Raw genomic sequence first — 56,201 nt, 5'->3', positions numbered from 1 at the left:
TGAAGCTCGCCGAGGCCCGGCATCTCACCGTCAAGGGCGGCTTCGCCGCGCTCGCGGCCGCCGGCCACCGCGCCCTGCCCGACGATCTGGCCATTCGCCTCGCCGACCGCTTCACCACCTATCGCGAGGAGGAGATGTTCGTCTTCCCCGGCGCGCATGACGCCATCGACAGGCTCAAGGCGCTCGGCGTCAAGCTCGCGCTGGTGACCAACGGCGCCGCCGACACCCAGCGCGCCAAGGTCGAGCGCTTCGAGCTGGCGCACCGCTTTCACCACATCCAGATCGAGGGCGAGCACGGCTTCGGCAAGCCTGAGGAGCGCGCCTATCTGCACGCGATGGAGGCGCTCGGCGTCACCGCGAAAGACACCTGGATGATCGGCGACAATCTGGAATGGGAGGTCGTGACGCCGCAGCGCCTCGGCATCTATGCGATCTGGATCGACGTGCATGACGATGGCCTGCCCGAAGGCTCGACCGTGAAGCCCGACCGCATCATCCGCTCGCTGAGCGAACTGGTGCCGGGCTGACTGCAATCAGGGTGCGTAAACAAAAACATCGAAAACAACCCCATGCACAGTAGACGGCCGCAGCAAAATCAAGGACTTGCGGCAAACGCAAACTGCGGATCTGACGAAATCATTTGCTCCGTCGGGCAAAACAGGCGCATGGTGTCATCGTCGCAGCGCATGGGACGGAAAGCCCTTGCGCCATCCATCGAACAGGCGCCATTGCCTCTCGTCATGGGACCGCTCCGGCTTAAAGCTCCCTGATCGGCGTTTCAGCAGTCCGGCCAGCGGATGCGCACTACCGCAACATATCCACCAGTCCCACAGCCCGTGATCGGCGTGTCATGCCGGTTTGCTAGCTTCTCCCGTCAATCAACCCAAGAGGACCATCCATGGAACTAAAAGCCGGCGATATCGTCATGCTGAAATCCGGCGGACAGCCGCTCACCGTCGCGGACGTGAAGGGCGACGACGTGACCTGTCTCTGGATGGGCGCGGAAGGCGATCTGTTTCGCGAGACGCTGCCGCTCGCGGTGCTCGAGCACCTGGAAGAGCTCGACGACGAAGACGAGGATGAAGACGACGAAGACGAGGAGTAAGCGCGGCTAAGGCCGCGTCCTGGTTGGATTGGAGCACTCGGCTCCGCCCAACCCGATGTCCGCTTCTCTGCCAATCTTGGCACGAGAGCGGACATCGCTGAATGCTTCGAACGTCAATCCAACGGGACGTTCAAACTGGTACCTTTGGTAATAATGCCGCCGCGGTTGCCAATCTCAATCGAGCCATAGCGCTGTTTGAAACAATCGGGCAGCGGCCGGTCGCCTTCCATGCTGAGCCAAAGGCGCAACAAATGACGCTTTTGGCCTGCATCGGGCCAATCGCGGAATCCGGTCCGGTCATGCAACAGTGCATGATTATAAACGAACTGCATGTCACCCGGTTGAAGCCGCATGCCCAAATGCAGCGTGGGATCATTTGCGAGCGCGTCAAAGAGATCGAGCGCCTCGAGGTGAGCCGGCGTCAGTCTCGGCGCATCGGGAAAGCGCTGCGCGCTATCGATATACTGGCGCTGATAGAACCCGGTCAGGAACCCCGCATGCCAATTCAGCACCGGGATTTCAAGATATGGCTTTTCGTTCTCCGGCACCTCGCCGCGCCGGTCCGTCGCGATCGGATCAAACAAGAGAGCGGCAAGGTCGGGACGCCTGTCAAACATCTCGTTGTAGATTGTCGTCGTACTGACAAGGAGAGAATCCCCTCCCTCCATCGCCTCGCGAATGCATAACAATCCAACCACGTCGGACGAATCCGTGTGAAATGTTTGCCGCTCCGAAGTTTGATAAATTCGGGTGTTCGGATCTTTCGCATCGGCCCGTGTGTCACGGACGTGACCGAGAATGTGGCCCGCCGCATTCTGAGACCGCGCCGATCCAAGATGCGCGCCCACTCCGCAAAATATCGTAGCGGCAAACTCCTGACTATATTTTGCCACCAGGAGGCCGCGTATGACTTCGAAGCCCAAGCCGACCAGGAGCTCCTTCTTGAGTTCTTCCAGGTGCGCGCCGAGATGAGGAAGCGGAAAGCTTTCCTTTGTGATCTCGGCGATTCCAATGCCTCTGCCAAGATACGTTTCAGCCGCGCCTTCAAGCTCGGCGATCTCGCCGGCGGCAAGGGATATCAACCATCGATCAGGATTGGTTTTCATCTCAGCACCCTGCCAGGCAGACGGGATATCGACCTTCCCGGGAGGGCGATTGATCCCGCCGGGCACTGAGACCATATTCATCGTGCTGGCTCCCGAGAGGATTGGACGTCAGAAATGGAAGTTGCCGCAGAGAAAAACCGCCCTAGGCCGGCTAGTCTCGCTCTCTGCTTAAAGGAACTTCGAAGCAATCAAACCAGCCGCGGGTGACCATGCGAACGTCACGCAACGCGCCAATTTCCCTTGTGAATATCGAACTTCACGGCGCCGTCGTCGCGCATCTTCAGCAGGAGCGATTGGCAATCGTCCTGATTCTTTATGTTCACGCGCTTCATGATTTCGAAAGTCTTCAGAGGCTTTTCGCGAAGGGCAATTAGAATCTTTTCTCGATCAGTCATTGGGGTTCCTTATCGGCATCGGCGACGGTACTCGTTGTACAGATCGTCTGCAACGACTGCGTTCGCTCGACGAGGTCCGTTCCGGTTCAAAACCTGAGAACTCAGCTTGCGCACATTTAGTCTGCTCCGCCCCATCAAGCGGCCCTCAATGGAACGCGTCGCCACTTCGCCGACGGGCCAACAGCGGTCGTATGTCGTTCGCGCCGGATACGCGCGCGAAGGTCGCTGATCATGATCTCGATTAGCGCTTTCCCGCACAATCGCGAGCTTGCCTGGACCGGCCGATCAGTTGCCACTCTCGATCCAGCAGCGGGAAAGTGTTCAAGTCTGTTCTCGCGGCAAATCGTTCGGGCGCACGCTTTGCTTGCTTGCATACAAGGCGGTATCGAAGATACATTGGGGCGCGTTGTCGCAGAATATGGAATTGAGTGCCCGCACGGGCAGCTCGACGCACCGACTTTTTTATCGTGCTTGCCGTTGCGACTGAATTGATCACTGTTCAATGCGCTGCGCTCTTGCGTGCCGGCGATGCAGGTTGCCGATACCGCTTCTCGACGAGCGGACGGCATTTTTTTGGCCCGAAACGCGCCATGTGGGCACACAGCTCATGAGAGGTGTCTGCCATGACACAAGCGTCCATCAAAGTCGGCATGATCGCGGAAGAGACGGGAGCACTTTCGTTCATGGGCCGCGCCAACGCCAACGTGGCAAGGATGGTGGTTGACGAGATCAACGCCAATGGCGGCCTGCTGGGACGGAAGATCGAGCTTTATCTCGAGGACGGCGCAACGACCGACGCGGTCGCGCAGGCCAAGGCGGCCAAGCTTGTTTCGCAGGACAAGGTGGATGTGATCTTCGGCGGCATCTACAGCTCCACTCGGCAAGCCATCAAGGGCCCCGCCGTCGTAAAGGGCAGGACGCTCTACATCTACCCCGAACAATACGAAGGGCAGGAATGCGACCCGCTGATCTTCTGCACCGGCCCGGTGCCGGCGCAGCAGCTCGATCCGCTCATTCCCTGGCTGATGCGCAAGACCGGTGCCAAAACATTCTACCTGCCGTCCGCAGACTATATCTGGCCGCGCGTGATGAACGAAAGGGTCCGCCAGCTCGTCACCGCCAATGGCGGCAGCATCGTCGGCGAGGAATACTATCCCCTCGATCACATGGAGTACGACGCGACAGTTGGGAGGATCATGTCCAGCGGCGCGGAAGTGGTGTTCAATACCATCGTTCCTCCTGGGGTAGTGCCCTTCTTCGCGCAACTCCATAACGCCGGTTTTCAGAGCCGCGGCGGGCAGCTGATCTGCACCTATTTCGACGAGAACCTGCTCGGCCTGCTGCTCGCGCCGCATGTGGAAGGCCTCTACGGCTGCCTCGACTTCTACCAGAACGTCAGCGATCCCTTCAGCAAGACGCTGCTCGGCGCGTACGATAAGCGCTATCCCGGCAGAGAGCAGTTTACGGGCGGCAGCGCCTGCTCCGGTCTCTATCGTGGGATGATGCTCTGGGCGGCGGCAGTGAACGAGGCCGGCTCGCTGCGCCAGGAGGACGTCATCGCGGCGCTCGATCACGCAAGGATCGCCGAGGGGCCGGGCGGTCCGGCGGAAATGGTTCCCGGCCAGCACCACGTCCGCATGAACATGTACATCGCCCAGGCGAAGAACGGCTGTTTCGAGATCGTCGAGAACCTAGGGGCCATCGGCCCGGACGAGGCGACGGTGCCGTCCGCCCGGAACTCGGCCGGGGACCGATAGCGTAGTCAGCCCGTCAACTAGGAGGCATGAGATGAATGTCCCGTCTGCGGTCAACGAGAGTCTCCTGAGCCAGCGACTCGGGGCGCTCGGGTCGGTAAGAAGCTGGGCACCGAATGTCCTCCCGAAGCTTGAACGCTTCATCCGTACCGCCGACGACTATGATCTCTTTCGCATCAACCCTATCCAATACAGCGGCCTCGGAGACCTATCCGAGGCGGACGCGATAGAGCTGTTCGTGCACGCCGCCAAGGTAGGCCTGTTCGAGATGGACTGGCTGCTCATGTGCGCCTATTGCCCCCAGATCGCCGGCAGTTTTCGCGAGCTCGACCAGGTCCATCCACGCTTTCAGTGCGCGTTCTGCAACGCGACCAACGATGTGGCGCTGGACGACTACATCCAGGTCACCTTTACGGTCTCGAGCGGCGTGCGCGACATCATATTCCGCCATCCCGAAATGCTGTCTGTCGAGGATTTTTACCTACGCTACAATTTTTCGAAGGGCTTCATCGCTCCGCACGGGATGACGCACCAGCAGCTCGTTGCCGCGCTCTCACGGGGCTTCGCCGATATCGAGGGCCATGAGCACCGCAGCTTCGACTTCGAGGTCACGGCTGGCCGTTTCGAGGTGCTGGATTTGAGCCACAAACTCCTTCTGGTCTTCTTCGTGAACGGCGAGCCGGCAGAACCGCAAGGGACGCTGGTCCAGCTCGAGTCCGGCCGTTTTCTGCTGCCGGATCGCCCCACGGCCCCGAGAGAGATGGTCCTCGGCGACGGACGTTTTTCGTTCCGGCAGACGGCCGATCTCAGCCCAGGCAAGCACACCATCGGGATCGAGAACCGCACCGGCGATCGCGGTCGCTTCTGGTTCGTCCAGTATCCCTTCGGTTTCGCGCCCCATCTGGTCGAATATAAACCGTTTCTTTCCGGTAAGCGGTTGCTGCTCACCCCGAGCTTCCGCGAACTCTACAAGGCGCAGCTGGTGGATGAGGGCGAGAGCATCAAGGTCTCGGACATGACTTTCCTGTTCACCGACCTGAAGCAGTCGACTCCGCTGTACGAAAGCGTTGGAGACGTGAACGCGTATTTTTTGGTTCGACAACACTTCGAGATATTGAACAGGATCATTGGGGAGAGATCCGGCACCATTATTAAGACGATTGGCGACGCGGTCATGGCCGGGTTCGAACGTCCCCAGGACGCCGTTTGCGCCTCCATCGAGATGATCGAGGAGCTGTCGCGGTTCAACCGGACCGCTTCGCGGCCGCTAGGCCTCAAGGTCGGTGTTCATAAAGGTCGGGCGATTGCGGTGACGCTCAATGACCGGATCGACTATTTCGGACAGGACGTGAATATCGCCGCACGCGTGCAAGGTCTCGCCGATGTCAACGAAGTTTGCATCAGTGCAACGGTGATCGAGGCGCCGGGCGTCGGCGACATCGTCAATTCACGCTCGGTGTCGCGCAAATACGAGAACCTGAAGGGCATCGGTCAAAAGGTGGAAGTCCATCGCATAGCAATCACGCCGACGCAGACATAAACGACCGCGGTACTGCCGCAAGGCGAAGACCGGCGGTTCCTCCACGACAGCCGAAATCGGCCGCTCTGGGTCGCACCGCTGTCAGCCACAGTCGGCAATCAGGTCCGCCGCCCATCGGGCAGCCGACGTTGATCACGCCCTACTCGCGCGAGCCATGACGCGCGTACCCCCTCGGGACGGCTCCCTTATCCGCGGATCGCGGCATTGGCCTTTTCAGCCGCGGCGATCATTGCATCCTTTGCCGATCTGACTCCGGACACGACTTCATTAACGCCAATCATGAAGACATCCTGGATGGGTCTCGATTGCGGGTGGAAAAGGATTGCCTTGGCGCGATCGACATCGGCCTTTTGCAAGTTGCTCAGTGCTGCCTCGGCGGCTTGCCGGCCGAACGCGTTATTGAAAGCCTCGCTCGACCAGGCCGACAGCCGGGTGGTTGCCAGTCCCGCAGCTGCGGTCCGCAACGAGGTCGGCTTGCTCGTTGCCCATAGCAGGAATAGGAAAGCGGCCTGCTTGTTCTTTGATTTGGAATTGATGCACGCCTGCCAGTGCGACATGAAGGGGACGGGTTCGCGGCCGGGGAGATGCGGAAAGGCTGCAAACCCCGCCTGCTTGGAGACATGGCTCTTCGCTGGATTGGAGATGTCGGTCGCAAAGTTGCTGCTGTCGATCGCCATTGCTGTCCTGCCCTGCAGGAAATCGTCCAGCACCTGGTACCATTCATAGCTGCCGACCCCGATAGGCCCGGCCTCGCGGAGCAGCCGTCCGTACATGTCGACGGCCGCAATCGCCTCAGGGCTCGCGAAAGCGGCCCTATTGTCCTTGATCATGGCGCCACCGTAAGAGAACACGAAAGCCATGGCCGCTGGGGTGGAATTGCCGCCCGCCTGAGCTCGCATCGCGATTCCCGATATCGCATCGGTCTTGACTGCCCTGGCGGTCGCGAGCAGTTCGTCGAAAGTCTGGGGAGCCGGCAAGTCCTTGGCTGTCAACATTTCGCTGTTGAGGAACAGGGTCATCGCCTCGGACGTGATCGTAAAGCCGTACCTCTCGCCATCCGGCCACAGCGAGAAAGTCCGGGCGGTCTTGAGAAGATCGCGCTCGTCATACCAAGGAAGATCGGTCAGCGACTTCTTGGAATAATAAGCGTTCAGCGGCTCGAGCCATCCTCCGGAGATGCCCTGGCCGTACGTGGCGAACATGCAAACGTCAGGTGTACTGCTGCCGCGTGCGAGCCTGATCGGTATCGCGCTCAGGTATGTGGTTTCCGGTGCAAAGTCGGTCACGACGTTGATGCCGGTGAGCTTGGTGAAATCCGGCAACAGCGGCGTGATCGCATTGGACCAGGGATGGATCGCACCTGCGAGCGTGATCGTCTGCCCCGCAAACTGCTTCCAGTCGATTGCGGCGCTGGCATAGGCCTGGTCATCCACGGCCAAGCTCGTGCGCGGTAACATGGTGAAGGCCGGCAAGACTGCTCCCGCAGCGCCCAATCCCTTGACGAAGCTGCGCCGACTGACGGGCGCGCGACCGCTTGATGAGCTTCCATCCATGATGGTGCTCCCGTAGCTATGGCATTCACAGGATGCGAAGCTGAGCCATATCCGTCAGTTCGCGCCATTGCGAAGCCGGGATGCGCGGCCGGGAATGTTGGGTTCCCGCTCCCGCGCCAACGCGCATGTGCTATCGTTGCGCATGCGCTGCCCGCTATTCTATCACGCGACCGCCGGGCGGTCACCGAAGACACGAAGCCGATGCCAGCTTTTGCTCGGAGCCACTTTTCGCGATGGTTTGCGCGACCGCTGATCCCTGTGATTGCAGCGCTTCTGACGTTGTCCGCGGTGACCGGATTTCTCGGTCTCCAAAGCTGGCGTGACGGCGAGGCGATCAATCTCTCGCTCGAGCACAGCGGCCAGGTCATTGACACCCTTGATCGGCTTCGGACGATCATCGTCGACCTGGAGACTGAAAGGCGCGGGTATCTGCTCACCCTCGACCCGGCTTATCTCAAGGCTTACGGCGTCTCGGACGAAAGCGTACGACGGGAGACCGAGGCGCTCCAGACTCTGGTCGCAAACGATCCGTTACAGAGTTTTCGCGCCGGACATCTAGCTCTGATCATTTCAGAAAAGCTGCGTGAGATCGACGACCTCGTCAAAACGGCGGCCCGCGTATCCGGGCAGGCGGCCCAGGCAATGATCCGCGGCATGGACGATATCCGATTGCAAATCGACCTGTTGCAGGACGTTGAGCGTTTTCAGCTCGTGGGTTGGGAGAAGCGCGCCGGGGAACTCGAACGACGCAGGACGCGGCTTACCCTCGCAGCCGGCGTCATCGGCACCGTCCTGGTGGGGACCGCGATGGCGCTCGCGCGGATCGAGGCGAAGCGGCGGCGAAAGGCGACCGAGGAGAATGTGCAGCTCCACAGCGATCTCCTGGAGCGCGACAGGATGATTCGACGCCTCGTCGACTCCAACATCATAGGGGTCATGATCTGGAACCTCGAAGGTTGCATACTTGAGGCCAATGACGCGTTTCTGCGTATCGTGGGTTACGACCGCGAGGATCTCGCCGCGAGACGCCTGCACCGTACGATGCTGACGCCGCCGGAATGGCGCGACCTCGACGCACGTAACATTGCGGAGCTGGAGCTGATCGGGACCCTCGCGCCGTTCGAGAAGGAGTATTTGCGTAAAGACGGAAGCCGCGTGTCCGTGCTAATCGGCGGGGCGATGTTCGAAGAGGGTTCAAATCAAGGCGTTGGCTTCATCCTTGATTTGACCGAGCGCAAGCGGGCGGAAGAGGCGTTGCGCCAGAGTGAGGAGCGCTTTCGCACCCTCGTGCAATTCTCCTTCGACGTGTACTGGGAGACCGACGCGCAGCATCGCTTTACCCGCCAGGAATTCGCGGAGAGCCTTGTCGACGCGCCGGCGGCGGACTCGGAGATCGGTAAGACGCGCTGGGAAGTGCCTTACCTGGAGCCTGACGCAGAGACCTGGCGCAAGCACCGGGAAACGCTCGATGCCCATTCGTCGTTCCGTGATTTTGAGCTCGCTAGACCGGCCCGCGACGGCAGCAAGCGCTATGTGTCCGTCTCGGGGCTGCCGGTGTTCGATAAGACCGGGTGCTTCGTCGGTTACCGCGGCGTCGGGCGGCACATCACCGAACGCAAGCGAGCCGAAGAGGCCTTGCGCTCTGCGCAGGCGGAGCTCGCGCACGCCAATCGCGTCACCATGATGGGGCAGCTCGCGGCCTCGATCGCCCATGAAGTCAGCCAGCCGATCACCGCGATGGTCACCAACGCCGAGGCCGGATTGTCCTGGCTGGCTGCCCAGCCGCCGAATCTGGAGCAGGTCCGGCAGATGTTCGATTGTATCGTCAGCGACGGTCTGCGAGCCGGCGATGTAATCGGGCGGATCCGGGCCCTGGTGAAGAAGGCGCCTCAACAGAGGGTAGCGTTGGAGATCAACGCGGTGGTACTTGAGGTCATCGCCCTGACCCGTCTCGAAGCGGCCAAGAATGGCGTCCTGGTGCGGACGCAACTTGCGGAGGGCTTTCCACCGATTCAAGCGGATCGGGTCCAGGTTCAACAGGTGATCCTCAACCTGATCATCAATGCAGTCGAGGCGATGGGCGGAATGGGCGATGGGGTGCGGGAGCTGCTGATCAGCACCGGCAGAAATGCCTCGAACGGCGTATTCGTCAGCGTGCGGGATTCTGGTCCGGGACTAGACCCGAAGACGATGGACCGCCTCTTCGACCCCTTCTTCACCACAAAATCCAAGGGCATGGGCATGGGTCTGGCCATCTGCCATTCGATCATCGAGGCGCACGGCGGACGGATGTGGGCTGGCGCAAATGAACCTAGGGGCGCCATCTTTCAGTTCACGCTGCCTGTAGAACCAGACGAAACTGTTCCCTCCGGACACGTCGCCCCCATGTCGGCGGTATAAGACTGCAGGACCGCGGAGCGAACGACTGTTCTCGGCGGCAGAAGCCCGGCTGTGATCGCCAGCGGCTCAGAACGTCGGCTAAGGGTCAATCGCGCTGCGTTGGATACGTCTCGATGATGTCCGGTCTTGCTCCAACCGCCGCGGAGCCGCGCGAGCACGTCATCTTTCTTCGGGCCATTAGCCGAACTTGCCTACCGCCCGTTTAGCTAGCGTTAGCGCTTGATGTTGCAGAACTGGCACGTGTCGACCGCCCGGGAGCGCTATGAACCGTACAAAACAGACGTTGGCTTTAGTTGGCTCGGCGCTGTCGATGACCGCCATTGCGGGCGCAACTTACTTTCTGTTTTGGCATAAGAGCCTGACGGCAACTCTTGCCTTTGTGGCTATCGTCCCGGTCTTTCTCATTATCGCGCTCGGCCTACTGAAGTTGGCTCGCCGTAGGTGAGCACTTGCCCCATGTCGCTTCAGGGTCATAAGCCGCCGATGATGGCCAAGCCGGGCGACTTCCGGGTTTGGGTATGGCAGCCGACGTCTACAAGAACACGCCTTAGGAGGTTCGGTCCGCGGTCCACGCGCGAGTGCCAATTGGGCCAGTGGCATCTACGCGATGAGTTGCCTCGCCGCAGCCGAGATCATCACGAGGCCGCCGGTGATGACCGCGACGTCGAGGATCACGGTGTGGATGTGCACCGGCATCCGCTCGACAAAGGCTTTGGCGAGGAACGCGCCGGGGATGGCGATCCCCCCGATCAACAGCGCAAAGGCGAGCACCTGCGCAGTGACCGCGCCGGCGAGGCCGAACACCGAGATCTTGATGAGGCCGGTGCCGAGCGAGATCATTGCGTCGGTCGCGATCACGGCGGCGCCCTCGAGCCCCGCGGCCATCAGCAGCGACAGCAGGATCACGCCGGAGCCCGAAGTGCCCCCGACCAGCACGCCATAGCCGACCGAGCCGGCCGCGAGACCGGTGTCGCCGATCCTGACCTGGCGGCGGCGGAGCACGCGGCGCAGCGGCACGCTCAGGATCAGCATGGAGCCGATCACCAGCGCCGCGCCGGCATTGGTCAATCGCGTATAGCCGTAGGCGCCGAGCGCCGTCGTCAGCGCGGCGCAGGCGAGCACGATCAGCGCGCGGCGGCGGTCGGCATAACGCAGATAGGCGATCGCGCGGCTCGAATTGGTGAAGATCGCTGAGATCGCGATGATCGGCACCACAGGCTCGGCGCCGACCAGCGGCACCAGCACCAGCGGCATCAGGGCGCCGGTGCCGTAGCCGGCGAGACCACCGATGATCGAAGCAAACAACGCCATCAACGCGACCAGCAGGAGCTGAAAGATCGAGATGTCGGCAAAGCCTGAGACGATGGTCACGTTCTCTCATCGCGGCTGACGCGTGCCGCTGCTTGATCGGCGATGGAAGCGAGTGCGGCTTCCTCTAGGGGAAAATCCGCCGCAAGCCAAGCGTCCTCGGCGAGCGTCAACACACGCCCGAGCGCGGGCCCTTCCGCCATGCCGCGCGCGATGAAATCGGCGGCGCGAAGCGGAAATTTCGGCGCAGTCCAGCGCTGCGGCAGCTCGGCGAGCGCACGCCATCGCGACGAGCCGACGTCACCGCCGGCTCTCGCCCAGCCCAGCAACACGCGATCGTGATAGCGCTCCGCACCGAGCCGGTAGAGCAGCCGCCGCGCATCGGCTTCGTCCTTGGTGGCCAAGCGCCACCAGCGGTGCCCCATCGAATCCAGCGCCTTGGTCTCCGCATTGGAGAGCCTCAAGCGCGTGGCGACGCGCTTGGCGTCTTCGGTCACCGCGACCGTCAGCGCGGCGAGCCGCCGCGTGCTGCTCGCGGTGAGGCCGAGCTCGCGCTCGATCGCGATCATCGCCGAGAGCGGCCCGGTATAGGCGACGCCGCCGGTCAGCGCTTGCAGCAATCCGCCATCCGCCATGGCGAGCGCGGCGGCAGACGCGCCGCCCGCCACCAGCAGCTTCAGCATCTCCATGCGCAGCCGCTCGGCCGACAGGCCCGCGAGACCGGCGCGGCCGCGGATGCAGGCGAGATAGCCGTCGCGGTCGGGATCGCCGGCGCCAAAGGCGGCGTGGATGCGGAAGAAGCGCAGGATGCGCAGGAAATCCTCGGCGATGCGCTGGTCGGGATCGCCGATGAAGCGCACGCGCCGCGCGGCCGCATCCGCGATGCCTCCGACGTAATCGTGGACGACACCGTCAGCATCGACCGAGAGCCCGTTCATCGTGAAGTCGCGGCGCTCGGCGTCCTTGACCCAGTCGCGGCCGAACGCGACCTTGGCCTTGCGGCCGAAGGTCTCGGTATCCTCGCGCAGCGTCGTGACTTCGTAAGGTTGCCCGTCGATGACGAGCGTGACGGTGCCGTGGTCGATGCCGGTCGGGACGCCCTTGATGCCGGCGCTCTTGGCGCGCCGCATCACCTCGTGCGGGAGCGCCGTGGTCGCGATGTCGATGTCACCGGGCACGAGGCCGAGCAGTGCGTTGCGCACGGCGCCGCCGACAACCCGCGCCTCCTCACCATCCGCGTTGAGCAATTGAAGGACGCGCGCGGTCCCGCCCGAGGTCAGCCAGGGCGCATCGGCAAGCATGGGCTCCGCGCTCATCGGCCAGCCCTATCTTTCCACGCCCGGCACGAGCTTGCCGTTCTCGATATGGGCGGGGACATAGGTCGAATCCGGCGCGGCACCGGAGAAATGCGCAAACCCGATCAGCCCTGCGATCACCAGCACGAGCGCCGCCAGGGCAAGGCGCGCCACGACAATGACCGGCCATGATGATTGCACGAACAGGCCGGAACGGCTGGCGGCCAGGAACAACGCATAGACGGCAAAGGGAACGAGGAAAATTCCGATCTCGGTCAGGACCGGGCGGATCATGATGAATAGATCCGCTCATAGAGCACACGCAGCATGCCGGCCGTCGCGCCCCAGATGTAGCGTTCAGCAAACGGCATCGCGTAGTAGGACCGCTCCATGCCGCGGAATTCCTTGCTGTGCACCTGGTGGTTGGCCGGGTTCATCAGGAACGATAGCGGCACTTCGAACGCATCATCAACCTCGGAATGGTTGATCGTCAGCTCGAAACCCGGCCGCACCCTGGCAACCGTCGGCAGGATGCGAAAGCCGAAGGCGGTGCCGTAGAGATCGAGATAGCCGATCGGCTCGACGAAGTCGCGCGACAGCCCGACCTCCTCCTCGGCCTCGCGCAGCGCCGCATCGAGCGGCGAGGAGTCGGTCGCGTCGATCTTGCCGCCGGGAAAGGCGATCTGGCCGGCATGGTCGTTCAGATGCGCCGACCGCTGCGTCAGGAGGATGGTCGGCTCGGGATGATCGACCACCGCGATCAAAACCGCCGCCGGCCGCACCGGCTGCTCGCGCGCGATGATCTCGAGCATCTTGTCGGTGCCGGGATCGCCGGAGGCCGGAATGATGTTGGGATCGTAGAGGCCGGGCGGAACGTCGAAGCCGAGCCGAGCCGTGGAGCGGGCGAAGAAATCGGCCGCTCCGATCACGGCGGGATCGTTCCTCGGGATAGGCTTGTTCAAAGCGCGGCCCTCACCTGCTCCGCATCGGCCATGGCGAAGAATTCGCCGGCCGATTCGACACCGAACATCGGCTGGCCATCGACCATCCGCTCCTCACCCATGTCAACCAGATCGTAATAGAGCGCACGGGTGACCTTGGCCCAGAGCTCGGCGCGGACATGCAGATAGGGCGTCAGCCCGCCGTCCCTGGCCTGCTCGAAGCGCAGCCGGTGCGCGCCATCGCAGGTGACCCAGTCGTCGACATTGGTGCGGAAGCGGAGCACGCGATGGTTGTCCTCACCGTCCTTCTGCATCTCGACCGCCATGAACGGCGCGTCGTCGACGCGAATGCCGACCTTCTCCACCGGCGTGACGAGGAAATGCTTGTCGCCTTCACGCTTGAGGATGGTCGAGAACAGGCGAACCAAGGCATGACGGCCGATTGGCGTCCCCAAATAGAACCAAGTACCATCGGAAGCGATTCGAATGTCGAGATCGCCGCAAAACGGCGGATTCCACAAATGCACCGGAGGCAGGCCCTTTTTGGCGCCTTCGGTATCGGCAGCAGTTTTGGCGGCGGCAGTCAGCCCCTCAAGACCGCGATCGGCGCTCTGCCCTTGGTTCGCCATGGTTTGCCCTGACTCTGTCATTTGGCACGTTTGGTGCAAGCCTGAATTGTAAGTCTACGCTGTATGCCGGTGCACGGTTCCACCCCGGATTAGTCCGGTGTGGAGGTCGCCACTTCGTGATGCCCTACATACCCTTAAGCCGATAAGGTGGGGATAGGTTAATTCAACGAATACATGGCCTTCCTGCAAGTCTAGCATAGGGCCCAAGCATCGACCCAAGCATTGACTTGACGACGTGATGACATGACGACGCAAGCGAGCCGCATGGCAGGCTGAAGGAGCTAACGGATGGCGGAGAGTGTCGAGAAGCTCGAAGACGGAATCGTCCGTTCGGCCGAGCAGGTGTCGAGCCAGATTCGCGCGGCAAAAGACGCGATCGCGTCCGTCATCTTCGGCCAGGACCGCGTGATCGAGAACACGCTGGTCACCATCCTCTCCGGCGGCCATGCGCTCTTGATCGGCGTCCCCGGTCTCGCCAAGACCAAGCTGGTCGAAACGCTCGGCATCACGCTCGGCCTCGATGCCAAGCGCATCCAGTTCACGCCCGACCTGATGCCGTCCGATATTCTCGGCGCCGAAGTGCTCGACGAGAGCACTAGCGGCAAGCGTGCCTTCCGCTTCATCTCGGGCCCCGTGTTCGCGCAACTGCTGATGGCCGACGAGATCAACCGCGCCAGCCCGCGCACGCAATCGGCGCTGCTCCAGGCGATGCAGGAGCAGCACATCACCGTTGCCGGCGCGCGTCACGATCTGCCGAAGCCGTTCCACGTGCTCGCCACGCAAAACCCGCTGGAGCAGGAAGGCACCTATCCGCTGCCTGAAGCCCAGCTCGACCGTTTCCTGATGGAGATCGACGTCGACTATCCCGATCGCGACGCCGAGCGCCGCATCCTGTTCGAGACCACCGGCGCCGACGAGACGCTGGCGAAGGGCTCGATGACACCTGACGCACTCATCACCGCGCAGCGGCTGATCCGGCGCCTGCCGGTCGGCGATTCCGTGGTCGAGGCGATCCTGTCGCTGGTGCGCTCGGCCCGTCCGGGTCCGGACAGCGGCGAGACCGGCAAGTTCATCGCCTGGGGACCGGGGCCGCGCGCCAGCCAATCGCTGATGCTCGCGGTGCGCGCACGCGCGCTGATCGACGGACGCCTCGCGCCCTCGATCGACGACGTGCTCGACCTCGCCGAGCCCGTGCTGAAGCACCGCATGGCGCTGACGTTCCAGGCGCGCGCCGAAGGCCGCACGATTCCGGACGTGATCCGGCAATTGAAGACACGGATCGGTTGATGGCCGCAGAGAACGGGCACGCAGCGAAGGAGATCATCGCGATCCGACGTGCCGATGGCGAAAGCCGCACGCTCGCCGCTTCGCTGCCGCGCCTGGTGCTCGAAGCCCGCCGTATCGCCGCCAACGTCATCCACGGCCTGCACGGCCGCCGCCGCGCCGGCTCCGGCGAAAATTTCTGGCAATACCGCCGCTTCGTCTCCGGCGAGCCGTCGCAGAACGTCGACTGGCGGCGCTCGGCGCGCGACGACCATCTCTATGTCCGCGAGCTCGAATGGGAGGCCTCGCACACGGTCTGGATCTGGCCCGACCGCTCGCCCTCGATGGCCTTCGCTTCAAAGCTGGCGCGCGAATCCAAGCTCGAGCGGACGCTGATCGTCGCCTTCGCGCTGGCCGAGCTGCTCGTCTCCGGCGGCGAGCGCGTCGGCATTCCAGGACTGATGGCACCGACCGCGAGCCGCAGCGTCATCGACAAGATGGCGCAGGCGATGCTGCATGACGATGCCGACCGGCCGAGCCTGCCGCCGTCCTTCGTGCCCGCGGCGCTGGCCGAGACAATCGTGCTGTCGGACTTCTGGTCGCCAATCTCCGAGATCAGGACCACGCTCGCCGGCCTGTCCGGCTCCGGTGCGCATGGCACGCTGGTGCAGGTCGTCGATCCCGCCGAAGAGTCTTTCCCGTATTCCGGCCGCGTCGAGTTCGTCGAGCCCGAAGGGTTCGGCGTGATCACCGCCGGCCGCGCCGAGAGCTGGGCGCAGGATTACACCGCGCGGCTCGCGCTGCACCGTGACCAGATCCGCGCCGAGACCAACAGGCTCGACTGGCTGTTCACGACGCACGCCACCGATCGCTCGGCGGCCGAATTGCTGCTGTTCCTGCATGCCGGCATGCAGGTGAGCAAGTCGGGCGCCCGCACCACCACGATCAAGGCGGGGCCGGCCGCATGATGGGACTGCCGCTCGCCTTCACCGAACCGCTGCTCCTGATCGGCCTCGTCAGCCTGCCGGTGCTGTGGTGGCTGTTGCGCGTGATGCCGCCGCGGCCGCGCCGCATCGAGTTTCCGCCGACGCGCCTGCTGTTCGATATCGCACCGCGCGAAGAGACGCCGTCGCGGACGCCGTGGTGGCTGACCGCATTGCGGCTCCTGGCTGCGGCGCTTGTCATTTTCGCCGCCGCCGGCCCGATCTGGAATCCGCAAACAGGCGCGGCCTCCAGCAAGGCGCCGCTGATGATCATGTTCGACGACGGCTGGAGCGCGGCATCGAACTGGGACGTCAGGATCAGGGCCGCCGACGAGTTGATCGCCAATGCCGAGAACGACCGCCGTGCGATCGCGCTGGTGCCGCTGTCCGAGCCGAACCGCGATATCACCCTGATGCCGGCGGGCGCCGCGCGCGTCGCGCTGCGGCAGCTCACGCCAAAGCCGTATTCGATCGACCGCGTCGAGACCCTGACCGCAATCGATCGCTTCCTGAAAGCCACCGGCGACTGCGAGATCGCCTGGCTCTCCGACAGCGTCGACACCGGTCGCGGCGAGGAATTCGTGGCTGGCCTCGGCAAGACCGTCGGCGATCGCAGCCTGACCGTGTTCGAAGGCGGCACCTCCTCAGCCCTGGCCCTGGTCGCGGCCGAGAACGCCGCAGCGAAGATGACGGTGAAGGTGCTGCGCACCGACAGCGGCATCGCCATCGGCACCGTGCGCGCGCTGGACCAGAAGGCATCGCCGATCGGCGAAGCGCGTTATTCGTTCGGCCCGCAGGACAAGGAAACCGAAGCTTCGTTCGATCTGCCGGTCGAGCTGCGCAACGACATCACGCGGCTCGAAATTGCCGGCGAGCGCTCCGCAGGCGCAGTGCAGCTGCTCGACAAGCGCTGGCGCCGCCGCGCCATCGGCATCGTCTCGGGCGCGACCAGCGAGACCGCGCAGCCGCTGCTGGCGCCGACCTTCTATCTCACCCGCGCCCTGGCGCCGTTCGCCGACGTGCGGCTCGCCGACAAGGGCTCGCCGCAGCAGGGCATCACGCAGTTCCTCGACCAGAAGCTGCCGATGATCATCCTTGCCGATGTCGGCACCATCGCCCCTGAAATCCGCGAGCGCCTCAATGCCTGGATCGACCAGGGCGGCGTGCTGGTGCGGTTCGCAGGGCCCCGGCTGGCGCAGGCCGAGGACGATCTCGTGCCGGTCAAGCTGCGCAAGGGCGGCCGGACGCTCGGCGGCAGCCTGACCTGGGAAAAGCCGCAACATCTGGCCTCCTTTGCCGCCGACGGTCCGTTTGCCGGCGTCGTGGTCCCCAAGGACGTCACCATCAGCCGCCAGGTGCTGGCCGAGCCCGACGCCGTGCTCGCCACCAAGAGCTGGGCGTCGCTGGAAGACGGCACGCCGCTGGTGACCGGCGAGCATCGCGGCAAGGGCGTCGTCAGCCTGTTCCACGTCAGCGCCGACATGCGCTGGTCGGATCTGCCCATGTCGGGCACCTTCGTCGAAATCCTGCGGCGCGTCGTCGACATGTCCGGCTATACCGCCAAGCCGGGCGCCGGGGTTGCCGGCGACGCGACCGCCGAGACGGTGGCGCCGCTGCATATCCTCGACGGCTTCGGCGCCTTCGGCCCGCCGCCGGCCGCCGCAAAGCCGCTGCCCGCGGATTATCGCGACCGCGCCACCCCCGATCATCCGCCGGGCTTTTATGGTCCGGCAGAAGGACCGCTCGCCGTGAACACGCTTGCCAGCGCCGACCGTATCGCAGCCCTGAACACCGCGAGCCTGCGCGCCCGGCACGCCACCTACACCAATGCCGAGCCGCAGGACTTGCGCGGCTGGCTGCTGTCGACGGCGCTCGCGCTGTTCCTGATCGACGCCATCATCGTCGCGGTGCTCGGCGGCGGCCTTGCCGCGCTGCTGCGCCGCCGCGCCGCGCCCGCGATGATCGTCTTCGGGCTGGTTCTCGCAGGCCTCGCCTCGCTCGTGCCGACGCCGTCGCACGCGGACAGCGCGTCCGACGAGTTCGCAATGAAGGCGGTGTCGCAGACCCGCCTCGCCTATGTCGTGACCGGAAATGCCGACGTCGATTCCATCGTCAAGGCAGGCCTGTCCGGACTGACGCTGTTCCTGGCGCAGCGCACCGCGCTCGAGGCCGGCGATCCCGTCGGCATCGATCCGGCGCGCGACGAGCTCGCCTTCTTCCCGCTGATCTACTGGCCGATCGTGCCGGGCGCGCCCAAGCCGCCGCGGGACGCCATCAACAAGATCGACGCCTACATGAAGCAGGGCGGCACCGTGCTGTTCGACACCCGCGACGCGGTCGAAGCACCGCCCGGCGCGAACGGCGCCGCGCAGACCCCCGCCATGCAGACGCTGCGCGAAATCCTGTCCTCGCTCGACGTGCCCGAGCTGGAGCCGGTGCCGCGCGAGCACGTGCTGACCAAGACCTTCTATCTCCTGCGCGACTTCCCCGGCCGCTTCAACACCGGCCAGACCTGGGTCGAGACCTTGCCGCGCGAAGACGACGACGACAGCGCGCAGCGGCCGGCACGCGGCGGCGACGGCGTCTCGCCGATCATCATCACCTCGAACGACCTTGCCGGCGCCTGGGCCGTGCGGCCCGACGGCCAGGCCATGCTGCCGGTGACCGGGGGCGACCCCCGCCAGCGCGAATTCGCCTACCGCGCCGGCGCCAACATCGTGATGTACACGCTGACCGGCAACTACAAGGCCGACCAGGTGCACGCGCCGGCCCTGATCGAACGGCTGGGGCAATAGAGATGCGCGTGACGAGCTTGAGCCACACGCCCCGTCATTCCGGGATGGTCCGAAGGACCAGACCGCAGGTGCGCATTGCGCACCGGGGAATCTCGAGATTCCGGGTTCGATGCTACGCATCGCCCCGGAATGACGTTGATAGGTCTGTCCGATGAATTACGGCATCGCGTTCACGCCGCTTGTTCCCGCGATCGTCCTGTGGCTCGCGCTGGCCGCGATCGTCATCATCGCGCTCGTGCTGCTGCTTGCGCGTGCGCGCGGCGCTGCCGTGCGCGTGGCCGCGCTGGTGCTGTTCCTGCTGGCGCTCGCCAATCCCTCCTTCACCCGCGAGGACCGCGATCCTCTCACCTCGGTCGCCGCAATCGTCGTCGACAAGAGCCCGAGCCAGAATTTCGGCAATCGCAATCGCGAGGCAGCAACGGCGCAGGAAGCGCTGGTCGACAGCCTGAAGAAGATCAAGGGGCTCGAGGTCCGCGTCGTCGATGCCGGACAGGCCGACGGCGAGACCGACGGCACAAAGCTGTTCGGGGCGCTGGCCTCGGCATTGTCCGACGTGCCGGTCGACCGCGTCGCCGGTGCGTTCCTGATCACCGACGGCCGCGTCCACGACATTCCGGCCAACGCCGCCGGGCTCGGCTTCCAGGCGCCGGTGCACGCGCTGATCACCGGGCAGAAGGACGAGCGCGACCGCCGCATCGCGATCATCGCAGCGCCGCGCTTCGGCATCGTCGGGCAGCCGCAGACCATCACCTACCGCCTCGACGACCAGGGCGTCAGCGGCGAGCGCGCCAAGGTCACGGTCCGCAGAGACGGCGAGGTCATCAACGAGCGCACGCTGGGAAGCGGCCAGGCCGCAAGCGTGGACGTCGACATCAAGCATTCCGGGCCGAACATCGTCGAGATCGAGGCCTCGCCGCTCGAGCGGGAATTGACGCCGGTGAACAACCGCGCCGTCGTCGCCATCGACGGTGTGCGCGACAAGCTGCGCGTGCTGCTGGTCTCGGGCGAGCCGCATTCCGGCGAGCGCACCTGGCGCAATCTGCTCAAGTCCGATGCCAGCGTCGATCTCGTCCACTTCACCATTCTGCGGCCGCCGGAGAAGCAGGACGGCACGCCGATCAACGAATTGTCGCTGATCGCGTTTCCGACCCGCGAGCTGTTCCAGCAGAAGATCAACGAATTCCAGCTGATCATCTTCGACCGCTATGCTCGCCAGGGCGTGCTGCCGATCGCTTATTTCGACAACATCGCACGCTATGTGCGTTCCGGCGGCGCGGTGCTGGTCTCGGCCGGCCCGGACTACGCCTCCAACACCAGCATCTGGCGCACGCCGCTGGACTCGGTGCTGCCGGCCGAACCGGTCGGGGTGACGGAAAAGCCGTTCTACGCGCATCTGTCCGACGTCGGCAAACGCCATCCCGTCACGCGTGGCCTCGAGGGCTCGGCCTCCGAGCCGCCGCACTGGAGCAGGTTCTTCCGCACCGTCGATACCCGCAATGCGGTCAACCCGCCCGTCATGACGGGCGTCGACGGCAAGCCGCTGCTGTTCCTGTCGCGTTTCGGCGAGGGCCGCGTCGCGCTCCTGCTCTCCGACCACATCTGGCTGTGGGCGCGCGGCTATGAAGGCGGCGGCCCGCATCTCGATCTGTTGCGGCGGATGTCGCACTGGCTGATGAAGCAGCCTGATCTCGACGAGGAAGCACTGCGCCTGCAGGTGCAGGGCAAGAATCTCGTGGTGGTGCGCCAGACCATGGCGGACAGCGTTCAGCCGGTGAGCGTGACCTCGCCGTCGGGCGTGTCGCGCGACCTGACGCTAGCGGCCGGCGACCCCGGCGAATGGCGCGCCAGCCTGCCGGCGAGCGAGCTCGGCCTGTGGCAGGCCACCGACGGCACGCTGAAGGCGCTGATCAATGTCGGCCCGACCAATCCGAAGGAGTTTTCGGAAGTCACCTCCACCGTCGATACCTTGAAGCCGCTGACACAGGCGACCGGCGGCAACGCCGTGCGCGTGGTCGACGGCGCCAGCGTCGAGCTGCCGCGCATCCTGCCGGTCCGTTCGGCGAGCGTCTTCCATGGTGACGGCTGGATGGGCGTGCGGATGCGCGACGCCAGCGTCGTCAAGGGCGTCGGCGTGCTGCCGATCTTCGCCGGCCTGATCGGCCTTCTGCTGCTGCTCGGCGCCTTCGCCGCAACCTGGGTCCGCGAAGGGCGCTAGGCGGCTTACGCGCCAGCATGACCGAGCTTACGCGCCTTCCTTCGCTTCCGTTAGCCGGATAAATCCCATCGTCACTTCTTCGCCGGAAGCTCCATAGCGCCTTCGCCCCGAACTCGGTCGAATGTGGCGCGTTGGGAATCTGGAGGCGGTTCTTTCTCGGCCGCTGGCAGGGGTGCCCTGTCCAGGCATCGCACCCCGCGGACAAGAGCAGTTCTGGACGCAGCCTTCGCAGCACCCAAACAGCGCGAGCGCTCAGTGAGCGCATCACGTTCAAGAACCAGCGATTCAAGCGGAGTTACTCGACCATGACAGACCCACTTCAACCGATCGGTTCTGGAGCCGAACTAACGCTCGACCAGCGCACGTTCAGCTCGCCTCGTCAGACAACGCGCTACATCGAGTGCGGGCCGGCCGACGGACCGTTAATGATCTTCGTCCATGGCTGGCCGAGCATCAGTTTGATGTGGCGCGCGCAGATGGACGCGTTTACCGCCGACGGTTGGCACTGCATCGCTCCCGATCTGCGCGGCTATGGCGGCTCTTCCACGCCTGCAGCCAACGACGCCTATGCCATCGAGGAAATCGTGAGAGACATGGCCGAACTCCATGATCACCTTGGCGGCCAGCCTGCGATCTGGGTTGGCCACGACTGGGGCTGTGTTGTGGTCGGTGAGTTGGTCGCGCATCAGCCAAAGCGCAGCCGCGGAGTCGTACTGACCTCGCTGGCGTATCAACCCGACGGGCACGCCCTGCGCACAGTCGTCCCACTGGTCGACCGAACGATCTATCCGGCTGATCAATATCCGGATGGCCAATGGGATTACTACCGTTACTACACCACGCACTTCGAGGCGGCAGTCGCCGACCTCGATGCAGACCTGGCAGCATCGCTGGCGTCGATCTTTCGGCCAGGCAACCCCGCCGGCATCGACAAGGTTTCGCCGAATGCGACGGTCACGCGCAATGGAGGGCGCTTTGGCGCCGCGCACCGCGCCCCGCCGACTGAGCCTGATCCGGCCCTCTGGCCGCCGGCGGACTTCGACGTGCTGGTGCAGACGTTCAGGGCTCACGGCTTCCGCCCATCCTGCGCATGGTATCTGAACGACGACGCCAACATCGCCTATGCGCGCAAGGCACCCAGTGGTGGCCGCCTGTCGCAGCCGGTGCTCTTTATTAACGGCGACTTTGATCAGATCTGCACCATCACCGGAAATCGCCAAGGTGATCCGATGCGCGCGGCCTGCCCGGACCTGACCGTGACGAGCATGCCCGCCGGCCATTGGCTGCCGCTGGAGCGCAAGGCAGAACACATCGAGGCCATCCGCACCTGGCTCCAGAGCAAAAAGCTCTGATGGCGCCTCCTCGCGCTGGCACTGAGTCAATCAATCGCCATCCCCCGTAAGCCATTTAATCGGTCCTCAGCCGAGATCTTTCAGTTGCCCGAACGACACATCGAGGAGCCGGCCCGCTCGGATCGGCGCGCCTGCGGTTGACATCCGCTGACCGATCGGGCGATGTTACATTATAACGTCGCGGGATCAGGGGATGATGCCTCGCGATGTGGGGTGGCGTTTCCAGATGAAGTGGTTCCGGTCGAATATCAGGCACGGCGCCCGGCTCGCGATGTTCGCGATGCTGGTGCAGTTCGCGCTGACGTTCGGCCACAGCCACTGGTTCGCCCAGGCCGCTCCCCTCGCCCAGGCCTCGCTTCAGCAGAACGACAGCAGCAACGGCGTTGCGTCAATCGACCGCGTTGCGGTCCAGAAGCAATCGCCTGCAAGCCCCGACCGGGAGCAGCCGGGCGATGACAATTGTGCGATCTGCGCATTGGTCGCGATGGCGGGCACCGTCATGTTCGCGGCGCCGCCTGTGTTGCTGCTGCCGCAGGCGATCGACCTGCTCTACCGCACCACCGATGCCGAATTCGTCCATCTGAAATCGGCCGGCACGGCATTCCAGCCCCGCGCCCCTCCCGCGTCCTGACTCTCAACATCACTTGATCACGCCTGGGCTCGCCGCACGCCGGAGCATGCCCGGGAGAAGTTGAAGTCGAATTCCGTCGCGCAGCGACGGCAGGCCGCCTCCGATCAGCAGACAATCATGCGGACGGCGCCTGACTGGAATCAGGATCATGTCATTTGAATTGCGACGCGCGCAGCGCCTTGGCGGAGCAAGCCTGCTCCTGCTCGGCGCCGCCGCCAGCCCGGCGTTGGCTCAGGACAAGCCGGCGTCCACCGAGATCCCCGCCGTCACCGTGACGGCTCCGAGCCCCATCGTACGCAGGGCGGTGGTGCCGACCCGCAACCCGGCACGCGCCACGCGAACCGCGCGGGCACGCAGCCACGAACGCACGGCGGACGCCACGCCGGCAGCCTCTGCGCCCGCCGCACCTCAGCAGGGCGTGCTGCCGATCGTGACTAACCAGTTCGCCACCGTCACGGTGGTGCCGAACGAGGAGATCCGCCGCGAGGGCGGCGGTCAGCTCGGCGATCTCCTGTTCTCCAAGCCCGGCATCACGGGCTCAAGCTTCGCGCCCGGCGCCTCCAGCCGGCCGATCATCCGGGGTCTCGACGTCAATCGCGTCGGCATCGTCGAGAACGGCACCAATTCCGGCGGCGCCTCCGACCTCGGCGAGGATCACTTCGTCCCGATCGATCCGCTGGCGACCAACCAAGTTGAAGTGGTGCGCGGCCCGGCTGCGCTGCGCTACGGCTCGACCTCGATCGGCGGCGTCGTCAGCGCCACCAACAATCGGATTCCGGATGCGCTGCCGAACTGCGGTGCCCAGCCGTTCCAGAGTTTCGGCTTGCCGGTCAAGGCGCCGCTCGCGACAACCGCGACGTCGCCCTGCGTCACGGCCGAGACACGCAGCGCGTTCAGCTCGGTCGACCGCGGCGTCGAGAGCGGCGTGCTGCTCGACACCGGCGGCGGCAACTTTGCCTTCCATGCCGACGTCTATGGGCGCAGCACCACCGACTACAGCATCCCGAGCTACCCGTATCTCGCCGACCAGACGCGGTCCGTCGCCAACGGACGCCAGCCCAACTCGGCGACGCGCTCGGACGGCGCCTCGATCGGCGGCTCCTACTTCTTCCAGGGCGGCTATATCGGCGCGGCGATCACGCAGAACGACGCGCTCTACCACATCCCCGGCATCGACGGCGCCGACCACAACACGCGGATCGACGGCCACCAGACCAAGATCAACGTCAAGGGCGAGTACCACCCCGACGCTGCGGCGATCGACGTCGTTCGCTTCTGGGCCGGCGCGACCGACTACCGGCACAACGAGATCGGGCTTGCCGATCCCGCCGATCCCAACACCGACGGCGTGCGGCAGACTTTTACCAACAAGGAGCAGGAAATCCGCACCGAGGTGCAGTTGATGCCGTTCAACGCCCGCTTCGCCGAGGTGACGACGGCGCTGGGCTTCCAGGTCGGCCATCAGGAATTGAGCGCGCCGAGCCCGGACAATCCGGGCACGCTGTTCAACGGCCTGTGGGACCCGAACAACAGCACGCGCGTTGCTGCTTACGCCTTCAACGAGTTCAAGTTCACGGACGCGACGCGGGCGCAGATCGCCGGTCGCATCGAGCATGTCGAGCTGCACGGCACGACGCCGGATTTTCCCGCGGACTTCCTGCCCGACGGCACACCGCAGGCGGCGATCTCGCGCAATCCGTCCTTCACGCCGAAGAGCGGCAGCATCGGCCTGTTGCAGGACCTGCCGGGCGGCATGGTCGGCAGCATCACCGCGCAATATGTCGAGCGCGCGCCGAAGGCGGCGGAACTGTTCTCGCGCGGCGCGCATGATGCGACCGCGACCTTCGACATCGGCAACCCCAACCTCACCATCGAGACCGCGAAGTCCGTCGAAGTCGGCTTGCGCAAGGCGACGGGGCCGTTCCGGTTCGAGGCGACCGTCTACTACACGCACTTCAACAACTTCATCTATCGCCGTCTCACCGGCGTGATGTGCGACGACGACTTTGCCTCGTGCGGCACACCCGGCGCGGAGGTGAACCAGGCGGTCTATTCGCAGCGGGACGCGAACTTCCGCGGCGGCGAATTCCAGTCGCAGCTCGACGTCGGCGCGTTCCAGGGCGGCATCTGGGGCATCGAGAACCAGTTCGACGTGGTCCGCGCCACCTTCACCGACGGCACCAACGTGCCGCGCATTCCGCCGGTGAGACTGGGCGGCGGCGTGTTCTGGCGCGACGACAACTGGCTGATGCGGGTCAATTTGTTGCACGCCTTCGCGCAGAACAACATCGCTGTGATCGCGGAGACGGCAACGCCCGGCTACAATTTGTTGAAGGCCGAGGTGAGCTACAAGACCAAGCTCGATCGGAACTGGTTCGGTGCGCGCGAGGTGACGACCGGCCTCGTCGGCAACAACCTCCTCAACGAAAACATCCGCAACTCGGTGTCCTACACCAAGGACGAAGTCTTGATGCCCGGCATCGGCGTGCGGGCGTTTGCGAACTTCAAGTTCTGAAAGGCCGCCTCCTCACCGTCGTTGCGAGGAGCCCTTGCGACGAAGCAAACCAGACTGCCGGCGCGGTAAGATTCTGGATTGCTTCGCACCGCTCGCAATGACGGAGTAGCCGCGGCACTTTAACGACGCCGTAGCCCGGATGGAGCGAAAGCGAAATCCGGGACAATGCATCTGCGACGCCGAAGGCGCGATAGCTAGCCTGAATTCATCGCGCTTTGGCGAAAGCGACCGCTTCAGGGGCATCCTCTGCCGCCTCCTGAAACAGGACGGCAAACAGCAGGCTCCACAGTGTCAGGAGGGAAATGGGGATCGTGTAGTATGGCGTCGCGATCGGATAGGTGAAGAAGAAGGCGAGGTTGAGCGCCAGATTGGCCAGCGTGAGCTGCGCGACACGGCGAGCGCCATTGGCCTGCCGCAACAGCCAGATCGAGCCCGCAATACCGATGACGATCAGCAAGGTCTGGAGCGGGTCGGCGAGATAGTCCCGGACCACTGCGAACGAAAAATCCAGCGGCCTGACATCGGGGTTGTTGCCGTAGGTCGACGCGAACGGACTGCCGGCGTTGACGGCGTAAGAGACGATGGTCGGTATCACGCCGGCCAGCAACGCGACGCCGAACACGGCCCCCTGCAAGAACCGGGACAACGTCCGTTCCGCAAGGAATGCGACGAGGAGAAACATGCCATAGCCGGACGCCAGGAAGAGGTTGGCCAACCGAAAATCGACGGTCAATCCGAGCAGGAAGCCGATTGGCGCCAGCAGCCAGATCCTCGGTTGAGATCGCGGGCTCGCCAGCCATCGCGCCGTGAGACATCCCGCCAGCGCGCACACGACGACCGTCGGGGCCATCGAATAGCTCGCCTTGACCGGATTGACCATCAGGTAGATCGCAAGACAGCCGAACGTCCCCGCCATCAGGACCGACCTCATGCTGCGGGCGAGAGAAAGGGCAAACAGCGCAAAGCCGAGGACGACAAGGGTCGCCAGCATGTACATGGGCACCACCTGGTGACCTGGCGGAAACAACGCCAACACGAGGCCGACACCCGGCGGGTATTGAATGACGACCTTCCCTGTTGCCGGCATCAGATTGTGGCAGGGCGCAGCGGTCGTGTCGTCCCAGTCCGGGTAGCCGATCTCCTTCAGCTTTGCTTTCTGATAGCCATCGTCGTCGCGGGTGAGGCTGGTGTCGAAGCCCTCCACCAGACCGAACCTCTGGAACAGATGCGCCTGCCGCAGGTAGCAGATGTCGTCATAGACGCCGCGAGCCTCATTCCATCGCATCATGGTCAAGAAATGGCCGACCAGCACCGCGAGAAACAACACGGCGAAGACGGCTTTGCTCGTAGGGATCTTCTTCATCGGGATCATGATGCGACGGGAGGCAGCGCTGCTTTAGCGGAATGCAAGATAGAGATTGGACGATAGCGGGCCGAGCGACAAACCGGTGTAGCCCACGGCCGCGGACTTAGGGATGGCGGACTTGGTACTCGCAGACGTGGCACTCGCAGACTTGGCGGTCGCGGACTTGGCGACCAGCGCGGCGATCTCCAGCAGCCGTTTTCGCGTCATCAGGATCAGGTTCTGCTCGTCGGTCCATTCCGACTTGCCGGCGATCATGCAGGCGATCCTGAAGGTGCCGTCCAGATAGTGCGCCAGCGGGATCGCCGTGTGGTGCTCGACCGGAAAGAACCTGTTGGGCACCGTGATGAACACCCGCCTCGCAACGCGGCAAAGCTCCTTGACCAGGAGCACCTGATTTGGATGGCTTCCGGCATGCTCGAGCACGGCATTGGACGTCGCGACATCGAACGCATTGTCGTCAAACGGCAGCCGCGTATTCGGTTCGATCTGCACGTAACGGCAAAGCGGAAAAGCCGCCTTGAACCCTATTCCTTCCCCGAGCCCGCAGGCCGTGATCTTGTGCTGATGCGGGTAGCTTCGTTCCAGCACGTTGGCGCCGTCGTTGATCACGTCGGACACGCCGACATCCAGGATCTCGTCCGACGCGGACGGCTGCATCTGGGCGAGGAAATCCCGGAATATGCGGTCGCGCGCCGCGATCAGCAGCTTTTCCGCCGTGCTCCCGGACGCCACTTCCCGGTAATATTGCTGATCGACCGGCACTGCCCTACCTTCATGTGAGCTACGAAGCGATGGCGCGTCAGGTTCGCGTCTTGCTCCAGTCGGGACCGACCGGCCCCGATACGCCTTCGAACGCGCCCTCGACGAGTTCGATGACGAGGAGCCGGCTGTAATCGACCGGGCCCGGCATCGTGACGCGTCCCTTCGGCACCGGCTTGAAGCCGACGCGGCTGTAATAGGGCTCGTCGCCGACCAGCAGCACCAGGCGATGGCCCTGCGCCTTCGCGTCCTTCAGCGCTCGCTCGAGCAGCAGCCGACCGACGCCGCGGCCGCGGAACGGGGGCTCGACCGTCAGGGGCCCGAGCAGCAGTGCCGGCGTGTCGCCGACGCAAATCGGCAATTGCCGTACGGATCCGACCAGCAACGTACCGACGCGGGCGGTGAACGATAGCTCGAGCAAATGATCCACATGCTCGCGGATGCGGTACGCGCTGAGCACAAAGCGGCCGGGTCCGAAGGTGCGTTCGTGCAGCCGCTCGATCGCGTGAGCATCGCCGGCGGATTCCGACAGGATGGTGAGTGAGAGATCGTTCATCGCGTCACGGCATCTTCAGGCGGGAGTCATCGGTTCGCGTCGGAAAACGCGTCGGGCGGCGTCGGCGGGATATCACCTTGGAGGGCAACGGTCCATGGGATTGCGCCCGGCCCCGGAGGCAATTTCAGTTCCTCCCGAGCGGCGGTTGCGAGAGGTAGGCGAGCATCTTCATTTCCCGCCGGCCGCGCGTCACGGTGTCGAGCACGAGCCCCGACGAGGCCGAAAGCAGCGCCATGATCATCAGGCCCATGGAGAGCACGGCGGTCGGCAGGCGCGGTACGAGGCCGGTTTCGAGGAAGGTGATCACGACGGGCAGCCCGAAAGCGAACGACAGCAGCGCGAGGACGATGCCGATCGCCGAAAAGAAGCGCAGCGGCCGCTCCGACCGGTTGAGCTTCAGCATCGTGTTGAAGATGCGCAACCCATCCTGCCAGGTATTGAGCTTGGAGAAGGAGCCTTCCGGGCGCGCGTAATAGGGCGTCTCGACCTCGGCGACCGGCAGCGACAATTCCAGCGCATAGACCGCAAACTCGGTCTCGATCTCGAAACCGCCGGACAGGACCGGGAAGGATTTGACGAAGCGGCGCGAGAACACGCGGTAACCGGACAGGATGTCCTTGAAGGCGTGGCCGAAGGTCGATGCCAGGAAACCGGTGAAGAGCCGGTTGCCGATGCGATGACCACGCCGGTAGGCCGCTTGCGATTGATCGACACGCAGACCCACAACCATATCCAGATGCTCATCGAGGAGCTGGTCGATCATGCGCGACGCGCTCGGCGCGTCGTAGGTCGCATCGCCATCGACGAGCACGTAGATGTCGGCCTCGATGTCCGCGAACATGCGGCGCACGACGTGGCCTTTGCCCTGGCGCCGTTCGCTGCGCACGATCGCTCCGGCCTCGCGCGCGATCGCCGCGGTCCGGTCGGTCGAGTTGTTGTCGTACACGTAGACCTCGGCCGCGGGCAGTGCCTTGCGGAAATCGGCAACGACCGTCGCGACGGCGGCTTCCTCGTTGTAGCAGGGAACCAGCACGGCGATCCGAAATGGCCATGACCTCGTCGATTCAGACAATCTTCATCCCTCGTCCATGCGCCGCCCCCGCAGACGCGGCGATTTACTAGCACAGGCAGCCATCATCGCCACGTCGCAATCTGCGGCCTGTCGTGAAGGACTTCCGCGATCCGCAGCCGCGTGCCCGGCGTGGTCCCCTCGGGCAGCGCGGTGACCGCGAAGAACCCGCATTCGACGATCTCGTGGTTGGGCGCGGGCAGGCGATCCTGCTTGAACTGCCTGACGACGTAGACCGCGACATGGTCGCGGCGGGAGACGTGGCTGTTGAGGAAGATGCCGTGCAGCACGGCATCGCCGGTGAGATCGATATCCCCCTCCTCCTTGAGCTCGCGGCGCATCGCCTGCTCCATGGTCTCGCCGAGATCGACGCCGCCGCCGGGCAGATACCAGCCGGTGATGTAGCTGTGCCTGACCAGGAACACCCTGGTGTCGGCATCCAGCACCACGGCGCGGACGCCGAGCGTCATGCCGCGGACGAGCAGGAAATAGGCGTGGAAGATTCGCCGCAGCAGCGGCTCGAATGTCCGTCGGACGCTATTCAGACGACCCCCCATCAGGCTCCCTTGACGGCCCGCTTGCACGTAGCCTGCGACCTTGCCATTACAGCGGACGAATAGCGAGGCAATCGCACCCCATGGCCCCCTACACGCTCGCCCATCTGTCCGACCCGCATCTGCCGCCGCTGCCGAAGCCGCGGTTGATCGAGCTCGCCGGCAAGCGCGCGCTCGGCTATGTCAACTGGACGCGCAACCGTCACAAGTACCAGCGCCGCGAGGTGCTCGACGCACTCGTCGCCGACGTGAAGGCGCACGGTCCCGACCACATCGCGGTCACGGGCGATCTCGTCAATCTGGCGCTGGAGGCGGAGTTCGCGCCGGCACGCGCCTGGCTCGACGGCGTCGGTCCGCCCGACCGCGTCACCACGATTCCCGGCAATCACGACGCTTATGTCCGCGCCACCTCTCATCGCTTCGGCGAAACCTTCGCGCCCTATCTTGCGGGCGACGACGGCCGTATCGGCTTTCCTTCCGTGCGCCGGCGCGGGCCACTCGTGCTGATCAGCCTGTCCACGGCGGTGCCGACCTTGCCGTTGATGGCGACAGGCACGCTCGGAGCCGATCAGCTCGCGTCTCTCGAAGAGGTGCTCGGGCGGCTCGCAGCCGAGGATGTCTTTCGCGTGCTGCTGGTGCATCATCCGCTGAAGTCCGGCGCGCGCCACAAGCGGATGACGGACTCCGCCGAGCTGCTGACGCTTTTGAAACGCCACGGCGTCGAGCTGATCCTTCACGGGCACGACCACATTCATTCGACGATGTGGTTCGAAGGCCCCAACGGCAACATTCCCGCAATCGGCGTGCCATCTGCCTCCGCGCGCGCACACGGGCACTACCCGGCCGCGGCCTACAATCTGTTCACGATCGAGAAGGACAACACCGGCTGGCGTTGCGAGCAGACGGTGCGGAGCCTCGGGGCTGGATTTCAGATTGGGCAGATCAAGCATGTCAGATTGTTTTGAGGCCGCCCGTCATTGCTCGCAATGACGACGGCGAACCTCTCACCAGCTCCGCAGGGCCGCGAGCACGGCAACCCCGAACAGCGCGGCGGCACCGAGCACAAACCCGAACACGAACGGCCAGATGCGCGTGCGGCGCCGCGGCTGCGCGATCTCGGACTTCGGCTCGGGCGGGACCACCATCGCATGCTCGCGCTCGATCATGCGGCGAGCGACATAGTCCGTGACGGCATCGACGATGACGGCGGTGTCGTGCGATTCGGCGAGCACGATGCGGCCGAAGCGGGTGTCCTGCACGAAGCGGTACAGCCGCTTGTCGCGCCCCATCACGATGTGCGCGACGACGTCGATCCAGAGCCTGGGCGTATCGCCCTGGCTGATGCCGCGGTCGAACAGGTCGATCTGCTCCGGCACCTGTGCGAACAGGGGATCGAGCGCGTCGTTGAGGATCTCGAGCCGCGCCACTTCGGCATCGCGCAAATCGACGACGACGCCGGTCCGGTCCGCGGCCTCGATCCGCGCCCGCAACAGCGCATCGCGCAGCCGCACCGGGCGCGGCTGGCTGGGATGGATCCCACTGGTTTCGGGCTCTGACATTGTCGGCCTCGTCCTCACTTCCTTCCATTAACCTATCAGCAACCACACTGTCCGCAAAGGCCCCACAATTCCAGTTACTTACGGCGCCCACAGGGCATTCACCTGTGCCAAAAACAGACGATCCCACCCGGCTTGCGCCGGATGGGACCATCCGTCCTTGGACGTCTTCTTAGTTCAGATTGTCAGGTTAGTTCAGATTTCACGCCGAGACCCGCGACGGCTCTTCCACGATCGAGAAGCGGACGCCCGCCTTGTGGCGGTTCTCTTCCGAAACCGAGCGCCAGGCGTCCTCGGCCTCCTTGCGGGTCTTGAACGGACCCTGGACCTGGGCCGAGCCTTCCACCAGCTTGTGGAAGTTCATCGAACCGAACTCGCCGCCGATCACCCAGAAATTGCTGTTGGTCATTGTCAGTCTCCTGTCGATTAGCGTGATGCGTTAGCCGAACTGGTTCATCGTGTTGTGAGCGCCGCCCGCCTTCAGGGCAGCCTCGCCGGCGAAGTACTCCTTGTGGTCGTCGCCGATGTCGGAGCCGGCCATGTTCTGATGCTTGGCGCAGGCGATACCCTGACGGATCTCGGCGCGCTGGACGTTCTTCACATAACCGAGCATGCCCTGCTCGCCGAAATACTCGCGTGCGAGGTTGTCGGTCGACAGCGCTGCCGTGTGATAGGTCGGCAACGTGATCAGGTGGTGGAAGATGCCGGCACGCTTGGCCGAATCCGCCTGGAAGGTACGGATGCGCTCGTCGGCTTCCTTCGCCAGCGGCGTATCGTCGTATTCCACCTTCATCAACTCGGCGCGGTTGTACTTGCTGACGTCCTTACCGGCTTCCTTCATCGCGTCGTAGACCTGCCAGCGGAAGTTGAGCGTCCAGTTGAACGAGGGCGAGTTGTTGTAGGCCAGCTTCGCGTTCGGAACCACCTCGCGAATCCGGTCGACCATCTTGGCGATCTGCTCGATATGCGGCTTCTCGGTCTCGATCCACAGCAGGTCCGCACCGTTCTGCAACGAGGTGATGCTGTCGAGCACGCAGCGGTCTTCGCCGGTGCCCGGACGGAACTGATAGAGATTGGAGGGCAGCCGCTTCGGACGCATCATCTTGCCGTTGCGGTTGATGATGACGTCGCCATTGCGGGCGTTCTCCGCCGTCACTTCCTCGCAATCCAGGAAGCTGTTGTACTGGTCGCCGAGATCGCCGGGCTTGTGGCTGACCGCGATCTGCTGGGTCAGGCCGGCACCGAGCGAGTCGGTGCGGGTCACCACGACGCCGTCTTCGACGCCGAGTTCGAGGAAGGCGTGGCGGCAGGCCCGGATCTTGGCCAGGAACACCTCGTGCGGCACGGTGACCTTGCCGTCCTGATGGCCGCACTGCTTCTCGTCGGAGACCTGGTTCTCGATCTGGAGCGCGCAGGCACCCGCCTCGATCATCTTCTTGGCGAGCAGATAGGTCGCCTCCGCATTGCCGAAGCCGGCGTCGATGTCGGCGATGACGGGCACGACATGGGTCTGGAAGTTGTCGATCTTCTCGATCAACTCCTTCTCCCGGGTCTTGTCGCCTTCCTTGCGGGCCTTATCGAGGCCGCGGAAGATATCGTTGAGCTCGCGCGAGTCGGCCTGACGCAGGAACGTGTAGAGCTCCTCGATGAGTGCCGGCACCGAGGTCTTCTCATGCATCGACTGGTCCGGCAGCGGGCCGAACTCGGAGCGCAGCGCCGCGATCATCCAGCCGGACAGGTACAGGTAGGTGCGATCGGTCTTGCCAAAGTGCTTCTTGACCGAGATCAGCTTCTGCTGGGCGATGAAGCCGTGCCAGCAGCCCAGCGACTGGGTGTACTTGGTCGGGTCGCCGTCATAGGCGGCCATGTCGGCCCGCATCAGCGCCGCGGTGTAGCGGGCGATGTCGAGACCGGTCTTGAAGCGGTTCTGCAGGCGCATGCGTGCGACGGCCTCGGCCGACACCCCGTTCCAGGTCGGCTGGGTCTTGAGGAGCGACTGGGCCGCCTCGATCTCGCTCTGATACGAGGCCGGGCCCTGGAGGGTGCTGATGCCGCGGGGCTGGTAGTTCATGTGCCTGATCCTTTCGCTGACGATGGCGATGACTGCCATCGACATTCTTGACAATGCATTGCGATATGCGTGTCAGAAGCTAAACGCGAGAAAGCTCAAGTCGTATAGTGGGCTTGTATTCGAATGGTGATGTCATGTAACATCAGAACATGTAATAGATGTCACTTTGTAAATCTTGTAAAGAATATAGGTCAGCAAACCTGCCCTTGATGCCTCTGGAGACCTGAGAATGCCCGCCGGTTCCAGCAAGAAACTCTTCGTCGGCCCGCGCTTCCGGCGGATCCGGCAGCAATTGGGGCTGTCGCAGACCCAGATCGCCGAGGGGCTCGGGATCTCGCCGAGCTATGTCAACCTGATCGAGCGCAACCAGCGTCCGGTGACCGCACAGATCCTGCTGCGGCTGGCCGAAACCTACGACCTCGACCTGCGCGACCTCGCGACCGCCGACGAGGACCGCTTCTTCGCCGAACTCAACGAGATCTTCTCCGACCCCCTGTTCCGCCAGATCGACGTTCCCAAGCAGGAACTGCGCGATCTCGCCGAACTCTGCCCCGGCGTCACCCATGCGCTGCAACGGCTCTACGCCGCCTATACCGAGGCCCGCCAGGGCGAGACGCTGGCGGCGGCGCAAATGGCCGACCGCGACGTCGGCACCCGCTATGAGGCCAATCCGGTCGAGCGCGTCCGCGAACTGATCGAGGCCAACCGCAACTACTTTCCGGAACTCGAGCAGGCCGCGGAGACCCTGCGCGACGAGCTGAACGTGCCGGCCGAGGAGCTTTATGCGGCGCTCGCGGCAAGGCTGCGCGAGAAGCATTCGATCCAGACCCGCATCATGCCGGTGGACGTGATGCGCGAGACGCTCAGGCGCTTCGACCGCCACCGCCGCCAGCTCCTGATCTCCGAGCTGGTCGACCCGCCCGGCCGCGCGTTCCAGCTCGCCTTCCAGCTCGGCCTGGGCGAATGCGGGCAAGCCCTGGAGACCATCATCGGCCGCGCCGGCCCGCTGGACGACACACCGCGCCGCCTGTTCCGCATCACGCTTGGCAACTACTTTGCGGCCGCCGTGATGATGCCCTACCCGGCCTTCCTGGCTGCGGCGGAAGCACTGAACTACGACATCCATCTGCTGGCGCAGCGCTTCAATTCCGGCTTCGAGCAGGTCTGCCATCGCCTCACCACCTTGCAGCGGCCGAACGCGCGCGGCATCCCGTTCTTCCTGCTTCGTGTCGACAATGCCGGCAACGTCTCGAAGCGATTTTCATCGGGCACATTCCCGTTCTCGAAATTCGGCGGCACCTGTCCCTTGTGGAACGTGCACTCGACCTTCGACACGCCGGATCGCCTGCTCAAGCAGGTCATCGAGCTGCCCGACGGCACGCGCTATTTCTCGATCGCGCAGATGGTGCGCCGGCCCGTCGCGCCGCACCCGCTGCCGCAGCCGCGCTTCGCCATCGGCCTCGGCTGCGAGATCCGTCACGCCACGCGCCTCGTCTACGCTGCCGGCATCGATCTGGAGAAAACGGAGGGCACACCGATCGGCGTCAACTGCCGTCTCTGCGAGCGCGAAAACTGCGCCCAGCGCGCCGAGCCGCCGATCACGCGCACGCTGATCCTGGACGAGACGACGCGGCGCGTGAGTTCGTTCGCGTTTTCCAATGCGAGGGAGTTGTGAAGGGACGTTGGGCGATTGATCAGCGCCACAAGTTCACTGTCGTCCTGGCGAAAGCCAGGACCCATAGCCACCGAACTATCGCGCGAGCGAAGGTGGCGGCCACGCGTCGCAAAACTCCTCCCTGGGGTAATGGGTCCTGGCTTTCGCCAGGACGACATCGGGGAAGAAGCGATGCGCTCAATCCCTACGCCAGCGTATGAACGATCACCGGCCCCGCGGCGGCGCGGGCGTCGCCTGCAAGCAGCGAGCCCAGATTCTTCTCGATCCAGCCGATCGCACGCCTGTTGGCCTCCTCCGCCTGCTCGAACTTGTCAAAGATCGAAATCGCCGTGACCGTGTCGTCGCCGGCATAGACGACGTAGTACGCACGGAAACCGTCGACGTCGCTGATGATCGGAACGGCGCCGTCCTTGATGCGGCGCGCCAGCTCTTCGGCGCTCCCGCTTTTCGCCTTGGCCTGACGGATGGCGGCATACATGGCATCCTCCTTCCGGCTGTCCGGATTTGTGGGCCTGGTGCCCGGATCGCATGCTACGCCGAAGCGCGCGGGCAATCCACGATTGGTTAACCCGGCACTAATTCACTTCAGCGATCCGCAACCATCGATTAAGCACGCCTCAACATCGGTGCCTTAGTCTCGCCCCACTCACTTTTCGCAAACAACGATGGCCTAGTCTGCCGCGTCAAGTGACATCAGGGGGTTCATCATGCGCATTGCGTTGCTGCTGACCGCGACCATTGTCGGCGCGCTTTTCGCCAATCCGTCCCATGCCGGACCACTGGATACGTCCGCCGGCGCAGCGCAGGCGTTGCCGCCTGGCTTCCAGAGCTACCGCGGCTACATGTTCGACCTGTCGGAGAATTCCGACCGCAAGGACGTCGACAAGCTCACCGACAATGTGAAAAGCCAGATCGACGTGGTCGAGGCTGCCGGCCTCTCGCCGCGCGTGCTGCGCTTCTTCCGCACCGTCCCGATCATCGCCAGCGAGCTGGCCTGCCTCGACGAGGGCGCCGCGACCGCGTGCTACGGCCGGGTCGCCCCGAACGTCGAGCGCCGCGTGCCGCGGACGCTCACTGTCTGGGACCATGCCACGCAGCGCTGGACCAATCCCAATGCCGTCGACCTCGCGGTCGATTCGGGCCTCGGCGTGATCATGCTGCGGCCGGACATGATGCGCTACGAAAAGGAAGCCGTGCTGCTGCACGAGCTCCTGCATGCCTACCACGCGCGGCTGTTGCCGGACGGCTACGCCAACAAGGGCGTGATCGGCTATTACGCCTACGCCAAGTCCAAGGACCTCCTGCCCAAGGAATCCTATGCGCTGAAGAATCACATGGAATTCTTTGCGGTGACAGCCAGCATCTTCCTGGCCGGGAAGAGCGAATTCCACGACCCGAAGTCGCGCGAAACGCTCAAGGAGAAGATGCCGGACTATTACAAATATCTGGTCGGCGTATTCGGCTTCGACCCCGATCCGGCAGCGGCAAGCGGCCCGGTCGCCTCGCTGAAGTAAGGCAGACAAAGCGCGCCTGCGCCGAACAAACCAGGGCCGCGTCAACAACGCGGCCCTTTTTCTTTTCGAGCTGAGGATTGGCAGGCCTTGCTCAGACCGTGTGACAGACGGCACAGTCGCCCGATGACGTATCTGGCATCGTCAGGGCCATGGAGGCTGCATCGGGCGGCCTCAAGTGGAAAGATGCCAATCATGACAAAGCTCGCCTTCTCCGCCATCGCCGCCCTTGTCACCGTCACGACGCTCGTCGGCTCCGCCCAGATCTCCCCCGCTGCCGCCGGTAGCCTGGACTGGCTCGGTAACGACAATTACGTGCGCTGCCTGAAATATGTCAGCTCGCTCGCCCATGGCGATGCCGCTGCCTACGACCGCGGCCGCAGGACCTGCAATCGGCAATACTATCCCGGCCGTCCCGGCTACGACTACTGAACGGCCCGGACCGACTGGACAAAGAGCCGCGCGAGCAGCGCGGCTTTTTTGCTTTGGTAACCGGAAGCTGCGGATGACGCGTGGCCGGGAATTGCCAAGGTGGGGCCCGATCTGCATAGTCCCGCCCGCATCGATACTGTTTTCGAAGAGGATAGAACAACATGGCGGACGCCGACCTGGATGTCGTGATCCGGCAACTGGCCAGACAGCTGCATACGGGCCTGATGACCCGCGCCAAGGAGCGGCGGGATCGATTCAACGGCCTTGCTGCCAAGGCCAAGGGCAAGGAGACCGGCGACCGCTTCAAGATGATGGCCAAGGCCACCATGGAGCAGGCCATTGCCGCCGCCAAGCGCCTGCAGATGTCCGCCGACAACGTCGCCGACAGCTACGCGCGGTCGATGCGGATCGCCGCCAGCACGCCGGTCGCGGCGAAGGCGGAGAAGAAGGACGCCAAGGAAAGGCCGGTGAAGAAGGCGAAGAAGGCCAAGGCCAAGAAGTCGAAGTAGGCGCGAATCGCGCGCTTCACCCTCGCCCCGCTTGCGGGGAGAGGGAGAGAAACTCCTTTCACCTTCTTGGCGCGGCGAGCCGGGTCGGCTCGGCGCTCGCCAGTTCGGCGAGTTTTGCCCGCGCCGCATCGCGGGTGCGGGCATCCTTGCCGGCGGGCAGCGCCAGCGCGGCCTCGAAATCGGCGCGCGCCTCATCCGCATGGCCACGGGCTAGGAATGCAAGGCCGCGGTCGAGCCGAGCCTGCGCATCCGACGGGTCGAGGCGGACCGCGGTGTTGTAGCTCAGGATCGCGCGATCGAGATCGCCGGTGGCGGCGAGCGCGAGACCGCGCTGGTGATAGGGCGCGGCGAGCCTGGGATCATGCGCGATCGCCTCGTCGTAATCCTCGATGGCAAGTTCGAGGTCGCCGTTCTGCCGGCGCGCCAGCGCCCGATCGCGATAGAGCGAGGCGCGGTTGGGATTGAGGTGGATGGCCTCGTCGAAATCCGCGATCGCCCGCCGCCAGTCGCTATGGCGCAGCGCGATCCGCCCGCGCCCCTCATAGGCGAACGCGATCAGCGAGCCGCGCAGCGGCGAGAAGCCGATCACCGCCGAGCAGATGTCGGGATCGTCCTCATCCCCGCAATTGACGACCGTGTGCGTAGACAGGCCAATCAGCACGCCCAGGACGATCAACAATGGTACCGCAGCTTTGGTCATCTTCGACGGTGGCAGGCGGAGGGCCGGCCACGCATCCCCTTTCGAAGGAAGTGTCACGCCGAGGTATTAACACCGGGCGCGACCGTCTTGTGTGCGACAGGTCACAAAGCGCGCAAATTCGGGCCGCTTCCGCGTCAGCCCCAAGGACCACGTGCAGGGCCACGTGCCGAACCATTTGCAGAACCATTTGCAGAACCATTTGAAGGCCCGCGCGAGGATGAGCGGCCCCACGGGCTCCGCGGCGGATAGTTCTCATTGGCGCCGACCGACGGCGACGCCTGCGCGCCAAGCTCGGCTGCGAGCTGCTGAAGCGCCGCGACACGATTCTGCGTCGAGGGATGGGTGGCGAACAGATTGTCCACGCCGTGGCCCGACAGCGGATTGATGATGAACATGTGCGCGGTGGCGGGATTTCGTTCCGCCTCGGCGTTCGGGACCTGATGCGCAGCGCCCTCGATCTTCACCAGCGCCGAGGCCAGCCACATCGGCTGACCGGCGATACGTGCGCCGAGATTGTCCGCAGCGTATTCGCGCGTACGACTGATTGCCATCTGCACCAGCATGGCCCCGATCGGGGCGAGGATCATCATCAGGATCGAGCTGACGATGCCCGGGCCGTTGTTGTCGCGATTGCCGCCGAAGAACATGCCGAACTGCGCCAGCATCGAGATCGCACCCGCAATGGTCGCGGTAACAGTCATCAGCAGCGTGTCGTGATGCTTGATATGGGCGAGCTCGTGCGCGATCACGCCGGCGAGCTCCTCGCGGCTGAGCTGGCGCATCAAGCCGGTGGTGACCGCAACCGCGGCATTCTCGGGATTGCGCCCGGTGGCAAACGCGTTGGGCTGCGGCTCGTCCATCAGGAACACGCGCGGCATCGGCAAGCCGGCGCGGCCCGCAAGCTCGGCGACGAGCCCGACCAGCTCGGGGGCGCTGCTGCGGTCGACCTCATGGGCGCCGTACATGCTGAGCACCATGCGGTCGGAGTTCCAGTAGGTGAAGAGATTGGTCGCCGCAGCAATGACGAGCGCAATCATGGCGCCGCCAGCACCGCCGATCAGATAGCCGACGCCCATGAACAGGGCGGTGAGGCCTGCGAGCAGCATTGCGGTACGAAGATAGTTCATGGCCGTCTCCCGGGCCGGCCGTGGCCGCTGGAGGCGTTGCGGGCCGGCAGGCATGAGGTAGGGATGACCCCGTCCCGGCCGCAAGGTTTCGGGGTGCGTCGCGGAGCCGCGGCACTGGTTTGAGCTCGATCATTCCATTAAACTTCGTCAAGAATCCAAACGTCTTCCCCCCTTGCGGAAACCTCATGCTCCAGACCCGATTTGCGATCGCGGCCGCCGCTCTGCTCACACTCGCCCTTCCCGCCTCCGCCCAGCTTGCGCCGCCGCCCGCAAAGCCCGCGGTCCCCAGGGCCACTGCGCCCTCACCGCGCGCGGCGTCGTGCCACAATGGCGCGAGCTTTGATCGATTTCTGGCCGACGTGAAACAGCAGGCCGTTGCCGCCGGCGTGTCGCAGCGGACGATCGCGGAGGCCTCGCCCTACCTCGTCTACGACCAGGGCATCGTCAACCGCGACCGCGGCCAGCGCATGTTCGGCCAGCTCTTCACCGAATTTGCCGGCCGCATGGCCGCGCCCTATCGCATGCAGAACGGCCAGCAGCACATCAAGCAACATGCGGCCGCGTTCGCGCGCGCCGAAAAGGAATACGGCGTGCCGCCGGCGGTGATCGCCGCGTTCTGGGGCCTGGAGAGCGATTTCGGCGTCAACATGGGCAATCTGCCGACACTGAAATCGCTGGTGTCGCTGGCCTATGATTGCCGCCGCTCGGAGATGTTCGTGAACGAGACCATCGCGGCACTGAAGATCGTCGAGCGCGGTGATTTGCATCCCGACGAGATGGTCGGCTCCTGGGCCGGCGAACTCGGACAGACCCAGTTCCTGCCCGTGCATTACGTCAACTATGCCGTCGACTATGACGGCGACGGACGACGCGATCTCCTCCGCAGCGAGGACGACGTGATCGGCTCGACCGCGAACTACATCGCCAACGGTTTGAAGTGGCGGCGCGGCGAGCCGTGGCTGGAGGAGATCAAGGTGCCGCAAAACCTGCCGTGGGATCAGACCGACCTCACCGTGCAGCAGCCGCGCTCGAAATGGGCGCAACTGGGGGTGACCTATCCCGACGGCCGGCCGCTGCCGAACGACAATCTCGCGGCTTCCGTGCTGCTGCCGATGGGGCGCTTTGGTCCGGCCTTCATGGCGTACCCGAATTTCGCGGCCTACACCGAGTGGAATAACTCGCTGATCTATTCGACCACCGCAGGTTATCTCGCCACCCGCATCGCGGGCGCGGCGGCGATGCGAAAGCCGTCCACACCGGTCGCGCAACTGCCGTTCAACGAGCTCAAGCAATTGCAGCAGCTTCTGGTCCAGGCCGGTTTCAACGTCGGCAAGGTCGACGGCGTGCTGGGCCAGCAAAGCCGCGCCGCGGTAAAGGCGATGCAGATCAAATACGGCCTGCCGGCCGATTCCTGGCCAACCGCCGAGCTTTTGGCCCGGATGCGCGGCGGCACGGCACAGGCACAGCCGGCGGGGATGGTCCGCTAAGCCCCCTCTGTCATGCCCCGCGAAAGCGGGGCATCCAGTACGCCGCGGCGCCTCGGCTATATCACAACCGTCTCGGAGTACTGGATCGCCCGGTCAAGGCCGGGCGATGACAGCGTGGGTGTGGCGCCGTAGAATTTTCGCACCGCACAAGCCGCTTCCGCGATTGTATTTTTCCATGACGCTCCCATGTGAGTGGCTCAGGTTTCTCCTGAGTTTTCCCTCATTCGAGCGAGCATCACATGTCCTTCCACGACGCCGTCGTCCCCGCCTATTTGCAAATGCTGAACAGCCTGACCGGCCTGCTCACCAAAGCCGAGGCGCATTGCGCGGCCAAGAAGGTCGACCCGAGCGTCCTGCTGGGCTCCCGCCTGTTCCCGGACATGCTGCCGCTGTCGAAGCAGATCCAGCTCGTCAGCGATTTCGCAGCCAAGGGCTGCGCGCGGCTGACCCATAGCGAAGTGCCCTCCACGCCAGATACCGAAACGAGCTTTGGCGAATTGAAGCAGCGGCTGGCCAAGACGATCGACTATGTGAAATCGTTCAAGCCGGAGCAGTTCGAGGGCGCCGACACCAAGGACGTCACCTTCCCGGCTGGCCCCGACAAATCCATCACCATGAAGGGCCAGCAATTCCTGAGCGCGTTCTCGCTGCCGAACTTCTATTTCCACGCCGCGACCGCCCACGGCCTTCTGCGCCACGCCGGCGTCGAGATCGGCAAGCGCGATTTCCTCGGCGCGAACTAAAACGCGATTGTTCAGACAGCCGCGGCGGGAGATCGAATCTGCTGCCGCGGCTGAAATTACATATGATTTATGCTGCGCGGCTCCGCTGCGTAGCTCGCCTGCAGTTTCCGTATGGCTCCTCCCTTGCGCTGATTGCCGCGATGCACAAGTGTTCCGGACCTCTCACCGCCTGGAAGCATTCCCCATGAGCCGTTCGACCAAATTGTTTGAGACCTACAAGCTCGGCCCGATCACGCTGGCCAACCGCCTGGTGATGGCTCCCCTGACGCGCAACCGCGCCGCACCCGGCACATTCGTACCGAGCCCGCTTGCGGCGGACTATTACGGCCAGCGTGCTTCCGCGGGCCTCCTGATCACCGAAGCGAGCCAGGTCTCGCAGCAGGGCCAGGGCTACCAGGACACGCCCGGCATCTACTCAAAGGACCAGGTCGCCGGCTGGCGCAAGGTCACCGATCAGGTGCATCAGCGCGGCGGCAAGATCTTCATCCAGCTCTGGCACGTCGGCCGCATCTCGCACGTCGACCTTCAGGCCAATGGCGCAGCCCCGGTGGCGCCGAGCGCGATCCGCGCCAAGGGCAAGACCTTCGTCAACGGCGGCTTCGCCGACGTCTCCGAGCCCCGCGCGCTGGAGCTCTCCGAAATTCCTGGGATCATCGACGACTTCAAGCGTGCCACCAAGAATGCGCTCGAAGCCGGCTTCGACGGCGTCGAGATCCACGGCGCCAACGGCTATCTGCTCGAGCAGTTCGCCAAGGACGGCACCAACAAGCGCACGGATGCCTATGGCGGCTCGATCGAGAACCGCGCGCGGCTGATGCTGGAAGTCTCCAGGGCCGTCGTCGCCGAAGCCGGCGCCGAGCGCACCGGCATCCGCATCTCGCCGGTGACGCCGGCCAACGACATCTCGGATTCGAATCCGCAAGCCTTGTACGACCATATCGTCGACGGTCTCGGCGCACTGAAGCTCGTCTATCTCCACGTCGTCGAAGGCGCCACCGGCGGTCCGCGCGACATCGCGCCGTTCGACTATGCGGGCATGCGCAAGCGCTTCCCCGGCGCCTACATCGCCAACAACGGCTATGATTTCGATCTCGCCACCAAGGTGCTGGACGCGAACGCGGCCGATCTCATCGCTTTCGGCAAGCCGTTCATCTCCAACCCCGATCTCGTCGAGCGGCTGAAGCAGGGCGCGACGCTGAACGATTGGGACAAGAACACATTCTACGGCGGTAGCGCCAAGGGATACACTGACTATCCGGCGCTGGCGGCTGAACCGGCGGAATAAGGGCGCATCGCCCTTGCGGGCGTCACCAGCGCACCCGAATCCCGCGCAGCAATCTCGTGATTCCGGGTTCGATGCTTCGGATCGGCCCGGAATGACGAGGCGCCCGATTACGCCGAGGCGCGCGTCTCAGCTTCGCCGGCCACCATTCGCTCGACGATGCGTCGCATGCGCTGCGGGGCGGCGTCGATGGCGAGCCGGATGCATTTGAGGTCGGGACGCGCCTGCGCAACCTGCTCTATGCGCTCCAGTATCTCCTTGTCCTCGTTGAAGGCGATGCGAAAATCGCCGTGCAGCCGCTGATCGACATCGGCATCGTCCAGCGCGAAATTGCGCACGTGCAGCCAGTGGTCGATGCAGACATTGTCGTCGACCGGCGTGATGAAATGGCAGGCGAAGATGCGCAGTCCCTTGCCACGGTCCGCCGGGTCGGCAATCGCACCGACATCCGCGCTGCCGAAATCGATCACCGCGATGCCGGGCGCGACGTAATCGTAATAGTGCCAGCGATCGACGTGGCCGCTGAAATTACCGTATTTCGCGAACAGCGGGATTGGCGGCGCATTGCGGATCCAGCGCCAGACCAGCACGCCGCGATCGCTATAGGTGTGCTCCACCGGAATCTCCTCGCTCGCCGAATTGCCGAGCGTCGACAGATGCACGAAGCTGACATGGGCGGGGTCGCAGAGATTGTCGGCGAGGTTGAGATAGTTGGTCTCGATCCGCAGGGCATCGCCCTCCGCAGCATGCCAGCCAGCCTTGCCGAATTGCGGCAGGTCATAAATCAGCGACGGATCGGCCAGCGCCGGTTCACCGGGCCAGATCCAGACCAGGCCCATTTTTTCTCGAAGCGGATAGGACGGCACCTGCGCGTTCTGCGGAATCACGGGCTGGCCGGGAATCCGCACACAACGCCCGTCGGCGCCAAAGGTCATACCATGATAGCCGCATTCGATGGCGTCGCCCTTGAGCTTGCCCATCGACAAGGGCGCCAATCGATGCGGACAGGCGTCGTCGAGCGCAACGACCTGACCGGATTCGCGCCGGTACACGACGAGGTCCATACCGAGAATGCGGTGTCGCGCGAGCGCGCGCGTCACGTTGCGCGACCATGTGAGCGGATACCAGGTGTTTCGCGGCGCGAGCAATTTCATGGCAGCTCCTAGTTCTTCAGCTTGGCCAGCACTTCGGTGTCGGTGGGCTGGTAGTCGGCGCCGTCAACATAGCGCCAGTCGGTCATCACGCCCTGGCCGTCCCGCACCGCAAGCGTACCGACATAGACCCCCATGGTGGATTGGTGATCGATCGCTCGGAACGAAATCGGGCCGACAGGCGTGTCGACCTTGAGATGCTCCATCGCCTTGATCAGATCATCGGTCTTGGTCGAGCCGGCCACCTCGATCGCCTTTGCTAGCACCAGCGTGTTCGCGTAGCCGATCAGCGCGCCGATGTTCGGAGATTCCTTGAAACGCGCAAGATAGGCTTTCAGGAACGAGTCGTGAGCTGGAGTCTTGATCTCGCTCCAGGGATACCCGGTGACCAGCCAACCGGGCGGCGCCTCATCCTTCAGCGGCGCTAGATATTCCGGCTCGCCGGAGAGGATGCTGACGACGACGCGTTTGGCGAACGCATTGCGGGTCGTGCCTTCGCGCACGAATTTCGTGAGATCGGCCCCGAACGTCGCGTTAAAGATGGCATCGGGCTGCTCCGCCATCATCGCCTGCACCACCGGGCCCGCGTCGATCTTGCCGAGCGGCGGCCACTGTTCGGAGACGAATTCGACGTCAGGCTTCAATTGCTTCAATTCGCGTTTGAAGCTTGCCACCGCTGCCTGGCCGAACTCATAGTTCGGCGCAATCGTCGCCCAGCGCCGCGCCGGGAATTTTGCCGCCTCCTTTGCGAGGATGGAGGCCTGGGTATAGGTGCTCGGCCGCAACCTGAACGTATAGCGATTACCCTTCTCCCAGATGAGGGCATCCGTCAGCGGCTGCGAGGCGAGGAAGAATATCTGCTTCTGCTTGGCGAAATCGGCGACGGCCAGGCCGATATGGGAGAGGATCGTGCCCGTCAGGAGATCGACCTGCTCGCCTTCGACAAGCTGACCGGCGGCGGTGATTGCCACGTCCGGCTTGCCAGCGTCGTCACGGGCGATGATCTCGAGCTTGCGGCCGAGCACGCCGCCCTTCCCGTTGATTTCGTCCCGCGCGAGCTCCCAGCCCTGACGATAGCCGCGGGTCCCGACTGGGAGAGCTGAATAGCTCGATATTTCGCCGATCCTGATCGGCGGCGGCTCGGCCGCCCGCCCCGCACCGCAGGTCACTGTCAGGGCCAGCCCTAGGAGACTCACAATAGCCGAAATGCGCACCAGCTGCCCCTTCCGTCATTGGGATCCGAGAATGTATGTAGTACTTACTACATAGCGAATACCAGACGCTGATGGTTGTCAATGTCGAAGAATCGGCGCGCTTGCCAAAAAGGCGGCAAGCCCCATCCTGCTGGTTGTGATTCCCTGGGATACGCAATGGCCAAAGATACAGAGCTGCCTGCCCGCACGCTTGCCGCCCCGCGCCTCAAGAAGGCGCCCAAGCGGAAGAGCGGCTCAACGGTTCGGCGGACGCGCGCCCCTGATCAGACTCGCGAGGCCATTCTGCGCGCGGCTGTCGGCGAATTTGCCCGCGAAGGCTTTGGCGGCGCGCGGGTCGATCGCATCAGCAAGGCCGCCAAGAGCAACGACCGGATGCTCTACTACTATTTCAAGAGTAAAGAGAAGCTCTTCCACCAGGTCATCGAGCATTGCTATGCCGATCTGGTCACGTCGGAAGAGGCGCTCGATCTCGATTTTTCCCGGCCGCGCCAGGCGCTCGCCGCACTGGTCGCCTTCAACTGGAACTACTATTGGGCCCATCCAGAGCTATTAAGCATCCTCGCTACGGAGAATCTCTTCAAGGGCCGTCATGTAAGGAACAACATCCGCCGCAGCTTCGCCAATACGCAACTCGGCATGCTGGAGCGCGTGCTCCAGAGCGGCATCGAACACGGCGAATTCGGGCGGGACTGCGACCGCTTCCACCTCTATCTCTCGATCCTCTCGCTCACCTATTTCTACCGCGCCAACCTCTACACGCTGTCGAGCTATACGCAGATGGACCTTGCGGATGAGGAGATGCGGAAGGCGTGGCTTGCACATGTGCAAACGGTGATCGGGGATCTGGTGAGACGCAAGGAGTGAAGCGCTCACCACAAAGAAAAAGGCCGGGATCGCTCCCGGCCTTTCGTCGTTATCAGATGTACCTTACTGCAGCGAGGCGCGCTTCGGGGGCTGGGCCGGCCACGACTTGATCAGGGTGTCGTAGTCGACCGTCTCGCCCTTCGGCTTCTCGTTGGCGAGCTTGCGCTGCGGGGCGATGGTGCCGTCCTTCTGAGCCTTGGCGAACCAGTACTCGGCCGACTCCTTCTTGTGCAGCTTCGGACCGCAGGCGCCCTGCACGCCGGACTTCTCCAGACGCTCCATCACGGAGTCCTGGGCGGCGGCAAGCGAGTCCATCGCGGCTTGCGGCGTCTTCGCACCGGACGACGCATCGCCGATGTTCTGCCACCACAGCTGCGCGAGCTTCGGATAGTCGGGCACGTTGTTGCCGGTCGGGGTCCACTGCACGCGCGCGGGCGAGCGGTAGAACTCGATCAGACCGCCGAGTTTCGGCGCACGCTCCGTGAACGACTTGTCCCAAATGTCGGATTCACGGATGAATGTGAGACCGACATGGCTCTTCTTCAGCGACACCGTCTTGGAGATGATGAACTGGAGATAGAGCCAGGCTGCCTTGCGGCGATCCGCCGGGGTCGACTTCAGAAGCGTCACGGAGCCGGCGTCCTGGTAGCCGAGCTTCATGCCTTCCTTCCAGTACGAACCGTGCGGCGACGGAGCCATACGCCATTTCGGCGTACCGTCCGCGTTCATCACGGCGATGCCCGGCTTCACCATGTCGGCGGTGAAGGCGGTGTACCAGAACATCTGCTGGGCGATGTTGCCCTGCGCCGGCACCGGACCCGACTCGGAGAAGGTCATGCCCTGGGCCTGCGGCGGAGCGTATTTCTTCATCCACTCGAGGTACTTGGTGATCGAGTAGACCGCGGCCGGACCGTTGGTGTCGCCGCCACGCTCGACCGAGGAGCCGACCGGACGGCAGCCTTCCATGCGGATGCCCCATTCGTCGACCGGCAGACCGTTCGGGATGCCCTTGTCGCCGTTACCGGCCATCGACAGCCAGGCGTCGGTGAAACGCCAGCCGAGCGACGGGTCCTTTTTGCCATAGTCCATATGGCCATAGACCTTGACGCCGTTGATCTCCTTGATGTCGTTGGTGAAGAACTCGGCGATGTCCTCATAGGCGGACCAGTTCACGGGAACGCCGAGCTCGTAGCCATACTTGGCCTTGAACTTGGCCTTGTAGTCGGCGTTGGTGAACCAGTCGTAGCGGAACCAGTAGAGGTTCGCGAACTGCTGGTCGGGCAGCTGATAGAGCTTGCCGTCCGGCGCCGTGCCGAACGACTTGCCGATGAAGTCGTTGACGTCGAGCATGGGATCGGTGACGTCCTTGCCCTCACCGGTCATGTAGTCCGACAGCGCGATGGTCTGGCCGTAACGGAAATGCGTGCCGATCAGGTCGGAATCGTTGATCCAGCCGTCGTACACGTTCTTGCCGGACTGCATCTGGGTCTGCAGCTTCTCGACGACGTCACCTTCCTGGATGATGTCGTGCTTGAGCTTGATGCCGGTGAGCTCGGAGAACGCCTTGGCCAGCGTCTGCGACTCGTATTCGTGGGTCGTGATGGTCTCGGAGACGACGTTGATCTCCATGCCCTTGAAGGGCTCGGCGGCCTTGGCGAACCACTCCAGCTCCTTCTTCTGCTCGTCCTTCGACAGCGTCGAGGGCTGGAATTCCGCGATCCACTTCTGGATCGCGGCGTCGTCGGCGGCGCGAACCGGCGCCGAGACGGCGAACGACACCGCGACGATGGCGGCGACGCTGGACATCGTCAGAAAACTGCTCTTGCTCAATGGACGTTCCCTTCTCCTAAACTGCCGCATGTTGTTCCTCCGTTGCAGCGACAAACTTTCTACAGGCCCGGGTTGGTCCCGGATCTGGCCGTTCCTTCGCGGGCTAGACCGTGCGGAAAATGAGTACGGCCGTGGCCAGCGAAATTCCTGATGCGATCCAAAGGCGCGAAATTTCAAGTCCGTCCTCGCCGATCGGCAGCGTGGCGAGGGCGTCGGTGCCGGCGAAGGCGATCCAGAGCAGGTGGATGACCGCCGCCGTGATCAGGGAGATGAACAGGCGGTCGCCGCGCGTGGTCGGAATGCGCAGCACGCCGACGCGCTCGGCTTCGGGATAGGCCACCCCAAGCCAGGTCATCACGGCAAGCGTGCAGGCGAGCGCGACAAAGAAGATCGCCGTCGGCGGCGTCCAGGCCATCCATGCAATAGATTCCATTGATGCCTCCCTAGACCCGACCGAGCGCAAAGCCGCTCGCGATGTAATTGCGGACGAACCAGATCACGAGCGCGCCCGGAATGATGGTGAGCACGCCGGCCGCCGCCAGCAGACCCCAGTCCATGCCCGCAGCCGACACCGTGCGCGTCATGATCGCCGCGATCGGCTTGGCCGAGACCGAGGTCAGCGTGCGCGCGAGCAGCAACTCGACCCAGGAGAACATGAAGCAGAAGAAGGCGGCGACGCCGATGCCGCTCGCGATCAGCGGCACCAGGATCTTGATGAAGAAGCGCGGGAACGAGTAGCCGTCGAGGAAGGCGGTCTCGTCGATCTCGCGCGGCACGCCGGAGACGAAGCCTTCCAGGATCCACACCGCCAGCGGGACGTTGAAGATGCAGTGCGCGAGCGCGACCGCCCAGGGCGTATCGAACAGCCCGATCGCCGAATAGAGGTTGAAGAACGGCAGTGCATAGACCGCCGCCGGCGCCATGCGGTTCGACAGCAGCCAGAAGAACAGATGCTTGTCGCCGAGGAAGCGGTAGCGCGAGAAGGCATAGGCCGCAGGCAAGGCCACCGAGATCGAGATGATGGTGTTGAGGACGACGTATTCCAGCGAGTTGATATAGCCGGAATACCAGCTCTCGTCGGTGAAGATGCGCTTGTAGTGCTGAAGCGTCGGAGCGTGCGGCCACAGCGTCATCGTCGAAACGATCTCGGCGTTGGTCTTGAAGCTCATGTTGACGAGCCAGTAGATCGGTAACAGCAGGAAGATCAAAAACAGCGCCATGATGAGGCGACGGCCGGGGATCGAATGCATCACGCGGCTCCTTCCTGCGGCTTCCGCTCGGCGCCGGCATTGGTCATGACGGTGTAGAAGATCCAGCAGACGATCAGGATGATGAGGTTGTAGACCAGCGACAGCGCAGCGGCCTTGCCGAGGTCGAACTGGCCGAGTGCGATCTTGACCAGTTCGATCGACACGAAGGTCGTCGAATTGCCGGGCCCGCCACCCGTCACTACGAACGGTTCGGTGTAGATCATGAAACTGTCCATGAACCGCAGCAGCACCGCGATCAACAGCACGCGGTTCATCTTTGGCAGCTGGATCGCCCTGAACACCGCCCAGCGCGAGGCGCCGTCGATCTGGGCTGCCTGGTAGTAGGCCTCCGGGATCGACTTCAGGCCGGCATAGCACAGCAGCGCGACCAGGCTGGTCCAGTGCCAGACGTCCATCACGATGACGGTAACCCAGGCGTCGATGTCGTTGGAGACGTAATTGTAGTCGATGCCGATGGCATTGAGAACGTAGCCGAGCAGGCCGATGTCGGGGCGGCCAAAGATCTGCCAGATCGTGCCGACCACGTTCCACGGGATCAGCAGCGGCAGCGCGAGGATGACGAGGCAGGCCGCAACCGTCCAGCCCTGGCGCGGCATCGACAGCGCGACGACGATGCCGAGCGGCACCTCGATCGCGAGGATCACCAGCGAGAAGAACAGATTGCGGCCGAGCGAGGCGAGGAAGCGGCCGCCGAGGTCGGTCGAAGGATCGAGCAATTCCTTGAACCAGCCGACACCGTTCCAGAAGAACTGGTTGTTGCCGAAGGTGTCCTGCATCGAATAGTTCACCACCGTCATCAGCGGCAGCACCGCCGAGAAGGCGACGACCAGGAACACCGGCAGCACCAGGAACCAGGCTTTTTGGTTGATGGTCTTGTCCATCAGGCGGCTCCCTCCACCAGAAGGCTGTCGGCATAGACGTGGACGTGCGACGGATCGAATTTCAGGCCGGCCGTGCCGTCCGGGCTGGTGAAGCCGGCCGGCGCGCGGGCCGCGAGTTTTGCGTCACCGAGCCGCGCACGCGCGAAGCGGATGCGGCCGAGGTCGTCGACGCGTTCGATCTTCGCACTGAGCAGGCCGGGCGCAGGCGCGACCACCTCGACGAATTCTGGACGGACGCCAATCTCGATCTTCGCGCCATCAGGCAGCTTGTCGTAGCTGCGGTTGAGCGCGATGACATGACCGTCGACCTTGGCCTCGCGGCCCCTCACCTCGGCCGGCAGGATGTTCATGCCGGGCGAGCCGATGAAGTAGCCGACGAAGGTGTGCGCCGGCTTGTCGAACAGCTCGGCCGGTGTGCCGCTCTGCACCACGCGGCCGTCATGCATGACCACGACGGTGTCCGCAAAGGTCAGCGCCTCGGTCTGGTCGTGGGTGACGTAGATCATCGTAAGGTCGAGCTCGCGATGCAGCGCCTTCAGCTTGGAGCGAAGCTGCCATTTCAGCTCGGGGTCGATCACGGTGAGCGGCTCGTCGAACAGCACGGCGGCGACGTCGGAGCGCACCAAGCCGCGGCCGAGCGATATCTTCTGCTTGGCATCGGCCGTGAGCCGCGTCGCCTTGCGGTTCAGATAGGGCTCGAGGTCGAGCAGGCGCCCGATCTCGGCGACGCGCTTGTCGATCTCGGCCTTCGGAACGCCGCGGTTTTTCAGAGGAAACGCCAGATTCTGCCCCACCGTCATGGTGTCGTAGATCACCGGAAACTGGAACACCTGGGCGATGTTGCGCTTCTGGGTTGACAGCGGTGTGATGTCCTCGCCGTCGAACAGGATTTTCCCCCGCGACGGCGTGATGATGCCGGAGATGACGTTGAGCAGCGTGGTCTTGCCGCAGCCGGACGGCCCGAGCAGCGCGTAGGCGCCGCCCTGCCGCCAGGTCATGGTGACGGGCTTGAGAGCAAAGCTGTCCTGCGGCGCATCATTGCCGCCGTAGGAGTGGGCGAGATCGACGAGGTCAATGCGGGCCATGTCGCATCCCCCTCAGGCTTTTTTCTTTGACGCGTTTTCTTCACGCGAACCGCTCGGCACTTCGCTTGAAAACGCTATGGGACCAGGTGCCGCGACCAGCCGGTCGGCTGCATCGAAAACAAAAACGTCATTGGGATCGAGCACGGCATCGAGCGTCTGGCCGGGCTCGAACTCGTGCACGCCGTGCAACACCGCCACCCAGTTCGATCCGTCGCGGGTCAGATGCACGAAACTCTCCGAACCGGTGATCTCGGTCACCGTTACCGTGGCATGGAAGGCGTGGCGGTCAGTCTCGCCATTGGCAAGCGCGAGCTGGTGTGCACGAAATCCGACTCGATAGGTGCCGTCCGCGAGAGAGGAATAGAGACCGGACGCCGGCGCGGCGATGCCTCCCGCATATTGCACGGAGCCGTTCTTCTTCTCGATGCCGACGAGATTCAGTGGCGGATCAGAGAACACCTGCGCGACCCGCAAGGTCTGCGGATGACGGTAGACGTTGGGCGTCTGGCCGATCTGGAGCGCCTGTCCCTGCCACATGCACACCGTGTTGCCGCCGAGAAGCAGCGCCTCGGTCGGCTCGGTGGTGGCATAGACGAAAATCGCGCCGGACGCCTCGAAGATGCGCGGTAGCTCGGTGCGGAGCTCCTCGCGGAGCTTGTAGTCGAGATTGGCCAGCGGCTCGTCGAGCAGCACGAGATCGGCGCCCTTCACCAGCGCGCGCGCCATCGCGGTTCGCTGCTGCTGGCCGCCGGAAAGCTGGAGCGGTGTGCGCTTCAAGAACGGCTCGAGCCTGAGCAGCCGGGCGGCTTCCGCGACCCGCGCCTCGATCTCGGCGCGCGGCTTGCCCTGCACGCGCAAGGGCGAGGCGATGTTCTCGTAGACCGATAGCGAAGGATAATTGATGAACTGCTGATAGACCATGGCGACCGAGCGCTGGCGCACGTCGACACCGGTGACGTCCTTGCCGTTGACCAGCAGCTTACCCGATGTCGGCTTGTCCAAGCCTGCGAGCAACCGCATGATCGAAGTCTTGCCCGACAGCGTCGGCCCGAGCAGCACGTTGAGCGTGCCACTCTCGAGCGTCAGCGAGACGTCGCGGATGTGCGGGATACCGTCGACAGTCCGGGTCACGTGATCGAGTGTCACGGTCATGAGCGTCCTCCGGCTTCCAGCAGGGGACTTTGCTGCACGGCGTGGGTCCTGATCCAGTCGTCAAGCGCTGCGATCTCGTCGGCACTTAGTCGCAGGCCGAGCTTGGAACGGCGCCAGACGATATCTTCGGCGGTGACGGCCCATTCGTTGGCCATGAGATAGCGGACCTCGCGCTCGGTCAGCGTCGCACCGAAGGCCTGGCCGAGATCGGCCGTCGATTTCGCATCCCCAAGCAGCTTGATCGCCCTCGTGCCATAGGCGCGCGCGAGGCGCCGCGCATGCTCGTGGCTGAGGAAAGGATAGCCGCGCTGAAGCTCGGCGATCAGGCCGTCGACATCGGACACGCCCATGTCGCCGCCGGGCAGCGGCCACTTGCCGGTCCAGCCTTCGCGCGCTTTCGCACTGCGAAGATAGGGCGCGAGCCGCTCCAGCGCCTCCTCGGCGAGACGGCGGTAGGTCGTGATCTTGCCGCCATAAATCGACAGCAGCGGCACGCCGCCGGGCGTGTCGAGCTCGAACACATAGTCGCGCGTCGCGGCCTTGGCTTCGCTGGCGCCGTCGTCATAGAGCGGACGCACGCCGGAATAGGTCCAGACCACGTCATCGGGCGTGACAGGCTTGGCCAGATATTCGCTTGCCGCCGTGCAGAGATACTGGATCTCCTCGGCCGTCGCCTTCACCTTGGCGGGATCGCCTTCATAGTCGCGGTCGGTGGTGCCGATCAGCGTAAAATCGTCCTGATAGGGAATGACGAAGATAATGCGGCCGTCAGCATTCTGGAACATGTAGGCACGGTCGTGGTCGTAGAGTTTCTTCACGACGATGTGCGAGCCTTGCACCAGGCGCACCTTGGCTTTCGCGTTGACGCCGGCGCCGCGGCCGAGCACGTCCTCGACCCAAGGACCGCCGGCATTGACCAGCGCGCGAGCCTGGATCGACGAACGCGCGCCGGTCAGCGTGTCGATCATGCTGACGGTCCAGATGCCGTCGGACTGCTTGATATCAGTCGCGCGAGTGCGGGTGCGGATCTCGGCGCCCTTGTCGGCGGCATCGCGCGCGTTGAGCACGACGAGACGAGCGTCGTCGACGAAGCAGTCGGAATATTCGAACGCGCGACCATAGCGGTTGGGGATCAGCGGGCGGCCGACCTCGTCACGCCTGAGATCGACCGAGCGCGTGGCCGGCAACAGATGACGGCCGCCGATGTGGTCATAGAGGAAGAGGCCGAGGCGCAGCAGCCAGGCCGGCCGCAGGCCCGCATGGTGCGGCAAAACGAAACGCAGGGGCCGAATGATGTGGGGCGCGATGCCCCAGAGGATCTCACGCTCGATCAGCGCCTCGCGGACCAGCCGAAACTCGTAATATTCGAGATAGCGCAGGCCGCCATGGACCAGCTTGGTCGACCAGGACGACGTCCCGCTCGCCAGATCGTTCATTTCGCACAGGAAAACCGTGTTGCCGCGGCCCACCGCGTCGCGCGCGATGCCGCAGCCGTTAACACCGCCTCCGATAATGGCGAGGTCGAAAATACGCTCCAACAGACGCATCCCCCGGCGACCGCCCGTTCAATCGAGCGGTTACTTTCGTTTTTGATTAGATCACACCAAAAAACGAAAGCAAGATGAAAGAGAGGAGAAAGGAAGTGAAAGCGGAACTTTTTCGCGGGCAAAAGGCTGTGGAAATGGGCAGTTTGGATGGCAGTTCGAGAAGCAGCAGCGCCCTTGAATGATTAGCTTCGCAGAATTATAGTCAAAATAGTCATATTGGTTCTCGTTCACATGGCCGACCGCAATACTGCACCCGACTCGCTTCCGACTGATGACATCTGGACGCTTGCCAACGCCAAGGCCCGGCTCTCCGAAGTGATCGACCGTGCCCAAGCCGGCCCGCAAATCATCACCCGACACGGCAAGCCCAATGCGGTGATCGTTTCCGCCGAGGAATGGGCGCGCAAGACGGCGCGTAAAGGCACCTTAGCCGAATTCCTGCTGGCTTCGCCGCTGCGCAGCGCCGACCTCGAGCTTGAACGCGTGCACGACGCGCCGCACGACGAGATGCCGTGAATCTACTGCTCGACACCAACGTGTTGTCGGAGGTCCAGAGGCCGGCCCCTTCGCCGAAAGTCTTGTCATGGCTTGATACGATCGACGAGGATCGTGCGTTCATCAGCGTGGCATCGATCGCCGAGCTTCGCCGCGGCATCGCATTGCTGGAGGACGGCCGTCGGCGCGCAGCACTGGCCGCCTGGCTTGCCCACGATCTGCCGGAGCGTTTTGCCGGGCGCACCCTGCCGATCGACCACGCGGTGGCGGAACGCTGGGGCGACCTGATGGCACAGAGCCGCAAAAGCGGCATCGCGCTGTCCGTCATGGATGGCTTCTTTGCCGCGACAGCGCTCGCAAACGACCTCACGCTCGTGACGCGCAATGTGAAGGATTTCGCGGTATTCGGCGTGCCGCTGCTCAACCCGTGGGACGACCCATAGTCCTACCTCAGCCGCAGCACCGGCGCCGATTCGGGTGCTGCATCCTGCACATCGGCCTGAGCCTCATCGACATCGGCTCCCTTCGGCATTGCCGCCATCACCTCGATGCCCTTGCTGTGGCAGATGGTGGCGAGGCGCTCGGGCAGTTCCTGGTCGGTGACGAAGGTCTGGATCTGGCTGATATGGGCAATGCGGACCGGCGCGCTGCGGCGAAGCTTGGTCGAGTCCGCGACCAGCATGACGCTGCGGGCGTTGGCGATGATGGCCTGCGCCACCTGCACCTCGCGATAGTCGAAGTCGAGCAGCGCGCCCTCCTCGTCGATCGCGGACGCCCCGATGATGGCGTAGTCGACCTTGAACTGGCCGATCAGCTGCGTCGCGGTCGAACCGACCACCGCACCGTCGGCGCGCCGTACCGTGCCGCCGGCGACCACCACCTCGATGCGGGGGTGACGATAGAGCAGCATGGCAACGTTGAGATTGTTGGTGATGACGAGGAGATCCTCGTGCGAGGTCAGCGCGCTCGCGACCTCCTCGGTCGTGGTGCCGATGTTGATGAAGAGCGAGCAGCCGTTCGGGATCAGCGATGCGGCCGCGACTCCAATCGCCTTCTTCTCGTCGGCGGCGACGAAGCGCCGCGCCTCATAGGCGAGGTTTTCCACGCCGGAGGCGATGATGGCGCCGCCATGGATACGGGTCAGCGAGCGGCGCTCGCAGAGATCGTTGAGATCCTTGCGGATGGTCTGCGCCGAGACCTCGAACCGGCGCGCCAGCTCCTCGACCATGACGCGGCCCGAGGCCCGCGCAATGTTCAGGATTTCGGCTTGGCGATGGGTCAGTCCGGTCACGGCGATGGCCTCAAGTCAGGAAGCTGCATGGTGCGGCGGTTCGCGCGTTCGGTCAATGCGCGCACCGATCACGGTTAACGGACGAAGGTTCTCACCACGCCATTGCGGTGGCGAGGCGCGCCAGCAGGCCCGGATCGTCGAAGGCGCTGGCGGAGGCGATAGCGCCTGATGCAACCAAGTCAGCATGGCTGAGGCTGGTCCGGATGCCAATGGTCGGAATGCCGGCCGCTACGGCCGACTGCA

The 56,201-nt window shown here is 64.0% G+C and carries 54 protein-coding genes (2 of these 54 only partly in view); 24 read left to right on the top strand and 30 right to left on the bottom strand.

Annotated features, from left to right (window positions below; genetic code table 11):
* Window positions 1-527: the 3' portion of an HAD family hydrolase gene (locus tag JQ591_RS25920; RefSeq protein ID WP_433995216.1), read on the top strand. 220 nt of this gene lie to the left of the window's left edge; the window shows 527 of its 747 coding nt (coding positions 221-747); its start codon lies off the left edge, out of view; it ends in the stop codon at window positions 525-527.
* A gap of 371 nt (window positions 528-898) precedes the next feature.
* Window positions 899-1,105, top strand: a complete 207-nt coding sequence (locus JQ591_RS25915; protein WP_211398843.1) for a YodC family protein — start codon at window positions 899-901, stop codon at window positions 1,103-1,105.
* A 113-nt stretch (window positions 1,106-1,218) separates the two neighbouring features.
* Here JQ591_RS25915 and JQ591_RS25910 read toward each other — a convergent pair whose 3' ends face one another.
* On the bottom strand, window positions 1,219-2,292 hold the full coding sequence (locus tag JQ591_RS25910) for a TauD/TfdA family dioxygenase (RefSeq protein WP_211398842.1): 1,074 nt from the start codon (window positions 2,290-2,292) through the stop codon (window positions 1,219-1,221).
* A 137-nt stretch (window positions 2,293-2,429) separates the two neighbouring features.
* A complete protein-coding gene (locus JQ591_RS25905) occupies window positions 2,430-2,606 on the bottom strand; it encodes a hypothetical protein (RefSeq protein WP_211398841.1) in 177 nt (58 codons plus the stop codon).
* 650 nt (window positions 2,607-3,256) lie between these two features.
* Here JQ591_RS25905 and JQ591_RS25900 point away from each other — a divergent pair.
* Window positions 3,257-4,363 (top strand): substrate-binding protein, encoded by a 1,107-nt coding sequence (locus JQ591_RS25900; RefSeq protein WP_249137708.1) that lies wholly within the window; start codon window positions 3,257-3,259, stop codon window positions 4,361-4,363.
* 31 nt (window positions 4,364-4,394) lie between these two features.
* Window positions 4,395-5,900 (top strand): adenylate/guanylate cyclase domain-containing protein, encoded by a 1,506-nt coding sequence (locus tag JQ591_RS25895; RefSeq protein WP_211398840.1) that lies wholly within the window; start codon window positions 4,395-4,397, stop codon window positions 5,898-5,900.
* Window positions 5,901-6,085: 185 nt separating this feature from the next.
* Here JQ591_RS25895 and JQ591_RS25890 read toward each other — a convergent pair whose 3' ends face one another.
* Window positions 6,086-7,453: an ABC transporter substrate-binding protein gene (locus JQ591_RS25890; RefSeq protein WP_211398839.1), complete on the bottom strand. Its 1,368-nt coding sequence runs from the start codon at window positions 7,451-7,453 to the stop codon at window positions 6,086-6,088.
* 201 nt (window positions 7,454-7,654) lie between these two features.
* Between JQ591_RS25890 and JQ591_RS25885 the strand changes: the two genes are divergently transcribed.
* Window positions 7,655-9,853, top strand: coding sequence for a PAS domain S-box protein (locus tag JQ591_RS25885; RefSeq protein ID WP_211398838.1), 2,199 nt, complete (start codon window positions 7,655-7,657; stop codon window positions 9,851-9,853).
* A 262-nt stretch (window positions 9,854-10,115) separates the two neighbouring features.
* Window positions 10,116-10,298, top strand: a complete 183-nt coding sequence (locus tag JQ591_RS25880) for a hypothetical protein (protein WP_211398837.1) — start codon at window positions 10,116-10,118, stop codon at window positions 10,296-10,298.
* A 155-nt stretch (window positions 10,299-10,453) separates the two neighbouring features.
* On the opposite strand, the gene JQ591_RS25875 is transcribed toward JQ591_RS25880, so the two are convergent.
* From JQ591_RS25875 to JQ591_RS25855, 5 genes are read right to left on the bottom strand one after another with little or no spacing between them, the layout of a single operon-like run.
* Window positions 10,454-11,224: a sulfite exporter TauE/SafE family protein gene (locus tag JQ591_RS25875; protein WP_211398836.1), complete on the bottom strand. Its 771-nt coding sequence runs from the start codon at window positions 11,222-11,224 to the stop codon at window positions 10,454-10,456.
* A complete protein-coding gene (locus JQ591_RS25870) occupies window positions 11,221-12,477 on the bottom strand; it encodes a CCA tRNA nucleotidyltransferase (RefSeq protein ID WP_211398835.1) in 1,257 nt (418 codons plus the stop codon). The genes JQ591_RS25875 and JQ591_RS25870 overlap by 4 nt, the downstream gene beginning before the upstream one ends.
* A 9-nt stretch (window positions 12,478-12,486) precedes the next feature.
* Window positions 12,487-12,750, bottom strand: a complete 264-nt coding sequence (locus JQ591_RS25865) for a DUF6111 family protein (protein WP_211398834.1) — start codon at window positions 12,748-12,750, stop codon at window positions 12,487-12,489.
* A complete protein-coding gene (locus JQ591_RS25860) occupies window positions 12,747-13,418 on the bottom strand; it encodes a CoA pyrophosphatase (protein WP_211398833.1) in 672 nt (223 codons plus the stop codon). The genes JQ591_RS25865 and JQ591_RS25860 overlap by 4 nt, the downstream gene beginning before the upstream one ends.
* On the bottom strand, window positions 13,415-14,026 hold the full coding sequence (locus JQ591_RS25855; RefSeq protein WP_211398832.1) for a DUF1285 domain-containing protein: 612 nt from the start codon (window positions 14,024-14,026) through the stop codon (window positions 13,415-13,417). The genes JQ591_RS25860 and JQ591_RS25855 overlap by 4 nt, the downstream gene beginning before the upstream one ends.
* 288 nt (window positions 14,027-14,314) lie before the next feature.
* Between JQ591_RS25855 and JQ591_RS25850 the strand changes: the two genes are divergently transcribed.
* The 7 genes from JQ591_RS25850 (at window position 14,315) to JQ591_RS25820 (ending at window position 25,780) form a co-directional block, all read left to right on the top strand.
* Window positions 14,315-15,313 carry an AAA family ATPase gene (locus JQ591_RS25850; RefSeq protein ID WP_211398831.1) on the top strand — a complete coding sequence of 333 codons (999 nt, stop codon included), beginning with the start codon at window positions 14,315-14,317 and terminating at the stop codon, window positions 15,311-15,313.
* Window positions 15,313-16,257, top strand: a complete 945-nt coding sequence (locus JQ591_RS25845) for a DUF58 domain-containing protein (RefSeq protein WP_211398830.1) — start codon at window positions 15,313-15,315, stop codon at window positions 16,255-16,257. Before JQ591_RS25850 ends, JQ591_RS25845 begins: the two co-directional genes overlap by 1 nt.
* Window positions 16,254-19,067: a DUF4159 domain-containing protein gene (locus JQ591_RS25840; RefSeq protein ID WP_211398829.1), complete on the top strand. Its 2,814-nt coding sequence runs from the start codon at window positions 16,254-16,256 to the stop codon at window positions 19,065-19,067. Before JQ591_RS25845 ends, JQ591_RS25840 begins: the two co-directional genes overlap by 4 nt.
* A gap of 151 nt (window positions 19,068-19,218) precedes the next feature.
* Entirely contained in the window at window positions 19,219-21,282 is a 2,064-nt protein-coding gene (locus tag JQ591_RS25835) for a hypothetical protein (RefSeq protein ID WP_211398828.1), read from the top strand.
* Window positions 21,283-21,587: 305 nt separating this feature from the next.
* Complete coding sequence (locus JQ591_RS25830; RefSeq protein WP_211398827.1) at window positions 21,588-22,634, top strand: alpha/beta fold hydrolase; 1,047 nt, start codon at window positions 21,588-21,590, stop codon at window positions 22,632-22,634.
* A gap of 226 nt (window positions 22,635-22,860) precedes the next feature.
* Complete coding sequence (locus JQ591_RS25825) at window positions 22,861-23,265, top strand: DUF2946 domain-containing protein (protein ID WP_211398826.1); 405 nt, start codon at window positions 22,861-22,863, stop codon at window positions 23,263-23,265.
* A 148-nt stretch (window positions 23,266-23,413) separates the two neighbouring features.
* Window positions 23,414-25,780: a TonB-dependent receptor gene (locus JQ591_RS25820; protein WP_211398825.1), complete on the top strand. Its 2,367-nt coding sequence runs from the start codon at window positions 23,414-23,416 to the stop codon at window positions 25,778-25,780.
* Window positions 25,781-25,985: 205 nt separating this feature from the next.
* Here the strand turns inward: JQ591_RS25820 and JQ591_RS25815 are convergent, their stop codons facing one another.
* The 5 genes from JQ591_RS25815 to JQ591_RS25795 all read right to left on the bottom strand — a co-directional run bounded on the left by JQ591_RS25815 (window position 25,986) and on the right by JQ591_RS25795 (window position 30,087).
* Complete coding sequence (locus JQ591_RS25815) at window positions 25,986-27,143, bottom strand: hypothetical protein (RefSeq protein ID WP_249137707.1); 1,158 nt, start codon at window positions 27,141-27,143, stop codon at window positions 25,986-25,988.
* A gap of 33 nt (window positions 27,144-27,176) precedes the next feature.
* On the bottom strand, window positions 27,177-27,908 hold the full coding sequence (locus JQ591_RS25810) for a methyltransferase domain-containing protein (protein WP_211398823.1): 732 nt from the start codon (window positions 27,906-27,908) through the stop codon (window positions 27,177-27,179).
* Between the two features lie 37 nt (window positions 27,909-27,945).
* Window positions 27,946-28,461, bottom strand: coding sequence for a GNAT family N-acetyltransferase (locus JQ591_RS25805; RefSeq protein WP_211398822.1), 516 nt, complete (start codon window positions 28,459-28,461; stop codon window positions 27,946-27,948).
* Window positions 28,462-28,585: 124 nt separating this feature from the next.
* Window positions 28,586-29,533 (bottom strand): glycosyltransferase family 2 protein, encoded by a 948-nt coding sequence (locus tag JQ591_RS25800; protein WP_211398821.1) that lies wholly within the window; start codon window positions 29,531-29,533, stop codon window positions 28,586-28,588.
* A 62-nt stretch (window positions 29,534-29,595) separates the two neighbouring features.
* Window positions 29,596-30,087 carry an NUDIX domain-containing protein gene (locus tag JQ591_RS25795; protein ID WP_211398820.1) on the bottom strand — a complete coding sequence of 164 codons (492 nt, stop codon included), beginning with the start codon at window positions 30,085-30,087 and terminating at the stop codon, window positions 29,596-29,598.
* Window positions 30,088-30,167: 80 nt separating this feature from the next.
* Here JQ591_RS25795 and JQ591_RS25790 point away from each other — a divergent pair, with 80 nt between their 5' ends.
* Entirely contained in the window at window positions 30,168-31,049 is an 882-nt protein-coding gene (locus tag JQ591_RS25790; RefSeq protein ID WP_211398819.1) for a metallophosphoesterase family protein, read from the top strand.
* 39 nt (window positions 31,050-31,088) lie between these two features.
* On the opposite strand, the gene JQ591_RS25785 is transcribed toward JQ591_RS25790, so the two are convergent.
* From JQ591_RS25785 to JQ591_RS25775, 3 genes are all read right to left on the bottom strand, one after another.
* Complete coding sequence (locus JQ591_RS25785; RefSeq protein WP_211398818.1) at window positions 31,089-31,643, bottom strand: hypothetical protein; 555 nt, start codon at window positions 31,641-31,643, stop codon at window positions 31,089-31,091.
* Window positions 31,644-31,842: 199 nt separating this feature from the next.
* Window positions 31,843-32,049: a DUF4170 domain-containing protein gene (locus JQ591_RS25780; RefSeq protein ID WP_007595122.1), complete on the bottom strand. Its 207-nt coding sequence runs from the start codon at window positions 32,047-32,049 to the stop codon at window positions 31,843-31,845.
* Window positions 32,050-32,079: 30 nt separating this feature from the next.
* Window positions 32,080-33,711 carry an isocitrate lyase gene (locus JQ591_RS25775; RefSeq protein ID WP_211398938.1) on the bottom strand — a complete coding sequence of 544 codons (1,632 nt, stop codon included), beginning with the start codon at window positions 33,709-33,711 and terminating at the stop codon, window positions 32,080-32,082.
* Between the two features lie 229 nt (window positions 33,712-33,940).
* Between JQ591_RS25775 and JQ591_RS25770 the strand changes: the two genes are divergently transcribed.
* Window positions 33,941-35,386: a helix-turn-helix domain-containing protein gene (locus JQ591_RS25770; RefSeq protein WP_211398817.1), complete on the top strand. Its 1,446-nt coding sequence runs from the start codon at window positions 33,941-33,943 to the stop codon at window positions 35,384-35,386.
* A 184-nt stretch (window positions 35,387-35,570) separates the two neighbouring features.
* On the opposite strand, the gene JQ591_RS25765 is transcribed toward JQ591_RS25770, so the two are convergent.
* Window positions 35,571-35,864 (bottom strand): antibiotic biosynthesis monooxygenase, encoded by a 294-nt coding sequence (locus JQ591_RS25765; protein WP_211398816.1) that lies wholly within the window; start codon window positions 35,862-35,864, stop codon window positions 35,571-35,573.
* A gap of 229 nt (window positions 35,865-36,093) precedes the next feature.
* On the opposite strand from JQ591_RS25765, the gene JQ591_RS25760 reads away from it, so the two are divergent.
* From JQ591_RS25760 to JQ591_RS25750, 3 genes are all read left to right on the top strand, one after another.
* Complete coding sequence (locus tag JQ591_RS25760) at window positions 36,094-36,900, top strand: hypothetical protein (protein ID WP_211398815.1); 807 nt, start codon at window positions 36,094-36,096, stop codon at window positions 36,898-36,900.
* A gap of 192 nt (window positions 36,901-37,092) precedes the next feature.
* Window positions 37,093-37,329, top strand: coding sequence for a hypothetical protein (locus tag JQ591_RS25755; protein ID WP_211398814.1), 237 nt, complete (start codon window positions 37,093-37,095; stop codon window positions 37,327-37,329).
* A 161-nt stretch (window positions 37,330-37,490) separates the two neighbouring features.
* Window positions 37,491-37,838: a hypothetical protein gene (locus JQ591_RS25750; RefSeq protein WP_211398813.1), complete on the top strand. Its 348-nt coding sequence runs from the start codon at window positions 37,491-37,493 to the stop codon at window positions 37,836-37,838.
* A gap of 58 nt (window positions 37,839-37,896) precedes the next feature.
* On the opposite strand, the gene JQ591_RS25745 is transcribed toward JQ591_RS25750, so the two are convergent.
* Both JQ591_RS25745 and htpX read right to left on the bottom strand, forming a co-directional pair.
* Window positions 37,897-38,538, bottom strand: coding sequence for a tetratricopeptide repeat protein (locus JQ591_RS25745; RefSeq protein WP_211398812.1), 642 nt, complete (start codon window positions 38,536-38,538; stop codon window positions 37,897-37,899).
* Between the two features lie 134 nt (window positions 38,539-38,672).
* Window positions 38,673-39,665: a zinc metalloprotease HtpX gene (gene htpX / locus JQ591_RS25740; protein ID WP_211398811.1), complete on the bottom strand. Its 993-nt coding sequence runs from the start codon at window positions 39,663-39,665 to the stop codon at window positions 38,673-38,675.
* A 185-nt stretch (window positions 39,666-39,850) separates the two neighbouring features.
* Between htpX and JQ591_RS25735 the strand changes: the two genes are divergently transcribed.
* The 3 genes from JQ591_RS25735 to JQ591_RS25725 all read left to right on the top strand — a co-directional run bounded on the left by JQ591_RS25735 (window position 39,851) and on the right by JQ591_RS25725 (window position 43,180).
* Window positions 39,851-41,152, top strand: a complete 1,302-nt coding sequence (locus JQ591_RS25735; RefSeq protein WP_211398810.1) for a lytic murein transglycosylase — start codon at window positions 39,851-39,853, stop codon at window positions 41,150-41,152.
* 239 nt (window positions 41,153-41,391) lie between these two features.
* Entirely contained in the window at window positions 41,392-41,895 is a 504-nt protein-coding gene (locus tag JQ591_RS25730) for a DUF1993 domain-containing protein (RefSeq protein ID WP_211398809.1), read from the top strand.
* A 184-nt stretch (window positions 41,896-42,079) separates the two neighbouring features.
* The gene (locus JQ591_RS25725) at window positions 42,080-43,180 is read left to right on the top strand and encodes an alkene reductase (protein ID WP_211398808.1); all 1,101 of its coding nucleotides are present in this window, start codon (window positions 42,080-42,082) and stop codon (window positions 43,178-43,180) included.
* Window positions 43,181-43,287: 107 nt separating this feature from the next.
* Here JQ591_RS25725 and JQ591_RS25720 read toward each other — a convergent pair whose 3' ends face one another.
* Entirely contained in the window at window positions 43,288-44,331 is a 1,044-nt protein-coding gene (locus JQ591_RS25720) for an aromatic ring-hydroxylating dioxygenase subunit alpha (RefSeq protein WP_211398807.1), read from the bottom strand.
* Window positions 44,332-44,339: 8 nt separating this feature from the next.
* Entirely contained in the window at window positions 44,340-45,509 is a 1,170-nt protein-coding gene (locus JQ591_RS25715; protein WP_249137723.1) for an ABC transporter substrate-binding protein, read from the bottom strand.
* A gap of 189 nt (window positions 45,510-45,698) precedes the next feature.
* Between JQ591_RS25715 and JQ591_RS25710 the strand changes: the two genes are divergently transcribed.
* Window positions 45,699-46,406 (top strand): TetR/AcrR family transcriptional regulator, encoded by a 708-nt coding sequence (locus JQ591_RS25710; RefSeq protein ID WP_211398806.1) that lies wholly within the window; start codon window positions 45,699-45,701, stop codon window positions 46,404-46,406.
* 63 nt (window positions 46,407-46,469) lie between these two features.
* Here JQ591_RS25710 and JQ591_RS25705 read toward each other — a convergent pair whose 3' ends face one another.
* The 7 genes from JQ591_RS25705 to glpD all read right to left on the bottom strand — a co-directional run bounded on the left by JQ591_RS25705 (window position 46,470) and on the right by glpD (window position 54,172).
* Window positions 46,470-48,212: an ABC transporter substrate-binding protein gene (locus JQ591_RS25705; protein WP_211398936.1), complete on the bottom strand. Its 1,743-nt coding sequence runs from the start codon at window positions 48,210-48,212 to the stop codon at window positions 46,470-46,472.
* Window positions 48,213-48,339: 127 nt separating this feature from the next.
* Window positions 48,340-48,669, bottom strand: coding sequence for a DUF2160 domain-containing protein (locus JQ591_RS25700; RefSeq protein ID WP_211398805.1), 330 nt, complete (start codon window positions 48,667-48,669; stop codon window positions 48,340-48,342).
* Between the two features lie 10 nt (window positions 48,670-48,679).
* Window positions 48,680-49,486, bottom strand: a complete 807-nt coding sequence (locus tag JQ591_RS25695) for a carbohydrate ABC transporter permease (RefSeq protein WP_018454979.1) — start codon at window positions 49,484-49,486, stop codon at window positions 48,680-48,682.
* Window positions 49,486-50,388 carry a carbohydrate ABC transporter permease gene (locus tag JQ591_RS25690; RefSeq protein WP_211398804.1) on the bottom strand — a complete coding sequence of 301 codons (903 nt, stop codon included), beginning with the start codon at window positions 50,386-50,388 and terminating at the stop codon, window positions 49,486-49,488. The genes JQ591_RS25695 and JQ591_RS25690 overlap by 1 nt, the downstream gene beginning before the upstream one ends.
* Complete coding sequence (locus tag JQ591_RS25685; protein WP_211398803.1) at window positions 50,388-51,473, bottom strand: ABC transporter ATP-binding protein; 1,086 nt, start codon at window positions 51,471-51,473, stop codon at window positions 50,388-50,390. Before JQ591_RS25685 ends, JQ591_RS25690 begins: the two co-directional genes overlap by 1 nt.
* A 12-nt stretch (window positions 51,474-51,485) precedes the next feature.
* Window positions 51,486-52,625 (bottom strand): ABC transporter ATP-binding protein, encoded by a 1,140-nt coding sequence (locus JQ591_RS25680; RefSeq protein WP_211398802.1) that lies wholly within the window; start codon window positions 52,623-52,625, stop codon window positions 51,486-51,488.
* A complete protein-coding gene (gene glpD, locus JQ591_RS25675; protein ID WP_211398801.1) occupies window positions 52,622-54,172 on the bottom strand; it encodes a glycerol-3-phosphate dehydrogenase in 1,551 nt (516 codons plus the stop codon). The genes JQ591_RS25680 and glpD overlap by 4 nt, the downstream gene beginning before the upstream one ends.
* Window positions 54,173-54,403: 231 nt before the next feature.
* Between glpD and JQ591_RS25670 the strand changes: the two genes are divergently transcribed.
* Together JQ591_RS25670 and JQ591_RS25665 are read left to right on the top strand one after the other, a co-directional pair.
* Window positions 54,404-54,688: a type II toxin-antitoxin system Phd/YefM family antitoxin gene (locus JQ591_RS25670; RefSeq protein WP_211398800.1), complete on the top strand. Its 285-nt coding sequence runs from the start codon at window positions 54,404-54,406 to the stop codon at window positions 54,686-54,688.
* Window positions 54,685-55,110, top strand: coding sequence for a type II toxin-antitoxin system VapC family toxin (locus tag JQ591_RS25665; RefSeq protein ID WP_211398799.1), 426 nt, complete (start codon window positions 54,685-54,687; stop codon window positions 55,108-55,110). Before JQ591_RS25670 ends, JQ591_RS25665 begins: the two co-directional genes overlap by 4 nt.
* Window positions 55,111-55,112: 2 nt before the next feature.
* Here JQ591_RS25665 and JQ591_RS25660 read toward each other — a convergent pair whose 3' ends face one another.
* On the bottom strand, window positions 55,113-55,958 hold the full coding sequence (locus JQ591_RS25660) for a DeoR/GlpR family DNA-binding transcription regulator (RefSeq protein WP_211398798.1): 846 nt from the start codon (window positions 55,956-55,958) through the stop codon (window positions 55,113-55,115).
* A gap of 91 nt (window positions 55,959-56,049) precedes the next feature.
* A protein-coding gene (locus JQ591_RS25655; protein ID WP_211398797.1) for an HAD family hydrolase crosses the window boundary here: on the bottom strand, window positions 56,050-56,201 show its final stretch. It continues 535 nt past the right edge of the window; the window shows 152 of its 687 coding nt (coding positions 536-687); the start codon falls outside the window, past its right edge; the stop codon is at window positions 56,050-56,052.

Origin of the sequence: Bradyrhizobium canariense, assembly GCF_018130465.1 — a bacterium.
Classification (GTDB): domain Bacteria; phylum Pseudomonadota; class Alphaproteobacteria; order Rhizobiales; family Xanthobacteraceae; genus Bradyrhizobium; species Bradyrhizobium canariense_C.
Note: the sequence above shows the minus strand (reverse complement) of the source record. Positions and strands in the feature narration are given on the sequence as shown.

Excerpts from the sequence above, each read along its gene's own strand:
- JQ591_RS25910 (WP_211398842.1), bottom strand. The coding sequence starts at position 2,292 with ATGAATATGGTCTCAGTGCCCGGCGGGATCAATCGCCCTCCCGGGAAG.
- JQ591_RS25845 (WP_211398830.1), top strand. The coding sequence starts at position 15,313 with ATGGCCGCAGAGAACGGGCACGCAGCGAAGGAGATCATCGCGATCCGA.
- JQ591_RS25670 (WP_211398800.1), top strand. The coding sequence starts at position 54,404 with ATGGCCGACCGCAATACTGCACCCGACTCGCTTCCGACTGATGACATC.
- JQ591_RS25790 (WP_211398819.1), top strand. The coding sequence starts at position 30,168 with ATGGCCCCCTACACGCTCGCCCATCTGTCCGACCCGCATCTGCCGCCG.
- JQ591_RS25705 (WP_211398936.1), bottom strand. The coding sequence starts at position 48,212 with ATGTCCAGCGTCGCCGCCATCGTCGCGGTGTCGTTCGCCGTCTCGGCG.
- JQ591_RS25725 (WP_211398808.1), top strand. The coding sequence starts at position 42,080 with ATGAGCCGTTCGACCAAATTGTTTGAGACCTACAAGCTCGGCCCGATC.
- JQ591_RS25780 (WP_007595122.1), bottom strand. The coding sequence starts at position 32,049 with ATGACCAACAGCAATTTCTGGGTGATCGGCGGCGAGTTCGGTTCGATG.
- JQ591_RS25915 (WP_211398843.1), top strand. The coding sequence starts at position 899 with ATGGAACTAAAAGCCGGCGATATCGTCATGCTGAAATCCGGCGGACAG.
- JQ591_RS25865 (WP_211398834.1), bottom strand. The coding sequence starts at position 12,750 with ATGATCCGCCCGGTCCTGACCGAGATCGGAATTTTCCTCGTTCCCTTT.
- JQ591_RS25900 (WP_249137708.1), top strand. The coding sequence starts at position 3,257 with ATGATCGCGGAAGAGACGGGAGCACTTTCGTTCATGGGCCGCGCCAAC.
- JQ591_RS25720 (WP_211398807.1), bottom strand. The coding sequence starts at position 44,331 with ATGAAATTGCTCGCGCCGCGAAACACCTGGTATCCGCTCACATGGTCG.
- JQ591_RS25830 (WP_211398827.1), top strand. The coding sequence starts at position 21,588 with ATGACAGACCCACTTCAACCGATCGGTTCTGGAGCCGAACTAACGCTC.
- JQ591_RS25820 (WP_211398825.1), top strand. The coding sequence starts at position 23,414 with ATGTCATTTGAATTGCGACGCGCGCAGCGCCTTGGCGGAGCAAGCCTG.
- JQ591_RS25750 (WP_211398813.1), top strand. The coding sequence starts at position 37,491 with ATGGCGGACGCCGACCTGGATGTCGTGATCCGGCAACTGGCCAGACAG.
- JQ591_RS25905 (WP_211398841.1), bottom strand. The coding sequence starts at position 2,606 with ATGACTGATCGAGAAAAGATTCTAATTGCCCTTCGCGAAAAGCCTCTG.
- JQ591_RS25890 (WP_211398839.1), bottom strand. The coding sequence starts at position 7,453 with ATGGATGGAAGCTCATCAAGCGGTCGCGCGCCCGTCAGTCGGCGCAGC.
- JQ591_RS25700 (WP_211398805.1), bottom strand. The coding sequence starts at position 48,669 with ATGGAATCTATTGCATGGATGGCCTGGACGCCGCCGACGGCGATCTTC.
- JQ591_RS25690 (WP_211398804.1), bottom strand. The coding sequence starts at position 50,388 with ATGGACAAGACCATCAACCAAAAAGCCTGGTTCCTGGTGCTGCCGGTG.
- JQ591_RS25855 (WP_211398832.1), bottom strand. The coding sequence starts at position 14,026 with ATGGCGAACCAAGGGCAGAGCGCCGATCGCGGTCTTGAGGGGCTGACT.
- JQ591_RS25730 (WP_211398809.1), top strand. The coding sequence starts at position 41,392 with ATGTCCTTCCACGACGCCGTCGTCCCCGCCTATTTGCAAATGCTGAAC.
- JQ591_RS25835 (WP_211398828.1), top strand. The coding sequence starts at position 19,219 with ATGAATTACGGCATCGCGTTCACGCCGCTTGTTCCCGCGATCGTCCTG.
- JQ591_RS25795 (WP_211398820.1), bottom strand. The coding sequence starts at position 30,087 with ATGGGGGGTCGTCTGAATAGCGTCCGACGGACATTCGAGCCGCTGCTG.
- JQ591_RS25685 (WP_211398803.1), bottom strand. The coding sequence starts at position 51,473 with ATGGCCCGCATTGACCTCGTCGATCTCGCCCACTCCTACGGCGGCAAT.
- JQ591_RS25840 (WP_211398829.1), top strand. The coding sequence starts at position 16,254 with ATGATGGGACTGCCGCTCGCCTTCACCGAACCGCTGCTCCTGATCGGC.
- JQ591_RS25745 (WP_211398812.1), bottom strand. The coding sequence starts at position 38,538 with ATGACCAAAGCTGCGGTACCATTGTTGATCGTCCTGGGCGTGCTGATT.
- JQ591_RS25885 (WP_211398838.1), top strand. The coding sequence starts at position 7,655 with ATGCCAGCTTTTGCTCGGAGCCACTTTTCGCGATGGTTTGCGCGACCG.
- glpD (WP_211398801.1), bottom strand. The coding sequence starts at position 54,172 with ATGCGTCTGTTGGAGCGTATTTTCGACCTCGCCATTATCGGAGGCGGT.
- JQ591_RS25815 (WP_249137707.1), bottom strand. The coding sequence starts at position 27,143 with ATGAAGAAGATCCCTACGAGCAAAGCCGTCTTCGCCGTGTTGTTTCTC.
- JQ591_RS25880 (WP_211398837.1), top strand. The coding sequence starts at position 10,116 with ATGAACCGTACAAAACAGACGTTGGCTTTAGTTGGCTCGGCGCTGTCG.
- JQ591_RS25805 (WP_211398822.1), bottom strand. The coding sequence starts at position 28,461 with ATGAACGATCTCTCACTCACCATCCTGTCGGAATCCGCCGGCGATGCT.
- JQ591_RS25770 (WP_211398817.1), top strand. The coding sequence starts at position 33,941 with ATGCCCGCCGGTTCCAGCAAGAAACTCTTCGTCGGCCCGCGCTTCCGG.
- htpX (WP_211398811.1), bottom strand. The coding sequence starts at position 39,665 with ATGAACTATCTTCGTACCGCAATGCTGCTCGCAGGCCTCACCGCCCTG.
- JQ591_RS25775 (WP_211398938.1), bottom strand. The coding sequence starts at position 33,711 with ATGAACTACCAGCCCCGCGGCATCAGCACCCTCCAGGGCCCGGCCTCG.
- JQ591_RS25765 (WP_211398816.1), bottom strand. The coding sequence starts at position 35,864 with ATGTATGCCGCCATCCGTCAGGCCAAGGCGAAAAGCGGGAGCGCCGAA.
- JQ591_RS25680 (WP_211398802.1), bottom strand. The coding sequence starts at position 52,625 with ATGACCGTGACACTCGATCACGTGACCCGGACTGTCGACGGTATCCCG.
- JQ591_RS25735 (WP_211398810.1), top strand. The coding sequence starts at position 39,851 with ATGCTCCAGACCCGATTTGCGATCGCGGCCGCCGCTCTGCTCACACTC.
- JQ591_RS25760 (WP_211398815.1), top strand. The coding sequence starts at position 36,094 with ATGCGCATTGCGTTGCTGCTGACCGCGACCATTGTCGGCGCGCTTTTC.
- JQ591_RS25850 (WP_211398831.1), top strand. The coding sequence starts at position 14,315 with ATGGCGGAGAGTGTCGAGAAGCTCGAAGACGGAATCGTCCGTTCGGCC.
- JQ591_RS25710 (WP_211398806.1), top strand. The coding sequence starts at position 45,699 with ATGGCCAAAGATACAGAGCTGCCTGCCCGCACGCTTGCCGCCCCGCGC.
- JQ591_RS25755 (WP_211398814.1), top strand. The coding sequence starts at position 37,093 with ATGACAAAGCTCGCCTTCTCCGCCATCGCCGCCCTTGTCACCGTCACG.
- JQ591_RS25870 (WP_211398835.1), bottom strand. The coding sequence starts at position 12,477 with ATGAGCGCGGAGCCCATGCTTGCCGATGCGCCCTGGCTGACCTCGGGC.
- JQ591_RS25785 (WP_211398818.1), bottom strand. The coding sequence starts at position 31,643 with ATGTCAGAGCCCGAAACCAGTGGGATCCATCCCAGCCAGCCGCGCCCG.
- JQ591_RS25695 (WP_018454979.1), bottom strand. The coding sequence starts at position 49,486 with ATGCATTCGATCCCCGGCCGTCGCCTCATCATGGCGCTGTTTTTGATC.
- JQ591_RS25825 (WP_211398826.1), top strand. The coding sequence starts at position 22,861 with ATGAAGTGGTTCCGGTCGAATATCAGGCACGGCGCCCGGCTCGCGATG.
- JQ591_RS25895 (WP_211398840.1), top strand. The coding sequence starts at position 4,395 with ATGAATGTCCCGTCTGCGGTCAACGAGAGTCTCCTGAGCCAGCGACTC.